Annotated in this window: 43 protein-coding genes (1 of these 43 running past the window's edge); 31 read left to right on the plus strand and 12 right to left on the minus strand. The window is 73.9% G+C overall.

Annotated elements, in window-relative coordinates; translation table 11 throughout:
- The 3 genes from ACZ3YL_RS24655 to ACZ3YL_RS24665 form a co-directional block, all read right to left on the minus strand.
- On the minus strand, positions 1-843 hold the 5' portion of the coding sequence (locus ACZ3YL_RS24655) for a phosphoribosylaminoimidazolesuccinocarboxamide synthase (RefSeq protein WP_188307639.1). Its footprint begins 159 nt before the window's first position; the window shows 843 of its 1002 coding nt (coding positions 1-843); it begins with the start codon at positions 841-843; the stop codon falls past the left edge of the window.
- Positions 844-869: 26 nt separating this feature from the next.
- Positions 870-1427, minus strand: coding sequence for an NADPH-dependent FMN reductase (gene ssuE / locus ACZ3YL_RS24660; protein WP_188307638.1), 558 nt, complete (start codon positions 1425-1427; stop codon positions 870-872).
- Positions 1428-1562: 135 nt separating this feature from the next.
- Positions 1563-2789 carry a Rieske 2Fe-2S domain-containing protein gene (locus ACZ3YL_RS24665; protein ID WP_188307637.1) on the minus strand — a complete coding sequence of 409 codons (1227 nt, stop codon included), beginning with the start codon at positions 2787-2789 and terminating at the stop codon, positions 1563-1565.
- Positions 2790-3108: 319 nt separating this feature from the next.
- Here ACZ3YL_RS24665 and ACZ3YL_RS24670 point away from each other — a divergent pair, with 319 nt between their 5' ends.
- The 6 genes from ACZ3YL_RS24670 to ACZ3YL_RS24695 all read left to right on the plus strand — a co-directional run bounded on the left by ACZ3YL_RS24670 (position 3109) and on the right by ACZ3YL_RS24695 (position 10437).
- The gene (locus ACZ3YL_RS24670) at positions 3109-4134 is read left to right on the plus strand and encodes a beta-ribofuranosylaminobenzene 5'-phosphate synthase family protein (RefSeq protein WP_465659872.1); all 1026 of its coding nucleotides are present in this window, start codon (positions 3109-3111) and stop codon (positions 4132-4134) included.
- A gap of 101 nt (positions 4135-4235) precedes the next feature.
- The gene (gene purB / locus ACZ3YL_RS24675) at positions 4236-5660 is read left to right on the plus strand and encodes an adenylosuccinate lyase (RefSeq protein ID WP_188307635.1); all 1425 of its coding nucleotides are present in this window, start codon (positions 4236-4238) and stop codon (positions 5658-5660) included.
- A gap of 112 nt (positions 5661-5772) precedes the next feature.
- On the plus strand, positions 5773-7389 hold the full coding sequence (locus ACZ3YL_RS24680) for an FAD-dependent oxidoreductase (protein ID WP_465659873.1): 1617 nt from the start codon (positions 5773-5775) through the stop codon (positions 7387-7389).
- Positions 7386-8510: an NAD(P)/FAD-dependent oxidoreductase gene (locus tag ACZ3YL_RS24685; RefSeq protein WP_465659874.1), complete on the plus strand. Its 1125-nt coding sequence runs from the start codon at positions 7386-7388 to the stop codon at positions 8508-8510. Before ACZ3YL_RS24680 ends, ACZ3YL_RS24685 begins: the two co-directional genes overlap by 4 nt.
- A gap of 25 nt (positions 8511-8535) precedes the next feature.
- Positions 8536-9726, plus strand: coding sequence for an amidohydrolase family protein (locus ACZ3YL_RS24690; RefSeq protein ID WP_188307632.1), 1191 nt, complete (start codon positions 8536-8538; stop codon positions 9724-9726).
- A 147-nt stretch (positions 9727-9873) separates the two neighbouring features.
- Positions 9874-10437, plus strand: a complete 564-nt coding sequence (locus tag ACZ3YL_RS24695; protein ID WP_188307631.1) for an NUDIX hydrolase — start codon at positions 9874-9876, stop codon at positions 10435-10437.
- Between the two features lie 76 nt (positions 10438-10513).
- On the opposite strand, the gene ACZ3YL_RS24700 is transcribed toward ACZ3YL_RS24695, so the two are convergent.
- Positions 10514-12451, minus strand: coding sequence for a S9 family peptidase (locus ACZ3YL_RS24700; protein ID WP_465659875.1), 1938 nt, complete (start codon positions 12449-12451; stop codon positions 10514-10516).
- A gap of 866 nt (positions 12452-13317) precedes the next feature.
- Here ACZ3YL_RS24700 and ACZ3YL_RS24705 point away from each other — a divergent pair.
- From ACZ3YL_RS24705 to ACZ3YL_RS24755, 11 genes are all read left to right on the plus strand, one after another.
- Positions 13318-14550 (plus strand): ATP-grasp domain-containing protein, encoded by a 1233-nt coding sequence (locus tag ACZ3YL_RS24705; RefSeq protein ID WP_465659876.1) that lies wholly within the window; start codon positions 13318-13320, stop codon positions 14548-14550.
- Between the two features lie 46 nt (positions 14551-14596).
- Positions 14597-15751: a saccharopine dehydrogenase family protein gene (locus ACZ3YL_RS24710; protein WP_465659877.1), complete on the plus strand. Its 1155-nt coding sequence runs from the start codon at positions 14597-14599 to the stop codon at positions 15749-15751.
- A gap of 32 nt (positions 15752-15783) precedes the next feature.
- Positions 15784-17115, plus strand: coding sequence for a lysine N(6)-hydroxylase/L-ornithine N(5)-oxygenase family protein (locus tag ACZ3YL_RS24715; RefSeq protein ID WP_188307627.1), 1332 nt, complete (start codon positions 15784-15786; stop codon positions 17113-17115).
- Between the two features lie 151 nt (positions 17116-17266).
- A complete protein-coding gene (locus ACZ3YL_RS24720) occupies positions 17267-19291 on the plus strand; it encodes a class I tRNA ligase family protein (protein WP_465659878.1) in 2025 nt (674 codons plus the stop codon).
- Between the two features lie 165 nt (positions 19292-19456).
- Positions 19457-20725: an aspartate aminotransferase family protein gene (locus tag ACZ3YL_RS24725; protein ID WP_465659879.1), complete on the plus strand. Its 1269-nt coding sequence runs from the start codon at positions 19457-19459 to the stop codon at positions 20723-20725.
- A 70-nt stretch (positions 20726-20795) separates the two neighbouring features.
- Positions 20796-21428 (plus strand): sigma-70 family RNA polymerase sigma factor, encoded by a 633-nt coding sequence (locus ACZ3YL_RS24730; protein ID WP_188307290.1) that lies wholly within the window; start codon positions 20796-20798, stop codon positions 21426-21428.
- Positions 21429-21474: 46 nt separating this feature from the next.
- Positions 21475-22476, plus strand: coding sequence for an NAD(P)-dependent oxidoreductase (locus ACZ3YL_RS24735; protein ID WP_188307289.1), 1002 nt, complete (start codon positions 21475-21477; stop codon positions 22474-22476).
- Positions 22477-22511: 35 nt separating this feature from the next.
- Entirely contained in the window at positions 22512-23783 is a 1272-nt protein-coding gene (locus ACZ3YL_RS24740; protein WP_188307288.1) for an adenylosuccinate synthase, read from the plus strand.
- Between the two features lie 40 nt (positions 23784-23823).
- The gene (locus ACZ3YL_RS24745) at positions 23824-24414 is read left to right on the plus strand and encodes a phosphoribosylaminoimidazolecarboxamide formyltransferase (protein ID WP_188307287.1); all 591 of its coding nucleotides are present in this window, start codon (positions 23824-23826) and stop codon (positions 24412-24414) included.
- A complete protein-coding gene (locus ACZ3YL_RS24750) occupies positions 24411-25439 on the plus strand; it encodes an LLM class flavin-dependent oxidoreductase (RefSeq protein ID WP_465659880.1) in 1029 nt (342 codons plus the stop codon). The genes ACZ3YL_RS24745 and ACZ3YL_RS24750 overlap by 4 nt, the downstream gene beginning before the upstream one ends.
- Positions 25440-25443: 4 nt before the next feature.
- Entirely contained in the window at positions 25444-26793 is a 1350-nt protein-coding gene (locus ACZ3YL_RS24755; protein WP_188307734.1) for an NtaA/DmoA family FMN-dependent monooxygenase, read from the plus strand.
- A gap of 106 nt (positions 26794-26899) precedes the next feature.
- Here ACZ3YL_RS24755 and ACZ3YL_RS24760 read toward each other — a convergent pair whose 3' ends face one another.
- The 3 genes from ACZ3YL_RS24760 to ACZ3YL_RS24770 form a co-directional block, all read right to left on the minus strand.
- Positions 26900-28108: an MFS transporter gene (locus tag ACZ3YL_RS24760; protein WP_188307733.1), complete on the minus strand. Its 1209-nt coding sequence runs from the start codon at positions 28106-28108 to the stop codon at positions 26900-26902.
- Positions 28109-28150: 42 nt separating this feature from the next.
- A complete protein-coding gene (locus ACZ3YL_RS24765; protein WP_465659881.1) occupies positions 28151-29164 on the minus strand; it encodes an HD domain-containing protein in 1014 nt (337 codons plus the stop codon).
- A gap of 209 nt (positions 29165-29373) precedes the next feature.
- Complete coding sequence (locus ACZ3YL_RS24770; protein WP_188306126.1) at positions 29374-30723, minus strand: aminotransferase class I/II-fold pyridoxal phosphate-dependent enzyme; 1350 nt, start codon at positions 30721-30723, stop codon at positions 29374-29376.
- Positions 30724-30896: 173 nt separating this feature from the next.
- Here ACZ3YL_RS24770 and ACZ3YL_RS24775 point away from each other — a divergent pair, with 173 nt between their 5' ends.
- From ACZ3YL_RS24775 to ACZ3YL_RS24795, 5 genes are all read left to right on the plus strand, one after another.
- The gene (locus tag ACZ3YL_RS24775) at positions 30897-31580 is read left to right on the plus strand and encodes an HAD family hydrolase (protein ID WP_465659882.1); all 684 of its coding nucleotides are present in this window, start codon (positions 30897-30899) and stop codon (positions 31578-31580) included.
- A gap of 169 nt (positions 31581-31749) precedes the next feature.
- Positions 31750-32445: a phosphoribosylaminoimidazolesuccinocarboxamide synthase gene (locus ACZ3YL_RS24780; protein ID WP_465659883.1), complete on the plus strand. Its 696-nt coding sequence runs from the start codon at positions 31750-31752 to the stop codon at positions 32443-32445.
- Positions 32438-33139, plus strand: coding sequence for an SDR family oxidoreductase (locus ACZ3YL_RS24785; protein ID WP_317621173.1), 702 nt, complete (start codon positions 32438-32440; stop codon positions 33137-33139). Before ACZ3YL_RS24780 ends, ACZ3YL_RS24785 begins: the two co-directional genes overlap by 8 nt.
- Before the next feature lie 34 nt (positions 33140-33173).
- On the plus strand, positions 33174-33575 hold the full coding sequence (locus ACZ3YL_RS24790; RefSeq protein ID WP_188306123.1) for a hypothetical protein: 402 nt from the start codon (positions 33174-33176) through the stop codon (positions 33573-33575).
- 2 nt (positions 33576-33577) lie between these two features.
- Positions 33578-34372, plus strand: a complete 795-nt coding sequence (locus tag ACZ3YL_RS24795) for an HAD family hydrolase (RefSeq protein WP_188306122.1) — start codon at positions 33578-33580, stop codon at positions 34370-34372.
- Between the two features lie 209 nt (positions 34373-34581).
- Here ACZ3YL_RS24795 and ACZ3YL_RS24800 read toward each other — a convergent pair whose 3' ends face one another.
- Positions 34582-35235, minus strand: coding sequence for a hypothetical protein (locus tag ACZ3YL_RS24800; protein ID WP_465659884.1), 654 nt, complete (start codon positions 35233-35235; stop codon positions 34582-34584).
- 257 nt (positions 35236-35492) lie between these two features.
- On the opposite strand from ACZ3YL_RS24800, the gene ACZ3YL_RS24805 reads away from it, so the two are divergent.
- The 9 genes from ACZ3YL_RS24805 (at position 35493) to ACZ3YL_RS24845 (ending at position 48423) form a co-directional block, all read left to right on the plus strand.
- Positions 35493-36104: an LmbU family transcriptional regulator gene (locus ACZ3YL_RS24805; protein WP_465659885.1), complete on the plus strand. Its 612-nt coding sequence runs from the start codon at positions 35493-35495 to the stop codon at positions 36102-36104.
- Positions 36105-36372: 268 nt separating this feature from the next.
- The gene (locus ACZ3YL_RS24810; protein ID WP_188306119.1) at positions 36373-37164 is read left to right on the plus strand and encodes a phytanoyl-CoA dioxygenase family protein; all 792 of its coding nucleotides are present in this window, start codon (positions 36373-36375) and stop codon (positions 37162-37164) included.
- A gap of 43 nt (positions 37165-37207) precedes the next feature.
- Positions 37208-39100 carry an NAD-dependent epimerase/dehydratase family protein gene (locus ACZ3YL_RS24815; RefSeq protein ID WP_465659886.1) on the plus strand — a complete coding sequence of 631 codons (1893 nt, stop codon included), beginning with the start codon at positions 37208-37210 and terminating at the stop codon, positions 39098-39100.
- Positions 39101-39254: 154 nt separating this feature from the next.
- On the plus strand, positions 39255-41087 hold the full coding sequence (asnB, locus tag ACZ3YL_RS24820; RefSeq protein WP_465659887.1) for an asparagine synthase (glutamine-hydrolyzing): 1833 nt from the start codon (positions 39255-39257) through the stop codon (positions 41085-41087).
- Between the two features lie 65 nt (positions 41088-41152).
- Positions 41153-42376, plus strand: a complete 1224-nt coding sequence (locus tag ACZ3YL_RS24825; protein ID WP_465659888.1) for an MFS transporter — start codon at positions 41153-41155, stop codon at positions 42374-42376.
- Between the two features lie 56 nt (positions 42377-42432).
- Positions 42433-43746, plus strand: a complete 1314-nt coding sequence (locus ACZ3YL_RS24830) for a UDP-glucose dehydrogenase family protein (protein ID WP_465659889.1) — start codon at positions 42433-42435, stop codon at positions 43744-43746.
- A gap of 258 nt (positions 43747-44004) precedes the next feature.
- Entirely contained in the window at positions 44005-44673 is a 669-nt protein-coding gene (locus ACZ3YL_RS24835) for a cutinase family protein (RefSeq protein WP_188305796.1), read from the plus strand.
- Between the two features lie 139 nt (positions 44674-44812).
- On the plus strand, positions 44813-47296 hold the full coding sequence (locus ACZ3YL_RS24840; RefSeq protein WP_465659890.1) for a penicillin acylase family protein: 2484 nt from the start codon (positions 44813-44815) through the stop codon (positions 47294-47296).
- Between the two features lie 44 nt (positions 47297-47340).
- Entirely contained in the window at positions 47341-48423 is a 1083-nt protein-coding gene (locus ACZ3YL_RS24845; RefSeq protein ID WP_465659891.1) for an alpha/beta hydrolase, read from the plus strand.
- 60 nt (positions 48424-48483) lie between these two features.
- On the opposite strand, the gene ACZ3YL_RS24850 is transcribed toward ACZ3YL_RS24845, so the two are convergent.
- The 4 genes from ACZ3YL_RS24850 to ACZ3YL_RS24865 form a co-directional block, all read right to left on the minus strand.
- On the minus strand, positions 48484-49554 hold the full coding sequence (locus ACZ3YL_RS24850; RefSeq protein ID WP_188305793.1) for an AfsR/SARP family transcriptional regulator: 1071 nt from the start codon (positions 49552-49554) through the stop codon (positions 48484-48486).
- Between the two features lie 228 nt (positions 49555-49782).
- Positions 49783-51183, minus strand: coding sequence for a serine/threonine-protein kinase (locus ACZ3YL_RS24855; RefSeq protein WP_465659892.1), 1401 nt, complete (start codon positions 51181-51183; stop codon positions 49783-49785).
- 12 nt (positions 51184-51195) lie between these two features.
- Positions 51196-51963 carry a serine/threonine protein kinase gene (locus ACZ3YL_RS24860; RefSeq protein ID WP_188307748.1) on the minus strand — a complete coding sequence of 256 codons (768 nt, stop codon included), beginning with the start codon at positions 51961-51963 and terminating at the stop codon, positions 51196-51198.
- A 234-nt stretch (positions 51964-52197) separates the two neighbouring features.
- A partial coding sequence (locus ACZ3YL_RS24865) for a DUF8189 domain-containing protein (RefSeq protein ID WP_465659893.1) occupies positions 52198-52794 on the minus strand: 597 nt, incomplete at its 5' end.

Raw genomic sequence — 52794 nt, forward strand, 5'->3', positions numbered from 1 at the left:
GGCGGTTGCCGTCACCAGCCGGTCGCTGAGCGGCTCCGGGGGCGGCCACTCGGAGCGGGGCGTGCCGTTGCGCACGGCCTCCTGCACCTGGTCGCGCAGCCCGGGGTGGAGCAGCCGCAGCAACTCCTTGCAGACCGGGGTCCCGTGGAAGTAGAAGCGGTTCTCGTCCGGGGTGCCGACGTGGTCGATCAGCAGCGGACGGCGGTGCTCGTCGAAGCCGTACTCGGCCTTGCCGTCCGCGAGCCGCAGCCCGACCGCGTCCGCGTGGGCGGTCAGGACCCCGGCGACGGTGCGGGTCAGTTCGGCGATCCCGGCCAGGTCACCGGGGGTGACCCGGCCGACCAGGGCGGCCTCCTCGGCGGTGACGAAGCGGTCGGTCTCCTCGAACTTGGTGGTGAACTCCACCATCGGGGCGGCCAGCCACGGCGCACCGTCGGCGCCGTACGGGGGCACCAGCGCCCGGTCCAGGGTGCCCGCGGCGGTGCGGCGGTGAACGGAGGACTCGCGCGGCAGCGCGTTGCGGTAGACCACCTGGAGCGGGATCATCCCGGCCGGGCCGGTGGCGGCGTGGCGGCCCAGGAGGTCGATGTCCAGCAGCCGGATGCGCAGCGAGCGCTCGTCCACCTGCTCCACGAAGTGGGTCGACACGCCGGCCGCTTCGAGCAGCCCGAAGGAGTGGACGGCCATGGTGGCGGAGGCGATGCCCTTGCCGGGGATCTCGTCCGGCATCACGCCGAAGTCGTACACCGAGTAGCGGTCGGTGAAGGTGAGGATGCCGTCACCGGGGCGGCCGTCGGCCGGCGGGCGGAGGATTTCCAAGTCCTTGGTGGACCAGCGCTTCACAGGTACTCCAACAGATAGGGGCGGGCTCAGGCGGAGGCCGCGGACAGCGCGGCGCGCCCGCCGAGGGCGACGGAGAACTGGTCGGTGACCTGGGCCAGGGCGTCGGCGGCCGGCTCGGCGACCGTCACCGTGCCGTCCTCGCGCACGGTGATCTCGCGGTCGAGGGTGAACCAGCCGGGGGTGACCTGCGCGGCGCCCATCGAGGTGAGCACCGGGCGCAGCGCGTAGTCGATCGCCAGCACGTGCGCGGTGGTGCCGCCGGTGGCCAGCGGCAGCACCACCTTCCCGGCGAGGGCGTACTGCGGCAGCAGGTCGAGCAGGGACTTCAGCAGACCGGAGTAGGCGGCCTTGTAGACGGGCGTGCCGACCACGATCCCGTCGGCCGCCTCGAAGAGTTCGGCCACCGCCGCGATGGCGGGGTGCCGGGGGTCGGCGCCGAGCAGTGCCTCGGCCGGCAGGGACCGGACCTCCAGGGGCGTCACCCGGTGGCCGTGGGCGGTGAGACGGGTGCCGAGGTGGCGCAGCAGGGCGGTGGTGCGGGACGTCGCGGACGGACTTCCCGAGAGGGACAGCACGTGGGCCATGGCAGATCCTCCTCCGAGTGGCTGAGTGGCTGAGTGACTCAATGGCTGCGGGACTGAGCGGCTGAGGGGCTCAGTGGCTGCGGGACTGAGTGGCTGAGCGGCTGCGGGACTGAGCGGGCTGGGCGCGAGGCGGGCTCAGCCCACCAGGCCGCGCCAGTCGGTGCCGTCCGGGACGACCATGTTGGCGGAGGTCGCCTTGCCGTAGTCGGCGTCCGGCCCGAGCCCGGGCGGGGTGGCGCCACTGGCGTGGGCGTCGAGGGCGTCCAGCATGTAGCGGCGGGCGCGCACGATGCCGCGGTCGCTCTTGCCCGGGTTCTCGATGGTCCGGTCGACGATCGGCCCCATGCTCTCCTGCACGGCGACGTCCTGGAGCACCAGGCCGCGGATCCCGGAGAAGCTGCGGCCGTCGGCCATCGCGGCGCGGTCCTGGCCCCACAGGTTCTCGCGGGAGTAGCCCTCGCGGATGTTGTCGGGGTTGAGCCGGTCGAGGTCGAGGCCGAACTGCTCGGCGAAGTACGTCGGGTCGACGGGCTTGTCGTCGTTCCACCACAGGTACCACATGATGGTCTGGTGGTCGTTGACGGGCACCCAGGCGTGCCAGAGCCGGTCACCGGTGGGCAGTTCGGGCACCACGGTGTACCAGGGCATGGCGAAGGGCTTGATCCGCACCAGGGAGTCCCCGGAGGACAGCGAGCGGATCGCGGCGTAGCGCAGCCCGTACGGCTGCTCGTCGATCTCGTCGCGCGGGGCGGTGTCGTCGAGCAGGTCGCGCAGCGGGCCGTTGCGGGCCTCGGTCTCGTGCAGCAGGGAGACGTGCGCCGAGTCGATGTCGGCCTCGACGCCCTGGAACCAGTTGCAGTCCACCAGGGCGACGGTGGCGAAGACCTGCTCGGCCGGGAGCTTGGTGAACGGGAACGCCGGGAAGGCGTTGGGCTCCCGGCCGGTGCCGCCGAGCCACACCCAGATGACCCCGCCGGCCTCCACCACCGGGTGGTGCTTCAGCGAGACCCGCGAGGCGAACCGGCCGCCGTCCTCGGGCTCCGACGGGGTGTCCAGCACCGTGCCGGAGACGTCGAACTTCCAGCCGTGGTAGACGCAGCGCAGCGCGCAGTCCTCGTTCCGGGCCAGCGCCAGCGAGGCGCCCCGGTGCGGGCAGGCCTCGTCGAAGCAGCCGACCCGGCCGTCCGCGCCGCGGAACAGCACGTACTTCTCGCCGAGCAGCTCCACCGGGACGGGCGCGCCGCCTGGTTCGGCCAGCCGCTCGCTGCGCATCACCGGAAGCCAGTACTCGCGGAGCATCCGGCCCATCGGCGTGCCCGGTCCGACCCGGGTCAGGGATTCGTTGACCTTCCGCGTAGCCACTGGTGGCCTCCGTTTCGGTGGTCGCGACCTGCGATCGCGATGATCGGCTTCCACTCCTGAGACGAATCGGCGATCGCGGATGTGACACCCCAGGTGAGGAGCGGTCGGACGGAATACGGTGATTGACGGTGCGTCCGGAACCGGTCCAAGATTGCATCGCCGCGGGCCCCGCAGCCGATGCCGGTTGCCCAGGGGCGTGACGCGCCGACGACCGGCCCCCGGAACCAGCCCCCCGAACCCAGCGACCCCCGGACCCCGTGTTCCGCGTGCGGACCGGCGCGCCCGTGACCGTGATCGACGATCAATCGGAGGTCCCACCATGGCACTTGACCGACCCGACCGAAGCGGTGCCGTCCGAGTGTCCGCTCCGGCCCGGCTGAGCTTCACCCTGATCAGCCTCGACGGCAGCTCGCTGCGCCGCAACGGCATCGCCGCGATGGCCGTCGACCGGCCCGGTCTGACCGCCGAGGTGCGGGAGGCCGCGGACGGGATCGTCGCGGTGACCGGCACCGCCGAGGAGACGGCGCGCGAACTGACCGCCGCCCTGGAGACCCTGCGCAAGCTGTGGGACGGCCCGGCCGCCCGGGTGGACGTCCTCGAAGCGCTGCCCCAGCACAGCGGTTTCGGCTCCAAGACCAGCACCCTGCTGGCCGTCGGCCACGCCTACGGCCGGCTGTGCGGGGTGGAGCCGGACCAGCGGGAGCTGGCCCGCGCGCTCGGCCGCGGCCGGACCTCCGGCGCCAGCACCGGGCTGTCCGCGTACGGCGGCTTCCTGGTCGACGGCGGTCACGTCAACCCGCCGGACTTCGCCGAGCAGCCGCAGAAGTACCTGCGGCCCAGCCGCTTCGCCCAGCAGGTCGCGCCGCCGAAGCCGGTGGTCCGGCTGGACTTCCCGAACTGGCCGATCCTGGTGCTGCTCACCCACGGACGCCACCTGGGCGGCCAGGAGGAGCTGGACTGGTTCCACTCCGTCACGCCGATCCCGGCCGAGGAGTCCTGGCGCACCTCCCACCTGGTCTTCATGGGGCTCGCCCCGGCCGTCCTGGAGCAGGACTTCGACGCGTTCTGCGCGGCGGTCAACGAGATCACCTTCACCGGCCACTTCAAGCAGGCCCAGATCGCCTTCCAGGGCGAGTCGGTGGCGAGCGTGCTGGAGGCCGGCCGGGCCGCCCCGTCGGTGGACGCGATCGCGCTCAGCGTCACCGGGCCGGCCTGCTTCGCCTTCACCCGGCGTCCGCAGGACGCCGAGCGGTGGGCCTGGGAGCTGAAGAACCGGGGCCTGATCCGGGACTTCTGGTTCACCCGGGCCAACAACCAGGGCCTGACCACCACCGCGGTCTCCTGACCCGGGACTCCTGACCCGGCACTCCCGATCCGGCACCCCGCCGCCTCGGACGACACCGTGCGGAAGACCGCGCGGACGACCCCCCACCCGAAAGCAGGGCCATGAAGACCGACATCCCCGACGTCCTGGCCGCCCGCTACGCCTCGCCCGAGCTGGTCGAACTCTGGTCGGCCGAGCACAAGATCGTGCTGGAGCGCCGGCTGTGGCTGGCCGTGCTGAGCGCCCAGCGCGACCTCGGCATAGCCGTCCCGGACGGCGTGGTGGCCGACTACGAGAAGGTCCTCGACCGGATCGACCACGCCTCCATCGAGGCGCGCGAGCGGGTCACCCGGCACGATGTGAAGGCCCGGATCGAGGAGTTCAACGCCCTGGCCGGGCACGAGCACATCCACAAGGGGATGACCTCCCGGGACCTCACCGAGAACGTCGAGCAGCTGCAGATCCGGGAGAGCCTGGTGCTGGTGCGTGGCCGCTGCGTCGCGCTGCTGACCCGGCTGGGAGCGCTGGCCGCCGAGCACGCCGAGCTGGTGATGGCCGGCCGCTCGCACAACGTGGCCGCCCAGGCCACCACGCTGGGCAAGCGCTTCGCGACCGTGGCCGACGAGGTGCTGGCCGCCCTGGTGCGGCTGGAGGAGCTGATCGAGCGCTACCCGATGCGCGGCATCAAGGGCCCGATGGGGACGGCCCAGGACATGCTGGACCTGCTCGGCGGGGACCGCGCCCGGCTGGTCGAGCTGGAGGACCGGGTGGCCGGCCACCTCGGGTTCGCGCACCGGCTCACCAGTGTCGGCCAGGTCTACCCGCGCTCGCTCGACTACGAGGTGCTGAGCCTGCTGGTGCAGCTGGCGGCCGGCCCGTCCTCGCTGGCCAAGTCGATCCGGCTGATGGCCGGCGACGAGCTGGTGACCGAGGGCTTCGCGGAGGGCCAGGTCGGCTCCTCGGCGATGCCGCACAAGATGAACTCCCGCTCCTGTGAGCGGATCAACGGCCTGATGATCGTGCTGCGCGGCTTCGCGTCGATGGCCGGCGAGCTGTCCGGCGACCAGTGGAACGAGGGCGACGTGTCCTGCTCGGTGGTGCGCCGGGTCGCGCTGCCGGACGCCTTCTTCGCCTTCGACGGGATGCTGGAGACGCTGCTGACCGTCCTGGACGAGTTCGGCGTCTTCCCGTCGATGGTCGGCGCCGAGCTGGAGCGCTACCTGCCGTTCCTGGGCACCACCAAGATCCTGATGGCGGCGGTGCGCGCGGGCGTCGGCCGGGAGACCGCGCACGAGATCATCAAGGAGCACGCCGTCGGCGCGGCCCTGGACATGCGCTCGGAGGGCGTGGACAACCACCTGATGGCCCGGCTCGCCGCGGACGACCGACTGCCGCTGGACCGCGCCCAGTTGGACGCCCTGCTGGCCGACCGGATCGGCTTCACCGGCGCCGCCACCGACCAGGTCGCGGCCGTGGTGGCGCGGATCGAGGAGCTGGCCGCCCGGCACCCCGAGTGGTCCGGCTACCGGCCCGCCCCGCTGCTCTGACTTCCCCGTTCCTGAGCCGTACCGACTCCTGAGCCGTACCGACTCCTGAGCCGTACCGACTCCTGGGTCCGCTGGACCCAGAGCCCGCTTGACTCCCGAGGATTGGACTGCCGTGCGACAGGTTGAAACCGACTCCCTGGTGATCGGCTCCGGCGGCGCCGGACTGCTGGCGGCCTGCCGCGCCGCCGACGCCGGGCACCGGGTGCTGGTCCTCGAACGCACCCCGGTGCTGGGCGGCACCACCGCCGTGTCCGGCGGCATGATCTGGGTGCCCGACAGCTCCGTGATGCGCGAGCACGGCATGCCCGACTCCGCCGAGGACGCGCTGCGCTACCTGGAGCTCGTCACCGAGGGCGAAACCGAGCGGTGGCGGCTCGAACAGTACGTCGAGGTGGCGCCGCGGGTGGTCGACTACCTGCACGCCGAGACGCCCGTCCGGCTGTTCCCGATCGACCGGCCCGACTACCACTCGGACTGGCCCGGCGCCCGGGACGTCGGCCGCACCCTCGACAACGTGCCGTTCCCGACCACCGACCGCCCCGGTCTGCTGGAGCGGATCCGCAAGGGCAGCCACTTCGACGCCGTCACCTACGACGAGCGGCACCGCTGGCAGATCCCCGGGCGCTACGACCACGAGCTGGTCGCCCGCCGCAAGGCCGAGGGCGTGGTCACGGTGGGCGCCGCGCTGGTGGCCGGCCTGGTGGCGGCCTGCGACGACCGCGGGGTGACCTACCGGACCGGGGTGCGCGCCACCGGGCTGCTGGTCGAGGACGGCCGGGTGGTCGGCGTCCGGGCCGAGACCGCCGACGGCCCGGTGGAGTACCGGGCGCGGGCCGGCGTGGTGCTGGCCACCGGCGGCTTCGAGTGGAACGAGCGGCTCAAGCGGGCCCACCTCGGGCTGGCCGGGACGCGCCCGGTCAGCCCGCCGTGGAACGACGGCGACGGCCTGCTGATGGCGACCGCCCTCGGGGCGGCGCTCGGCACCATGTCCCAGGCCTGGTGGGTGCCGGCGGTGTCCGGCCAGGGCGAGGAGTACGACGGGGTGCCGATGTCCCGGCACCTGGTCGGCGAGCGCTGCCTGCCCGGCTCGATCATGGTCAACCGGCACGGCCGGCGCTTCGTCAACGAGGCCGTCAACTACAACGACGTCACCAAGGCCTTCCTGGCCTTCGACCCCACCCGGCACGAGCGCCCCAACCTGCCCGCCTGGCTGGTCTTCGACGAGGCGTTCCGCCGTACCTATCCGATCGCCGGCGCGCGGCCGGGCGGCCCGGTGCCAGGCTGGTACACCAGCGCCGACACCCCCGCCGGACTCGCCCGGCTGATCGGGGTGGACGAGCAGGGCCTGACCGAGACCCTGGCCGTCTTCAACCCGGACGCCGTCCGGGGCGTCGACACCGCCTTCGGCCGCGGCACCACCAGCCACGACCGCTACTACGGCGACCCGCTGCACGAGCCCAACCCCTGCCTGGCGCCGCTGGTGGAGCCGCCGTTCCACGCCGTCCGGGTCGAGCCGGGCATGCTCGGCACCAAGGGCGGCCTGGTCACCGACGAGCGGGGCCGGGTGCTGCGGCACGACGACACCCCCGTGCCCGGGCTGTACGCCTGCGGGAACGTCACCTCGCCGGTGATGGGCCCGGGCTACCCGGGCTCCGGCGGCACCCTCGGGCCGGCGCTGGTCGGCGGCTACCTGTGCGGGACGGCGCTCGGCAAGGAGGAGCAGCGGTGACCAGGATCGTCGTCGTCGGAGCCGGATCTATCGGCAGCTGTGTCGCGCTGCGGCTGGCCGAACAGGGCGCGGAGGTCGTCCTGGTGGACGCCCGGGAGCCCGCCGAGGGGCTCTCCGCCCACGGCTTCGGCTGGGTCAACGCGGTGGACAACGGGTTCGACCCCTACTACCGGCTCTCGGCCGAGGGGCTGCGCGCCCACGAGCGGCTGGCCGCCGCGACCGGCGGCGAGCCCTGGTTCTTCCGGCGCGGCAACCTGCACTGGGCCGACAGCGCGGAGGGGGACCGGCGGCTGGCCGGCATCGCCGACGGCTACCGGGCCAAGGGCTACCCGGTCGAGGAACTGGACGCCGACCGGGCCCGGCGCGAACTCCAGCCGGGCCTGGCGCTCGACGGCCTGCACGGGCCGCTGCGGTACTACCCGGACGACGCCCACGTGGTCAGCGACCGGCTGGTCGCGGCCGTCCAGGAGCGGGCCCGGAACCTGGGCGTCCGGCTGCGGATCGGGGACGCCGTCACCGGCCTGCTCGGCGCCGACCGGGTGCGCGGCGTCCGGCTGGCCTCCGGGCAGCAGATCGAGGCGGACGCCGTGGTGAGCTGCGCCGGGCGCGGCACCAGGGAACTGCTCGGCCGGGCGGGCGCCGACGTGCCGCTGGTGGAGCCGGGGGACGACTCCGGCACCACCGTGATGGGGCTGCTGGTGCGGACCTCCCCGGTGCCCGTCCGGGTGGAGCGGGTGCTGCACGCGCCGCACCTGAGCATCCGTCCGCACAGCGGCGGGCGGCTGGTGCTGCACTGCCACGACGTGGACGAGGAGCTGACCGACGAGGCGCAGGGCCCGGCCGCGGCGGAGAAGGTGCTGGCGCGCCTGGCGCAGGTGCTGCCCGGCACCGCCGGGGCGGACGTCACGGTGGAGGACGCCTTCGTCGGGGTCCGTCCGATGCCGGTGGACGGGATGAGCGTGCTGGGCTGGGTGCCCGGGGCCGCTTCGCTGTACGTGGTCGTGACCCACAGCGGTCTCACCCTGGCGCCGGTGCTCGGGGAGATCGTCGCGCGGGAGGTGCTGGGCGAGCCGTCCGAACTGGCGGCGGCGTTCCGGCCCGAGCGCTTCGCCGCGGTGTGAGACAGGACGAGGAGAGGACGAGGACGTGGGCACATTGGCAGTCACGGGGGCCGGATGCGTGGTCTCCGGTGATCTCACCGCTCCGCTGGTCGACGGCGCGGACACCGTTCTGTGCGTGGACGGCCTCATCACGGCGGTGGGCCGGGCCGCCGACCTGGCGGCTGAACTGGCGGCCGCCGAGCTGGTCCTGGACGCGGCCGGGGCCACCGTGGCGCCCGGCCTGATCGACTCGCACGGGCACGTCGCCTTCGGCGACTACTCGCCCCGGCAGAAGGCCGTGGACTACCTGGAGGGGTACGTCCACGGCGGCATCACCCGGACCATCTCGGCCGGGGAGGTGCACGTCCCCGGCCGCCCGCGCGACCGGGCCGGGGTCAAGGCGCTCGCGGTCGCCGCCCGGGCGTCCTACGACAACTTCCGGCCCGGCGGGATGCGGGTGCACGCCGGCAACGTGCTGCTCGAACCCACCCTGGACGAGGCCGACTTCGCGGAGCTGGCGAGCTGCGGGGTGTGGCTGGCCAAGTTCGGCTTCGGCGCGTACGAGAAGGCCGTGGACGGCGTCGAGCAGATCCGCTGGGCCAAGGCGCACGGCCTGACGGTGATGTGCCACGCCGGGGGCGCCAGCGCGGCCGGCTCCGCCTCGCTCGGCGCGGACGACCTGCTGGCGCTCGACCCGGACGTCTGCGGGCACGCCAACGGCGGCCCCACCGCGCTGCCCGACGCCGCCGTGGACCGGCTGCTGGCCGAGAGCCGGATGGCGCTGCAGATCGTCCAGGCCGGAAACCTGCGGGCGGGCCTGCGGATCGTGCGGCGGGCCGTCGAGGAGGGCGCGCTGGAGCGGATCGTGCTGGGCTCGGACACCCCGTCGGGCTTCGGGGTGATCCCGCTGGCGGTGCTGAAGACGGTGGTGGAGCTGTCCGCGCTGGGCCCGGTGGAGCCGGCCCGGGTCTGGGCGCTCGCCACCGGCAACGTCGCCGACGTCTGGGGCCTGCCCGCCGGACGGCTGCGGGTGGGCGACGAGGCCGACCTCGTCCTCCTCGACGCGCCGCGCGGCTCGGCGGCGGGCACCGCCCTGGACGCCCTGGCGATCGGCGACATGCCCGGCATCTCGGCGGTCGTGACGGCCGGCGAGGTGCGCTTCCTGGCCAGCCGCAACACCCCCCGGGCCGCCCGGCCCGCGGTGCTCACCGACCGCCGCCGCGCGATCACCGGGTAGGGTGGGCCCGTTCGCCCCACGCGGGACACGGACGGGTCCAACGGCCCTGCGGGGCACCGCCGATGGAGCGGACCCGGCGGTCCGGGACCGGCTGGGACGGTGCGGGACGGTGCGAGACGGAACGACACGGAACGAGGAGTGCTGAGGATGACGAGCGGGACGCAGACCCCCGGCCTGGCCGAGCTGCTGGGCCGGTACCGGCCCCAGGGCGCGGCCGAGACGGCGGACCACGAGCGGCTGCTGGGCCTGGTCGGCAAGCCCGACGCCTGGGACCGCGCGACCCCGCTGCACTTCACGGCCTCCGCCCTGATCGTCCACCCGGAGACCAAGCGGGTGCTGCTGCGCTGGCACGTCCGCCAGCAGGCCTGGCTGCAGGTCGGCGGGCACGGCGACCCGGGCGAGACGCTGCCGCTGGAGATCGCGCTGCGGGAGGGGCTGGAGGAGACCCACCTGACCGATCTGGTGCCGTGGCCGGACGCCGCGCTGGTGCACCTCACCGTGGTGCCGGTGCCGGCCTCGTCGCGCGAGCCCGCGCACGAGCACGCGGACCTGCGCTTCCTGCTGGCCACCGGCAGGCCGCAGGACGCGCGGCCGGAGAACCCGGAGTCGCCGCTGGAGTGGCTGACGGTGGCCCAGGCCCGCGAGCGGACCACCGAGGAGAACTTCCGCGAGACCCTCGACCGGGCCGGCCGGCTGCTGGACACGGTCTGACGTTCCGGAGCACGGCTGCGGCTGAGCCCGCGGACCCCGCCCGGGGTCCGCGGGCTCAGCCGCGTGCCCGCCCGGCTCACGCCGGGGCGAAGCCCAGCGCCCGCCCGTACAGCTCCAGTTCGGCCTCCAGGCAGCGCACCACGGTGTCCCGGCGGCGGAACCCGTGGCGCTCCCCGGGGAACAGCAGGTAGGTGTGCGGGATGCCGGCCCGGACCAGCCGCTCCACCAGCCGCTCCGCCTGGGCGGGCGGGCAGATGGTGTCCAACTCGCCCTGGAACAGCACCACCGGGACATCCAGGCCGTCCGCCAGCCGTACCGGCGAGCGCTCCTCGTACGCGGCGCGCTGCTGCGGCCACGGGCCGATCAGGGCGTCCGCGTACCGGGACTCGAAGTCGTGGGTGCCGCCGGCCCGCCAGGTCACCGGGTCGAGCACCGGGAAGTAGAGGCCGGCCGCCCGGTACAGCTCCGGCTCGGCGAGCGCGGACAGGATCGCCGTCCAGCCGCCGGCGCTGCCGCCGCGGATGGCGATCCGGGCCGGGTCGGCCAGGCCCTCGGCGACCAGGGCGCGCACCACCGTCGCGCAGTCCCGCACGTCCACCTGCCCCCAGCGGCCGCGCAGCCGCTCCCGGTAGGCCCGGCCGAAGCCGCTGGAACCGCCGTACTGGACGTCCACCACGCCGATGCCCCGGCTGGTGAAGTAGCTGATCTCCTGGTTGCGCACCGGCTGGCTGCGGCTGTTGGGCCCGCCGTGGACGAAGACCAGGTACGGCGGCAGCTCGCCGGCCGGCCCCTCGAACTCCGGGTGGTACGGCGGGTGGACGTAGGCGTGCACCGGGGAGTCCGGGCCCTGGAAGGTCCGCACCACCGGGCGGGAGGCGTACTCCTCGTGGGCCCGCAGCGGCGCCCGGACCACCTCGGCGGTGCCGTGGGCCGGGTCGACCAGCACCACGGTGCGGCGGTGCTCCGGGCCGGCGACCACGGCCGCGATCCGCCGGCCGTCGGTGGCCACCGAGGACCACTCGGTGTACGGGAGGTCGAGGTCGGTCAGTCCGCCGTCCGGGCCGAGCAGGCCGAGCCGGCGCCGGCCGGTGCCGTGGACGGTGGCGAGGGTGCCGTCGCGCAGCGGCAGCAGCCAGCGCAGGCCGATCCGCCACGGGGCCTCGCCGAACTCCTCCTCGGCCGGGTGGAGTGCGCGGACGGCGCCGTCCGGGCCCAGCTCGTGGACGTTCCACCAGCCACCGGGGTCGGCGACCGCGTAGAGCCGGTCGGAGCCGTCGGCCGCCCAGTCGGCCTGCACCACGGCCTCGCGGTCGCCGCCCAGCAGCCGCAGCGGCTCGCCGAGCGTGCCGTCCGGGCCGATGTCGGCGGTCATCAGCTCGGTGCCGTCCCAGGGCATGTTCGGGTGGTCCCAGCCCAGCCAGCACACCCGGCGGCCGTCGGGCGACAGCCGAGGCCCCGTCAGGAAGGCGTGGCTGGCGGCCAGTTCGCGCACGGCCTTCGGGTCCTCGGCCGCGCCGCCGTCCAGCGGCAGGGCCACCAGGTGGCGTTCGGCTTCGGTGCCGGCCTCGTTCAGGACGGTCTCGCGCAGCGTCCACACCTTGTTGCCGCGCACCGTGAAGTCGCAGTAGCGCAGTTGGGTGCCGGGCGGCGGGACGGGGCTCAGCGGGACGGGCTCCCGCCCGGGGGACCACCGGTAGAGCCGCTGGTCGCCGCGGTGGCTGAAGACCACCCCGTGCTCGGCCCGGTCCGACACCGCCGTCCACGGCCGCCCGCCGTACTCGATGACGCCGCTGCGCACGTCCCAGCCGGGCGGCAGCACCTGGACGACGGCGCCGTCCGGGCCGCGCCGCATCAGGGCGTTGCGCCCGCCGTCCTCCGGGAGCACCTCCGTCCAGCAGGGGTCGGCTCCCAGGAAGCCGACCCACTCGACGAGGACCCCGCCGCGCACCACGTCGGCGGGGGTGACGGGGGAGGGCCAGGTGCCGTACGGCGCGCTTCGGGCGTGGTCTGCCATGCGTTCTCCTCGGCAGTCAGGGGGGCCGGGTCGGGAACGGGGACCGGGGGCCGGAGTGCCCGGGCGGGGCCGGCGGGCGCACCGCCCGGGCGCGACTCAAGTCGCTTGCGCCACAGGCGGGTTCGGTGACGTCGAAGAGGCGGACGGCCGGAACGGGATGCCACCCGGGGCCGCCCCGGTCGGACTGATCATCCTGCCAGAGGCCGACCGGCCCCGCCCGAGGTCCGGACAAGTTTCTACCGGAGGGAAGGATTTCGGCCAAGCGGGCTCGAAAGGTGGGCCGGACCAGGGCACCGGGCACCCGGACGCCGGGGCCGGGGGGCGTTCCACCCGGGATCGGAGAAAGCGCTAACTCGCGTGCAACAGATGGCCCTTGACGGTGGAACGGCAGGTGTCGACGGGTGTCGCCCGGGAAGTGACCGATGATCGTCGGAGCTTCGGCGCTGACCTGAAGCGACCGGTTGACATGTCTCAGTGGGCAAATCATGCTGGTGGTGAACCCGAGGGCGGCGTTGTCGACGGTGCCCGTGTTACTGGAGAATCCTGAAACCCGGTCCGGGGCCGGGGGTTGCGCGGCGGTACCCATGCCGCCGACTCGGGATTCCCGTCAATTCTTCCGTGCTCCTCTCCGCAATCGGTCGCGTGCCACTCCGACGCGGCCCGCGGCGTCGTGCGCGGAACTTCCTGTGAGCGTGACCGGTTTACCGTGCGGAACTTGCGCACATTCCCCGTAACCGGACAGGTTTGACCACCGGTCAGGCCGGAGAGGCAATCGAAGGCCTCTCTGGTCATCGTTGGATCTGCTCGGCTTTCTCATCCGGCAAGGCAAAGTGGAGGGTCCTGTGGCGAAGCGCCATGTTCTTTTCGTGAACCTGCGGAGGATTCAGCGAGAGGGTCTCGAGTCCCTTCTCGCGGCCCGTCGTCTCGGATATGGTGTGGTGCTCCTCGGCCGTTCCGTCCCGGAATTCGCGAAGCCGCTCGTGGACGAATTCCGCCAGGTCGACACCTACGACCGGGAGGCCTCGCTGACGGCCGCCCGGGAGCTCGCCAAGAGCTACGACCTGGCCGGCGTCGCCAACTTCACCGAGGTCGACGTCCAGCTGGTCTCGGCGATCGCCGCCGACCTCGGCCTGCGCGGCATGTCCGAGACGGCCGCGCTCCGGGCCCGCAACAAGTACGCGATGAAGGAGGCGCTGCGCCACCTCGGCGGCGTGCTCCCGCGCTTCGCCCGGGTCACCGGCCTGGACGAGCTGCGCACCGCGCTGGACGAGGTCGGGCTGCCGGCCGTCGTCAAGCCCACCGGGGCCTCCGGCTCCAAGGGCATCTTCGAGCTGCGCGAGCAGGCGGACCTCGAACCGGCCATGGCCCGCCTGGCCGGCATCGCCCGGCCGGACTTCGACCCGGTGTTCCGCCAGTTCGGCGCGGAGTTCATCGTCGAGGAGTTCCTGGAGGGCGACGAGCTGAGCGTCGAGGGCTTCGTCTCGGACGGCGAGGTGCACGTCGTCACCGTCACCGACAAGGTGACCAGCGTCCCGTACCACCTGGAACTGTGCCACAAGGTCCCCAGCGCGCTGCCCGCCGACGCCTGGGCGGAGATCACCGCGACCACCAAGGACATCGTGGCCGGCCTGGGCTTCGACCACTGCGCCTTCCACCTGGAGGCCAAGTGGAGCGAGCGCGGCCTGCGGTTCATCGAGATCGCCGCCCGCCCGGCCGGTGACTACATCGGCTCGCACCTGGTGCCGGCGGCCACCGGCGTCGACTACTTCGAGAACGTCATCCGGGTCGCCACCGGCGACCCGCTGCGGCTGGAGCACGACCGGCAGCTCAACGCGGGCCTGCGGTTCGTGCTCGCCGAGCGGGCCGGCCGCTTCGAGGAGGTCGGCGGCCTGCAGGCGATCTGCGAGCAGGCGGGCTTCGACCACGTCTTCTACGAGGTCCCGGCCGGCACCGAAGTCGCCCTGCCGCCGGAGAACTTCGGCCAGCAGCGGGTCGCCGCGGTGCTCGCCCGGCACGTCACCCGGGCCGGCCTGGAGGACCTGCTGGGCCGGGTGCCCGCCGAGGCGGTGGCCCGGGTGACCGCGGCCGACGGCGAGTAGACGCCGTGGCGACCCCAGTGCGCGTCGTGGCGCGGGGGCGGCGCTCGTGAGGGCGGCGCTGGTGGGTTGCGGGCAGATGGGCCGGGCCGCCGCGTACGCGCTGGCGACCGGCCCGGACACCACCGAGCTGACGCTGGTCGACCGGGACCGCGAGCGGGCCGAGGAACTGGCCCGCTGGCTGGCCGGGTTCGGCGACTGCCCGGTCCGGGTCGAGACCGATGCGGCCGACGCGCTCGCCGGGCGGGACGCCGTCGCCACGGCCCTGCCGTGGGCGGCGACCCGGGCGGTGATCCGCACCGTGGTGCGCACCGACCCGAGGGTGCCGGTGGCCAGCATCACCCGGCCGCCGACCGAGGAACTCCCCGGCCTCGACGCCTGGTTCCGGGCGGCCGGCGCCACCGTACTGCTGCCGCTCGGGCTCGAACCGGGCCTCACCGAGCTGCTCGCGGTGCACGTGGCCCAGCGCCTGGACCAGGTCGAGACGCTGGAGATCTGCTGCGGCGGCGTGCCCGAGCAGCCGCGCGAACCGCTCGGCTACACCGCCTTCTTCGGCGGCGAGAACGACCACCACCTGCCGATCGCCCAGCGCGAGGCACTGGCTCTGAGCGGTGGCCGCAGGGTGCGGCACGCCCGCTTCTCCGGGGTCGAGACGCGGGAGGTCGACGGCGTCGGCCGGCTGGAGGCCTACCACGACGGCATGGCCCCCTGGCTCGGCGAGCACCCGCTGCTGCGAGGGGCCGACTGCACCCAGAAGACCCTGCGCTGGCCCGGCTTCGCCCAGGCCGTCTCCGACCTGGCCCGGCTCGGGCTGCTGGCCGAGGACACCGTGGACGTCGACGGCGTCGAGGTGCCGCCCAAGCGGGTGGTCGAACGGGTGCTGGCCCCGCAGGTGCGCGCCCGCTCCGGCGACCGGGACCTGGTGGTCCTGGAGGTGACCGCGCACGGCCGGCTGGCCGGCGCGCCGGCCAGCCTGCGCAGCACCGTCCTGGACTCCGCGGACGAGGCGACCGGCCTCTCCGCGATGGCCCGCACCACCGGGTTCGCGCTGGCCGGGGCGACCGGGCTGCTCGCCGGGCGGTCGGTCACCGGCCCCGGCTGGCACAAACCGCACCGCACCCTGTCCGCCGAGCAGTTCGACGGACTGATGGGGTCACTCACCGCCCGGGGAGTGACCTGGCTACCGGCGCACGAGATCGGCTGACCCAGCACCCTAGTGACAACGGGAGAGACAGCATGAGTGAGATGCCGGAGACTTTCGATCTGGTGGGTGTCGGCATAGGTCCCTCGAATCTGAGTCTCGCGGCACTGACGTCGGGGGAACCGGGCCTGTCGACCGTCTTCGTCGACCACAAGGAACGATTCGAGTGGCACCCCGGCCTGATGCTGCCGGACGCCCAGATGCAGGTCCACTTCCTGAAGGACCTGGTCACCCCGGTCGACCCGACCAATCCGTTCTCCTTCCTGGCCTTCCAGGTGGACACCAAGCGGCTCTACCGCCTGCTGGTGACCGGCCGGTCCAAGGTGCCGCGCCGGGAGTTCGAGCAGTACTGCCAGTGGGCGGTGGCCGGCCTGGACAACCTGCGCTTCGGCGTGCGGGCCGAGAACGTCGAGTGGGACGGCGGCGCCTTCGTCGTCCACACCAGCGACGGCCTGCTCCAGGCCCGCAACCTGGTGGTGGGCACCGGCCTGTCGCCGCGCCTGCCGCACAGCCTGCGCGGCCACGACCCGGAGCGGGTCTTCCACACCGACCAACTGCTCCGCCGGCCGCGCGACTTCGCCGGCAAGCGGGTCGCCGTGGTCGGCGGCGGGCAGAGCGGCGCCGAGGTCGTCAACTACCTGCTGGCCGGCGAGGACCGCCGCCCCGAGCAGATCCTCTGGGGCACCCGGCGGACCAACCTGCTCCCGCTGGACGACAGCCCGTTCGTCGACGAGCTCTACCTGCCCGACTACAGCCACCACTTCTACGGCCTGCCGGAGGATCAGCGCGAGGAGATCGTCCAGCGGCTGCGCCTCACCAGCGACGGCATCTCCATCCCGCTGCTGGAGGACCTCTACCGCCGGCTCTACGACCTGGACCTCCTGGAGGGGCGTGGCCGCAGCTGCCGCATCCTGCTCGACCACACCCTGGAGGACCTGGAGGAGACCGCCGACGGTCTGGTGATCAGCTGGCGTCCGGCCCGCGGCGGGGCGCCGGTGCGGGAGACGGTGGACATCGTCATCTGCGCCACCGGCTACGAGCACGCCATGCCCGACCTGCTGCTCGGCCTCAAGGACCGGCTCGCGATCAGCGACGGCCTGCCGGTGGTGGGGCCGGACTTCAGCCTCCAGTGGGACGGCCCGGCGGAGAACCGCATCTTCGTCCAGAACGCCGCGCGGCGGGAGTACGGGGTCGCGGACCCCAACCTCAGCCTGCTCGCCTGGCGCAGCGCGGTGATCACCAACAGCCTGCTCGGCCGCCCGCGCTACGACACCGGATCGGTGAGCACGGCGCTGGACTGGCCGTCCGCCGCTCCGCAGGAGGCGGGCGACGCACTCACCGAACTCGCCCTCAACACCGGCCACTGAGCGACACCGGCCACTGAGCAGCACCGGCCACTGAGCAGCACCGGCCACCGAGCAGCACCGGCCACCGAGCCGACACCGGGCACCGACCGAGCACCAACGACTCCGGGAGAGGAGCCGGGGGCGAGTCCACCCCCACCACACGATGGACATCGTGACCGTTCCACGCACCGTCAATGAGATGGGGCTGCCGGACTTCGTCCGCAGCGTCCAGCCGGCCTGGGCGCAGAACCCCGAACTCCCCGTCAACGTCCGCAGGGTGACCCTGCGGCCCGGCGAGACCACGGCCCCGCACAACCACCACGACATCGAGGTCTGGGTGATCCTCGACGGCAGCGGCGAGGTCACCGCGGACGGCGAGACCGTGCCGGTGACGGCGGGCGACGCGCTGCGCATCCCGCCGCTGGGCGTGCACACCCTGCACAACCCGGCCGAGGACCGGCCGCTGTCCTTCCTCACCTTCTGGTGGGAGGACCTGGCCGCGCTGGACGCCGAGCACGAGCGGCGCGCCGCCCGCACCGCGCAGGCCGGGCGTCCCGTCCTACTGCTGCCCTCCTTCCCGACGCCCAACGGCGAGCTCCACCTGGGCCACCTGGCCGGCCCGTTCCTCAATGCCGACCTGCTGCGCCGCGGCCTGATCGCGCGGGGCACCCCGGTGCGGCTGCTGCTGGGCACGGTCGGGCACCAGAGCCAGGTCGCGGCCGCCGCCCAGGAGCAGGGGCTGACGTTCTACGAGCTGGCCGAGCGCAACACCGACGCGATCCAGGAGGCGCTGGCCGCCGCCCGGGTCGAGTGGGACGTCTTCGTCCGGCCGTCCTCCCCGCGCTACCCGCAGGTGGCCCTGGAGGTGTTCGAGCGGCTGCGCGCCGACGGGACGGTGGTGGCCAAGACCGTTCAGGCCAACTACTGTGCCCCGTGCGGGACCTACCTGTTCGAGGCGTTCGTCGCGGGGGCCTGTCCGCACTGCGGCTCGCGGGACACCGCGGGCATCGAGTGCGAGGCCTGCGCGCTGCCCTTCGCCGACGACGAGCTGCTGGACCCGAGCTGCCGCTCCTGCGGGACGCCGGCCGAGCAGCGCGAACTGACCCGCTACTACATGCCGCTGGAGCCGCTGCGGGCCCGGCTGACCGGCTACCTGCGGTCGGTCTCGATGAGCGCCCGGCTGCGGTCCTACGTGGACCGGGTGCTGGCCGCCCCGCTGCCCGACCTGCCGGTGAGCACCGTCGCCACGGACGGCATCCTGCTGCCCGCCGACCCGTCCGGCGCCACCGACGGCCAGCGGATGTACTCGGCCTTCGAACTGGCCGCGCGCTTCCTCACCGCGATCGACGACCTGGCCGGTCAGCAGGGCCTGTCCGGCTGGGAGGAGTACGCCGAGGCCGAGGCACCGCGCACGGTGCTGTTCTTCGGCTTCGACAACGCCTTCCTGCGCGCGGTGGTCTTCCCCGCCGTCCTCGGGGCCTTCACCGACAAGCTGGCGCTCGCTGACACCATGGTGTGCAACGAGTTCTACCTGCTCGACGGGCAGAAGTTCTCCACCGGGCGCAAGCACGCGATCTGGGGCCGGGACGCCTTCCGCCCGGAGACCGGCGACCAGCTGCGGCTCTACCTGGCCGCCACCAGCCCGGACATCCGGCGCCGGGACTTCGTCGTCGCGGACTACCGGGAGTTCGTCCGTACCGAGCTGCTCGGCGAGTGGGAGGGCTGGCTGGCCTCGGTCGACGGCCGGCTGCGCAAGCACTTCGACGGCGTGGCGCCGGAGGCGGGCAGCTGGAACGGTGAGGCCGAGCAGTTCTACGGCCGGATCCGCGCCTTCGCCGCCCGGCTGGCGAACGCCCTGGAGCCGGAACGATTCTCCGCCCGCACCGCCGCCCGCGAACTGCGCGAGTTCGTGGCCGAGGCCCGCCGGTTCACCGAGGTCTGCGAGGACGTCCTCCTGGTGCAGCCGGTCTCGGCCACCGCGCGGACCTGCATGGCCCTGGAACTGACGGCCGTCCGGGCCCTGGCGGTGGCGGCCGCGCCGCTGCTGCCGGAGCTGGCCGCCCGCCTCGCCGGCCAGCTGGGGGAGAGCGCCCCCGCGGCCGGGGACCCCCCCGTGCGCTGGGTCGCGCCCGGCACCGCCGTCGCCCTGGCCGGGCCGTACTTCACCGCGGACTCGCCGACCGGCCCCGCGCACTGACCCGGCCCCGCGCACTGGCCCGCCCGTCGCCCACCTGACCCCTCGCATCCGGCCCGGCGCGCCGGCCGGCGATCCGCCACACGCCGCGCCGAGCGCACCTGTGCCCCGCCCGATTGTTCCCCGCCGATTCCGAAGGCCGTCCAGGCCCGTCCCGAAGGGTTGCCCGTGAACACCGAGAAGTCCGCCGCCCTGTACACCCGCGCGGTCGAGGTCATGCCCGGCGGCAACAGCCGCACCGCCGTCTACAGCTCGCCCTACCCCGTCTACGTCCGCTCCGGCAGCGGCGCCCGGGTCACCGACGTCGACGGTGTCGAGCGGATCGACTTCCTGAACAACAGCACCACGCTGATCCACGGCCACGCCCACCCCGAGATGGTCGAGGCCATCGCGGCGGCGGTCGGCCACGGCACCAGCTTCGGCATGCCCACCCCGGTGGAGGTCGAGTACGCCGAGGCGCTGTCGGCCCGCAACGAGACCTTCGAGCACGTCCGCTTCACCAGCTCCGGCACCGAGGCCGTGATGATGGCCGTCCAGGCCGCCCGCGCCTTCACCGAGCGCCCGAAGATCGCCAAGATCGCCGGCGCCTACCACGGCGCCTACGACGCCGTCGCGGTCAACAACGACGGCTCGGGCAACCTGATCAGCCACGCCGTCACCGGCAACCCCCAGGGCGTCGTCGGCAACACCGTGGTCATCCCGTTCAACGACCCGGAGGGCTCGCTGGAGGTGCTGCGCCAGCACGCCGACGAGCTGGCCTGCGTGCTGATCGACCCGGTGCCGTGGCGGATCGGCCTGCTGCCCGCCAGCAAGGAGTGGCTGGACGCGCTGCGCGAGTTCTGTGACGCCAGCGGGGCGGTGCTGATCTCCGACGAGGTCGGCTCCTACCGGGTCGGCTACCACGGCGCCATGCAGCTGCTCGGCGCCGAGGCCGACATCACCGTCCTGGGCAAGGTCATCGCCGCCGGCATGCCGATCGGCGCCGTGGCCGGCCGCCGCCGCTTCATGAGCGTCTTCGACCCCAGCAAGGGCAAGCCCGCCCTGCCGCACTCGGGCTCGTACAACGCCAACCCGGTCAGCATGAGCTCCGGCATCGCCGCGCTGCGCCTGCTCACCCCGGAGGCGCACGAGCGGATCGGCCAGCTCGGCGAGCAGGCCCGCGTCGGGATGCGCGCCGCCCTCACCGAGGCCGGCCTGGACTGGGAGGTCAACGGCCTCGGCTCGCTGTTCCGGGTGGTCGCCAACAGCGCCCCCGCCGGGTACGACAGCGCGGCGACCGCGATGAAGGCCCTGTACTGGAAGCTGCTGGACAACGGCATCCACCTCGGCGACAGCGGCCTGGGCTGCGTCTCCACCCCGATGGGCGAGGAGGAGATCGCCGAGTACTCCGTGGCCTTCGCCAAGAGCCTGGGCCAGGTCCTGGCCGAGGGCCGCTGACACGAGCCTGCGTCCGGTGCGGGGCCGCGACCGCGGCCCCGCACCGGAACAGCCCTGGGAGGCAGCACCGTTGTCCCGCCCCGTCCAAGAGCGAGAACAAGCACCCGACGAGCAGCACGACGAGCGGTTCGAGAGCCAGCGCCCCCGGCTGCTGGCGCTCGCCTACCGGCGGCTCGGATCCGTCGCCGAGGCCGAGGACATCGTCTCCGAGGCGTGGCTGCGCTGGTCCGCCGCGACGAACATCGAGAACCATGCCGCGTTCCTGGCCACCGTGGTCAGCCGGCTGTGCGCGGACCACCTGAAGTCCGCGCACGCCCGGAAGGTCTCCTACGTCGGCGCCCTGGTGCCCGAGGAGGCCCTGCCGAGCGTCGGCGAACCACACGAACTGGTCGGTGACGAGGACGCGTTGCGCGGCCGGATGACCTGGCTGCTGGAACGCCTCAGCCCGGCCGAACGCGCCGTACTGCTGCTGCGCCGCGCCTTCGACTACAGCCACCGGGAGATCGCCGCCGCACTCGGCATCAGCGAGGCCTACAGCCGCAAGCTGTACGGCCGGGCCTGCGACCGCCTCGCCGCCGACCGCTCCCGCTTCACCCCCGCGCCCACCGAGCGCACCGAGCTGACCCGGCGGTTCCTGGCCGCCAGCCGCGGCGGCGAACTCAAGCCGCTGGAGCACCTGCTCGCCGCCGCCATGGCCGCGTGACGCGGCACCACCACCCTTCCACCCCCCTGCCTGAGGAGACCCCGCCATGCGACCCACCGTGGTCCTGATCGGCTCGATGTACGCGCCCGAAGCCGAGGAACTGCTGGAGCAGCACGCCGACGTCCGCCGGGTGGACGACCAGGACCGGCCGGCGATCCTCGCCGCCGTCGCCGGGGCGCACGGCATCGTGGCCCGCTACCCCGCCCGGATCGACGCCGAGCTGATCGCCGCCGCCCCGAACCTGGTCGCCGTCCTCTCCAGCGGCCGCGGCGTGGACAACATCGACCTGGACGCGGCCAGCGCGGCCGGCGTCGTCGTCGCCAACAACCCCGGCCTCGGCGGCAAGCCGGTCTCGGAGCACGCCCTCGGCCTGCTGCTGATGGTCACCCGCGGCCTCACCGCGATCAGCCGGGACGGCATCGAGAAGGCCTGGGACGCCCGCCTGACCGCCCACCGGGTCGAGCTGACCGGCAAGGTGCTCGGCATCGTCGGCCTCGGCAACGTCGGCGGCTGGATGGCCCGCCGGGCGCACGGCGGCTTCCTGATGCGCGTCCTCGCCTACGACCCCTACGTCTCCGCCGAGAAGATGGCCGAGGTCGGCGCCGAGAAGGTCGAGACGCTGGAGGAGCTGCTCTCCCGCGCCGACTTCGTCACCTGCCACCCGGAGCTCAACGACGAGACCGAGCAGATGTTCAACGACAAGACGTTCGCGCAGATGAAGCCCGGCGCGTACTTCATGAACACCTCGCGCGGCCGGGTCGTCGACGGCGCGGCGCTGGCCCGGGCACTGCGCAGCGGCCACCTCGGCGGCGCGGCCCTGGACGTCTACGAGGACGAGCCGCTGCCCGCCGACAGCGAGCTGCTGGACATCGAGAACCTCGTGCTCAGCGCGCACATCGCCGACTTCACCGTGGAGACCAAGCGGGCCCTGGCCCTCTCCGCCGCCACCCAGCTGCTGCTCGCGCTGGAGGGCAAGCAGCCGCCGGCCGTCCTCAACCCGGACGTCTGGGGCCAGGCGGCCGAGCGCCGCCGCGCCCTGCTGGCCTGACCACCGTACCGACGCCGAGCTGAGGGAGTTTCGTCGTGCTGAAGGCAATCGTGGGCCTCAACTGGGGTGACGAGGGCAAGGGAAGAATGGTCGACAACCTCTCTGCCGAGGCCGACTACACGGTTCGCTACCACGGCGGCAGCAACGCCGGTCACACCATCCACACGGACCGGGGCAAGTTCAAGCTGCACAGCCTGCCCAGCAGCGTGCTGCGCCCCACCGTGACCGGCGTGCTGGGCCCCGGCATGACCGTCGACGTCGAGGGCTTCCTGGGCGAGTTCGAGGCGATCCGGGCCGAGGGCGTGACGGCCGACCGGCTGCTGGTGGCGGACGCCGCCTCGGTCTGCTTCCCGTTCCATCGCGACCTCGACGGCGCCGAGGAGGAGCGGCTCTCGGACGGCCGGTACGGCTCGACCCGGCGCGGCATCTCGCCGGCCTACGGCGACCGGGTGATGAAGAAGACCCTGCTGGTGCGGGAGCTCTTCGACCGGGAGAACCTGCCCGCCCGGCTGGCGGCCGTCCTGGACTGGGCGAACGAGCGGCTGGTGCGGGTCTACGGGCGGGCGCCGCTCTCCCTCGACGAGGTCACCCGCTGGGCCGCGGACGTCGCCGAGCGGCTGGAGCCGCACGTCGTCGACGCCACCGACCTGCTCGGCAAGGCCCTGGACGACGGCGCCACCGTCATCGCCGAGGGCCAGCTCGGCGCCCTCAAGGACCTGTACTACGGCATCTACCCGTACACCACCTCGTCGACCTGCCTGGCCGGCCACGCGCCGGTGGGCATCGGCGTCCCGTGGGCGCGGGTGGACCGCACGGTCGGCGTGACGAAGGCCTTCTCCTCGTGCGTCGGCGCCGGGCCGTTCGTGACGGAGTTCGACGAGGAGCGCGCCGACCGGCTGCGCCGCCAGTGGGGCGAGTACGGCTCCACCACCAACCGGCCGCGCAGGCTGGGCGCCTTCGACGCGGTGGCGACCCGCTACGGCGTGCGCGTCCAGGGCGCCGACGAGGTCGCCGTCACCAACCTGGACCAGCTCAGCGGCACCGGCGAGCTGGACCTGTGCGTGGCCTACGAGCGGGACGGCCGCACGGTACGGGAGTTCAGCCCCCGGCCGGCCGAACTCGAGGCCAGCACCCCGGTGTACGAGACCCTGCCCGGCTGGGACGAGGACATCTCCGGCGTCCGCAGCTACGAGCAACTCCCGTCCGGCGCCCGGCAGTACGTCGAGGCGATCCAGGAGCTGCTGGGGGTGCCGGTGCGCCACGTGTCGGTCGGCTCCCACCGCGACGCGCTGATCGAGATCAAGTAGACGACCACTCAAGGACGACCACTCAAGGAGGATCGCTGACATGCTGGCCGTACTCGCGGTGAGCGACAAGCGGAACATCGAGCCGCTGGCCGCCGGACTGCTCCGCCTCGGCTGGAGGGTCGCGGCCACGGAGGGCACCTACCGGCTGCTGCGCGACGCGGGCCACCGGGTCGAGAACATCGCCGACCTGGCCGGCGTCCCGACCCTGCTGGGCGGCCGGGTCAAGACCCTGACCGTCTCCGTGATGGGCGGCATCCTGGCCCGGGAGACCGAGTCCGACCTGCGGGAGATGGCGGAGTACGGGATCCCCCGGATCGACCTGGTCTGCAACAACTACTACCTGCTGCCCGAGCCGCAGCCGGGCCTGGAGCCGGCCGGCTTCCGGGAGAAGGTCGACGTCGGCGGGCCCGCGATGCTGCGCGGGGCGGCGAAGAACTTCGAGCACGTCATCCCGCTCAGCGACCCGGACGACTACGACGAGGTGCTGAAGCTGCTGGAGCAGGGCGACGGCCGGCCGGACGCCGTCCCGGTGGAGCGCCGGCTGGCGCTGGCCGGCAAGGCGTTCCGGATCAGCAGCGCGTACGACGCCTCGGTGGCGGAGCTGTTCGAGGCGAGCGGGGGCCGGTCGTGACCGGACCGGTGCTGGTCTACCAGCTGCCCGAGGACCTGCTCGCCGGGCCCGCCGCCGGGATCGTCGCGGCGGCCGGGCGGGCCGAGGAGGCCGGGGTGCACGCCCTGCTCCTCGGCGACCGCCCGGCCGCCCGGCCCGGCCGCCCCGCCCCGCCGGCCGCGATCGTCGCCGCGTCGATGCTCGCGGTGTGCACCCGGCGGATCGGCCTGGTGATGGACGCCGCGCCGGCCTACTGCGAGCCGTACAACCTGGCCCGGATGGTCGCCTCGCTGGACCACATCAGCGGCGGCCGGGCCGGCTGGCGGGTGGTGACCGGCCCCGACCCGGAGGCGGACGCCAACCACCGCCGGGACGGCGTCGACCCAGCGGACGGCCGGGAGGCCCGGGCCGCGGAGTTCCCGCCGCTGCTGCGCGACCTCTGGGACACCTGGGAGGACGGCGCCTTCGTGCACGAGAAGGACACCGGGCGGTTCATCGACCCGGACCGCGTCCACGTGCTCGACCACGCCGGCCCGGTGCTGCGGGTGCGCGGGCCGCTCAACCTGGTCCGCCCGCCGCAGGGCCACCCGGTGCTGCTGGCCCCGGCCGGCGAGCCGCTGCTCGCCGCCGAGGCGGACGTGCTGGTCGCGGGGGCGCCCGACCGGGCGGTGGCCGCGGACCGGCCGCTGCTCGGGACAGTCACCCCGTTCGTCGCCGAGACGGCGGAGCGGGCCCGCGCACTGCACGCGGAGGCGGGCGCCCCGCGCTCCGACGACGGGCACGCGGTGCTGGTCGGCGACCCGGCCGAGGTCGCCGGGCAACTCGCCGCCTGGGCCGACCGCACGCCGCTGGACGGCTTCGTGCTGCGGCTCCCGCTGGCCGGGAGCGTCGCGGCGTTCACCGACCTGGTGCTGCCCGAACTGCGGGCGGCCGGGCGCTACTCGGGCGCCTCCGGGGCCGGCACCCTGCGCGAGCAGCTGGGGCTGGCCCGGCCCGAAAACCGGATCGTCGCCCGGCTCACCGCCGCCGGCGCGGAGAGGAGCTGACGACGTGTCCGAGCGAGAACTCCACCTCGGGCTGATGTTCTGGGCGACCGGCACCCACTCCGCCGGGTGGCGCCACCCCGACGCGGCCGCCGACGCCGCCTACGACATCCGCCTCATCCAGGAGGTCAGCCGCAGCGCCGAGCGGGCCAAGCTCGACTTCGTCTTCCTCGGCGACCGGCTGGCCAGCGACCCGGCATTGCAGCACAGCAACCCGGCGCAGATCTCCCGGCTGGAGCCCTACAGCACGGCCATGGCGATCGCCGCCGCCACCACCCACATCGGCGTGGTGGTCACCGCCAACCCGACGTACTCCGACCCGTACGCCATCGCCCGGCTGCTGGCCTCGCTGGACCACCTCAGCGACGGCCGCGCGGCCTGGAACCTGGTCACCGGCGCGGACCCGGCGGCGGCCCACAACTTCGGCCGGGACGCCCACTGGGACACCTCCCGGCGCTACGACTGGGCCGAGGAGACCCTCCGGGTGGTCCGCGAGCTGTGGGACTCCGCCCCGGAGCCGGACGGCACCGGGGCCCGCCGGATCGACCACCGGGGCGAGTACTTCTCGGTGGACGGCCCGCTGGACGTCGCCCGGCCGCCGCAGGGCCACGTGGTGGTGTTCAACGCCGGCACCTCGGACCGCTCCCGCGAACTCGGCGCCCGCGACGCGGACATCGTGTTCGCCGGCCCGCAGCCGACGCTGGCCAAGCGCCGGGAGTACTACGCCGACATCAAGGCCCGGGCCGCCCGGTACGGCCGCGCCGACCACGTCGCGGTGCTGCCCGGCCTGACCCCGATCGTCGCGCCCACCACCGAGGAGGCGGTCGCCCTGCACGACCGGCTCAACGCGCTGCTGGTGCTGGACCCGGAGCAGGAGATCGGCGACATCGTGCGCGCGGGCGGCATCGGCGAGGGCCACCGCCGCAACCTCACCTCCGCCTCCGAGGTGTTCGGGGTGGACGTGCGCGGCAACGACCTGGCCGCCGCCGTCCCGGTGAGCACCCTGGCCGCGGTCTCCGAGGAGGGCGCCCGGCGGCTCGCCGAGATCACCCGGCTGACCAGGCGCACCGTGGACGGGCCGAACCGGATCACCTACGGGGACCTCGTGCACGCCACCCCCGCGCAGCTCTCGTACACGGTGGTCGGCAACCCGGAGGAGGTGGCCGACATGATCCAGGAGTGGTTCGAGGAGGGCGCCGCCGACGGCTTCAACATCTACCCGGCGTACGTGCCCGGGTCCGTCACGGCGTTCACCGAGCTGGTGGTGCCGGTGCTCCAGCGGCGCGGGCTGTTCCGCAAGGAGTACGGCGGGCGGATGCTGCGCGACCACCTCGGGATGGCCGTGCCGCCGCGCTGAGGCGCCTGCCCGCAACGACGGTGCCGCACAACGACGGTGGGCCTCCGGAACCAGGGTTCCGGAGGCCCACCGTCGTTGCCGTCGTGCCGGTCGTCGTGCCGGTCGTTCAGCGCTGCGCCGCGTCCGCGGTGGCCGGGGCCGGGGCGGTGGCCGGGCCGGTGGCGAAGCCCTTGCGGCCGAGGGCCAGGATGGTCAGGGTGACCAGGGCGCCCGCGGTGCCGCACAGCGCCGCCCAGTGCTCGTTGGTGTGCGCCAGCACGTTGCCGACGGCCGCCGAGCCCAGCGAGGTGCCGGCCGCGAACAGCGTCACCAGCCAGGCGAAGGCCTCGGTGGTGGTGCCCGGCGGCGCCAGCTCGCCCACCAGCACGAAGGTGACGGTCAGCATCGGGGCCAGGAACGCGCCGGTGAGCAGCATCAGTACGGCCATGTAGCCCGGCGGCGGCACCAGCACCAGCAGTCCGTACCCGACCACCAGGCCGCCCGCGAACAGCACCCCGCGGTTGGCGAGGGTGCCCGGCCAGCGGCGCGAGCCGTACACCAGCACGCCGGCCAGCGACCCGAAGGCGTTCAGGGCCAGCAGCGAGGGCGCGCCGCCGGGCACGTGCCAGCGCTCCGCGTACGAGACCACCAGGACGTTCAGGGTGCCGATCGCGAAGCCCACCCCGATCAGCGCGCTGAGCAGGGTGACCAGCCGGCCGCTGCGCAGCGGGCCCAGCCAGTCGGTCGAGCGGGCCTCGGCCCGCCACTCCCGGGACGGCTTGGCGCTGGCCACCACCGCGACCCCGAACAGCCCGAGCAGCGCCTGGACGCACAGCGCGGCCGTCGGCGACCAGAGGGCGACGCTGCCGGTGACCACCAAGGGGCCCGCCACGAAGACGAGTTCCTGGGCGCTGGAGTCCAGCGCGTACGCCGATTCGAGCTTCTCGGCGGGGGTGATCGCGGGCCAGAGCACCCGCAGGCAGGGCTCCAGCGGGGGCGTCATCGAGCCGGCGAGCACGGCGCCGACCAGCACGGCGGCGGGCTGGTGCGGTGCCAGCGCGATGGCGAGGAAGCCCACGGCGGCGAGCAGCGCGGTCGGCACCAGGACGCGGGTCTGCCCCCAGCGGTCGACGAGGCGGCCGAGCAGCGGTGAGCCGACCGCCGCTGAGATTGCGTACGAGCCGGCCGCGGCGCCGACGAAGCCGTACCCCGACCCGGCCTCGCGCAGCGCCAGCGGGATGGTCAGCGCGGTCATGGCGGAGGGCAGCCGCCCGACCCAACTGCCCAGCAACAGGCGGGTGACGGAAGGGGATCGGAGTAAGACGAGGAAGCTCATGAGCACCACCTTAGGGGGATCTACGCGCGTGTACCCGCCGATTCAGGGATTGGCCGGGACATGAAGACGGAGCACCGCCGGACGGTCCGTGCGTACCCCCACCTCGATGTCCGTGACGGCGGTGGAGCGGTGGTGGGCCAGGCCGGGCGCGGCGGTGACCCAGGCCTGTCCGGTGGAGCGGTCCGCCCAGCACGCCACGCCGTCGCCGCGGGCCGTGCTGTGCCAGAAGTAGCGGTGCTGGTGGCCGGGCGGGAGCAGCGCGAGCAGGGCGGGCGGGGCGTCGCGCAGGTCGACACCGAGCAGCCGGTCGCGCTCGTCGAAGGTCAGCCAGACCTCGCCGCGGTAGCCGATCCGTACCAGCGGGCCGGTCGCCGGGGCGTCGAACACGGCCTGGAGGAAGCCCGACTTCGGGTCCCAGTCCACCCGGGGCACGGCCGCCGGGCCGGGGCCGGCCCCGCCCGGGAGGCGGCCCAGCCCGGCCTCCGTCCGGTAGTCGGCGGCCAGCCGGTGCACCAGGTCCATCCGGTCGGCGGCCAGCCGGCGGGCCGGCGCGGTCAGCAGCTCGCGCTCGGCCCGGAGCAGCGCCTCGTACAGCTCCGGCGGGGCCGGCCGGGGGCGGCCCGCGGCCGGGTCCGGGTCGTCCGGGTGCCAGGGCGGGCCCTCCCCGGTCAGTGCCCGCTGGAGCCCGGCGGCGCCCATCGCGTCGATCCGCTCGGCGTCCAGCACGGCCGCGCCGTACGGGGTTTCGGCGGCCCGGGAGCCCGGGCCGACGACCGTGAGCAGGTCCCGGTGCAGTTCTCCGGGCACCCCGGAGCGGGTCAGGAAGTCGCGTGCGGTGTCCTGGGCGCCGTCCGGGGCGTCCCGTGCGCCGGGCAGCCGGAAGCGGTGGTACAGGTAGGCGGCGCAGTGGGCGGTGCCCGCGGCGAGCCCCGACTCCTCGGCGATCCGGCCCGCCAGCGCGGCGGTCCGGGAGAGGTGGCCGGTGTCGTAGGGCGCGTCGAGCGCGCCCAGGTCGGCCAGGGTGTGGTCGTGCAGGCGCTCGAATATCGACGTCACGGCCTTCGGACTCCTCGGTCCGTGCTGGGTGGGGGCGTGGAGCGACCTGCCCGAGCGCGGCCGGTGCGTGGTGCCGGGCGTCCGGTCGGCTGGGCCGGTGGGAACGGTCGGTGGAGAGGCGGAACGGCCGACTTCTCTCCAGATCCGCCCGCCAGGATCGTTCGCACCGATCCCCCCTGTCAAGGACGCCTCACCCGCCTCACCCGTCCTCAGGTCAGGCGCCCGCGCTCCGGATCGACCCGGAGCGCGGCGGCCACCTCGGCCGCCAGCGCCGGGATCTCCGCCAGGGCGAGGCCCGAGACGGTCAGCCGCAGCCCGGGCCCGGAGCGCAGCCGGAACGGCGCGCCCGGGGCCACCGCCCAGCCCCGCTGGAGCAGCGCCACCACGGCCGAGGTCTCGTCGCGCACCGGGATCCAGACGTTGAAGCCGCTGCGCCCCAGCGCCGGGACGTCCTCCGCCGCCAGGGCGCGGATCAGCGCGCCGCGCCGCTCGGTGTAGTGGGCGGCCACCCGGGCGCGGTCCACCGAGGCGTCGGCCAGCAGCCGGGCCGCGGCCCGCTGGAGCACGTGGCTGACCCAGCCGGTGCCCAGCCGCTGGCGGCCGCGCAGCCGGTCCACGGTGTCGGCGTCGCCGGTCAGCACGGCCAACCGCATGTCGGGGCCGAGGAGTTTGGTGACCGAGCGGACCACCGTCCAGTGCCGCACGATCGGGCGCCCGTGCGCCGCGCAGACCGGGTGGTACGGGGTGTCCGCGATGGCGTGCCCGAAGTCGTCCTCGATCAGCAGCACGTCCGGATGGTCCGCCAGCACCGCGCGCAGCTCGGCGGCGCGGGCGGCGCCGACCGTCGCGCCGGTGGGGTTCTGGGCGCGGGAGGTGATCACCAGGGCGGCGGCGCCGGCTGCCAGCGCCTGGGCGACGTCCTGCGGGCAGGGGCCGTCGTCGTCGACCCCGACGCCGGTCATCCGCAGTCCGAGCGCCGGGAGCAGGTCGTGCAGGCTGCCCCAGCCCGGGTCCTCGACGGCGACCAGGTCCCCCGGTCGCAGCCGGGTCTGCAGCACCCGCTCGATCGCGTCCAGGGCGCCCGAGGCGACGGCGGTGGACCCGCCGGGCAGGCCGTCGGCGGCGAACTCCCGCCGGGCGATGGCCAGCAGGCCGGGGTCCATCGCCGGGCGGCCGTACAGCACCGGGTCGCGTAGCTGCTCGCCGGCCGCGAAGGCCAGGGCGTCGGCGAGCGGCGGCAGCAGGCCCGCGCTGGGGTTGCCGTCCGTCAGATCGCGGACGCCGTCCGGAACTTCGAAGTGCCGCTGGTCGCGCGGGGTGTGGGTGGGCCGGGGCAGCACCCGGGTGCCGCGCCGCCCGCCGGTCTCGATGACGCCGCGGTCCCGCAGCAGCCGGTAGGCCGCCGCCGCCGTGTTGGGGTTCACGCCCAGCTCGGTGGCGAGCCGGCGGAGCGGGGGCAGGGGGCTGCCGGGGGCGAGGTGACCGGCGGTGACGGCCTGCTCGACGTCGGCGGCGATCTCCGCGGCCCGACGCCCGCGAATCCGGTGCTGCTCTGGCATGATGACCATTCTGCACGACTGCTTCCGGGCCCGTTCGGGGTCCGCTCGGTCGGCTCACGTCCGCCGGCTCAGGTCCGCGCCGCGGGAGGCGGGTCTTCGGCGCAGTCCCCGGCACGGTCCCCGGAGCGGTCGTCGGCACACGTCATCGACACGTACTCCGAGGTGGATCACCGATGCTCAAGGGCCAGACGCTCGTCTTCGACGCCGACGACACGCTGTGGGAGAACAACGTTCTCTTCGAGCGCGTCATCGACGGCTTTCTGAACTGGGTCTGCGCGCCGGAGGATCGCGCGCGCACCAGGATCCTGCTGGACGAGATCGAGGCGAAGAACGCGGTGTCCCTCGGGTACGGCGCGGAGATGTTCCGGCAGAGCCTGCGGGACTGCCTGGAGACCCTCAACGGGCGAATCCCGACGGACGTGGAGAACGCCCGGGTGGAGGAACTCCTGACCCCTCTGACGAACCGTCAGGTGGAGCTGATCGAGGGCGTCGCCGAAACCCTCGTCGCCCTCTCCGGGAACCACGAACTCCTGCTGCTCACCAAGGGGAACCTGGAGGAGCAGCAGCGGAAGGTGGACGCCTCCCGGATCGCCCACCACTTCCGCGGCATCCACATCGTGCCCGAGAAGAACGTGGACACGTACCGGCGACTCACCGCCGAGCTGGGCCTGGACGCGGAGCGCACCTGGATGATCGGCAACTCGCCGAAGTCCGACATCCTGCCCGCACTCCGGGCCGGTCTGAAGGCCGTCTACATTCCGCACGAGCACACCTGGGTGCTGGAGCACGAGGAGTTCCGGCCCGAGGAAGCGACGCTCGCGCTGGGCAGCTTCGCGGAGTTGCTGGAGCACTTCTGAGTCCAGCCCCCCGATCATGACATGGCCTCTTCTAAACCTGCCGGAGGCTCTTTCTTTCCGGTCACGCCCGTGCCAGACTTGCCGCACCGCTGATCATTTAAGTCCTAGGCACCCTTGTGTGCCCGACCTCCTGAGAGAGCGACCTGTGGCCTCCTTAGACGCGGTTTCCGTGACTTCCCGTACTCCGGACATCCAGGGGCGGAGTAAGAAACTCTGGCATGTCGACGAGGGCCTCTGCCTGATCGAGATGATTCCCTCGCTCCGGAGTTTCACCTTCGATCGCGACGAACTCATCGACGGAACAGCTGAGTTGCGTCTCGACTTCTTCGAGTACGTTTCGGCGCGACTCGCCGAACGCGGTGTCCACACCGTCTTTCGCGAGCGCGTGGGGCCGGCCAGTTACCTCGCCGACTACCGGCCGGCCCCGCCGTTCGAGGTCATCGTCAAGAACCGGGCCACCGGTTCGACCATCCGCAAGTACCCCGGCCTCTTCGAGGAGGGGCAGGTCCTCGACCGCCCGGTCGTGAAGTTCGACTACCGGACCGACCCGGAGGACCAGCCGATCGGCGAGGACTACCTCCGGCTGCTCGGCGTCGACGTCGAACACCACCGGCAGGTCGCGCTCGACTGCAACGCGGCCCTGCGCGACCTGCTCGCGCCGCTCGACCTCTGGGACTTCTGCCTCGTCATCGCGCCCGACGACAAGCACGGACTGGTCGTCAACTCGGAGATCTCGCCGGACTGCATGCGCCTCAAGACCGTCGACGGCATGCCCTACGACAAGGACATGTTCCGGCAGGGCGCCGGCCGTGAGGACATCCTCGCCCGCTGGGCCGAACTGATCTCGATGGTCTCCGGTGGGTGATCCCGCGGCGCCGCCGATCGCCCTGGTGACGGGGAGCAACCGGGGCACCGGACGGGCCGTCCGCAGCCGGCTGATCGCCGACGGGTACGAGGTCCGCTGCCTCAACCGCACCCCCTGCGCCGACCACGAGGACCCGGTCACCGTCGACTTCGGCGACCCGGCCGCCGTCGCCCTGGCCGCCGGGCGGGTCCTCGCCGACGCCCCGCGGCTGGACCTGCTGGTCGTCAACGCCGTCACCCGCGGCTTCGGCACGGTCGCCGACGTCAGCGCACGGGACTGGGACGAGGCCGTCGCGGTCAACCTCACCGCGCCGGTGCGGCTCGTCCAGGCCGCGCTGCCGCTGCTGCGCCGCGCCCAGGGGCACATCGTGCTGATGGGCTCGCACGCCGGCTCCCGGCCGTTCGAGGGCGGCGTCGCGTACTGCGCGACCAAGGCCGCGCTCAAGCAGGTGGCCGAGGTGCTGCTGATGGAGGAGCGCCGGCACGGGGTGCGCACCACCCTGCTCAGCCCCGGAGCGATCCGGAACTTCGACGACGACCACTCCGCGTACAAGATGAGCGTGGAGTCCGTCGCCGAGGTGGTGTCCTGGGCGGCGTCCACGCCGCGCGACACCGTCCTAGGGGAGATCGAACTCCGACCCGGCAGGCTGGACACCCCACCTGTCGTCGGGCTCGACCGCCTCCAGCACGTCTGAAGGTGCACGAACTGCGACCGACAGGAGTGGAACCGTGGAACCGCACACCGGCACGGCCGGACTCTGCACGCCCGAGGCCGAATGGGACGAGGGGAGCGGGGAGTTCTCCGCCGACCTGCTGCCCGGCGCGGACGGGCCGGACGCGGCCCTGATGTCCTTCCGGACGGTGGTGTGGGTCGGGTTCGGCGCGTCCGGTGCGGTCAGCTCGGTCGACGTCCACGACATCCCCGCCCGGCTCTCCGACCGGATCCCCCGGGTGGAGGGCGATGACGTCCTCGGGCGCGCGGTCGTCGACACCCAGTGGCTCTGGGTGCCGCTCGGCAAGGAGCCGACCGTGCGCCGGCACGCGGGCACGGCCGACGTGGCGGCCGTGGTGACCGGCGCGGGCCTGGCCCGGCTCACCCTGCGGTTCCGTCCGGAAACCCCGGAGGGCTGACCATGGCCGACGGATACCGCCTGCTCGCCTGCGACCTGGACGGCACGCTACTGGACTCCGCCGGGGTGCTCCCCGACGAGGTGTCGGACGCGCTCGGCCGGGCGGTGGCGGCCGGCCTCGCCGTCGCGGTGATCACCGCCCGGCCCCCGCGCGACGTGCCGACCGCGGTCCGGGCGGGCATCCCGCCCTCGGCCTACTGGGCGCACGGCAACGGGGCGTTGGTGTTCCGGCCGGGCGAACAGCGGCCCAGCCGGCAGCTGGTCTTCGACCCGGCGGTGCCGCACCGGATCGCCACCGCCCTCGGGGAGGCCCACCCGGACTGGGTGCTGGCCTTCGACCTGCTGGACGGGACGGTCGTCCAGCCCGGCTTCCCGGAGGAGGTGGCCCGGCACTGGAACGGGGTCGAGTGGCGCGGCGGCGTGGAGTCGGGCCGGCCGGTGGTGAAGCTGCTGGCCTGTCCGTTCGCGCCGTTCGGCACCGAACTCGTCGACGCCGTCCAGGGGTTGGTGGGCATCGACGCCGAAGTCACCGCGTCCGGGCCGCACTTCCTCGAACTCGGCCCGCGCGGCACCGGCAAGCACGGTGTACTGGCCTGGATCGCGGCGGACCTGGGGCTCGACCCCACCCAGGCGGTCGCCGTCGGCGACGGCCTCAACGACTGCGGGATGCTCAGGCTCGCGGGCCTCGGCGCCGCCCCCGCCAACGCCCCCGAGGCCGTCCGGCGCGCCGCCGACCGGCTGCTGCCGAGCAACGACGACCACGCGGTGGCCCACCTGGTCGACCACCTGCTCGGCTGAGCCGGGGGAGCGGGGGCCGGCCGCCCCCGCTCCGCCGGCGTCCTGACGTCAGCGGTTCGGCGACGAACCGCTTCGTCGGCATGCGCGGACACACCGGCCGGTGTTCACCCGTGTCGGCGCGTCCGCGTTCCGACGTATCGGCCGGTGTTCACGCGTGCCGACGCGTCCGCGCTCCGACGTATCGGCCGGTGTTCACGCGCGTCGACGCGTCAGCGCTCCGCCGCGCCCTCGGCCGGGTCCAGGGCGAACGCGACCATCTCCCGGTAGACCGGGGCCGGTTCGTCGTCGGCCGAGTACCAGTCGCCGGGGCCGGTGCGCTCCTCCCACGCCAACTGCGCGGCGGCGAGCGCGTCCACCAGTTCGGCGGCCAGCCGGCCGGCCTCGAAGAGGTCCTGGTCGGTCGACTGCGAGCTGGCGCCGACGATCTGGCCGCGGATCGCGGCCGAGTGCCCGTAACGGAACCCGCCGCTGCCGCACAGATGGGGGTCGGTCAGGACCGCCTCGCCGTAGTTGCGTCCCAGCCGGCGGTGGCCCGCGGCCTTGGCCGCCGCCCTGGGCAGGAAGCGCCGGGCGTCCTCGCCGACGGTGATCACCGCCATCACCGACCGCGCCTCGGGCACCCACGGCCCGGCCGTCGGGTCCAGCAGGACGAAGCCCATGCTCGCCCGGGGGTACGGGTCGCGCGGCGCGGCGCCGGCGTCGGCGGTGTGGTTGCGCCAGACACTGGCCGCCCGGCGCAGCCCGAGGCCGAGCAGCAGGGCGGCGAACTCCGCGTCGTCGAAGAGGTGCTGGTACGGGTTGTGCCGGTGCTGGGCGCGCACGGTCAGGCCGTGCTCCGAGACGCTCTCCCGGGTGGTGGTCACATCGGCTCCTTCGGCGCAGGGTCGGGGCGGTGCGATTGTGACCACGGTGGCCGGTGGGCCGCCAGGGCCGTCCTCCGGTTCTGACACGGCCATGTCCCGCCGGCGGGACGGCGGGCGGCGCCGCTCCCGCCCCCGGGCGCCGCCCGCCCTATGGCTGGTCTAGACCTTGAAGCGGTGCCGTTCCCTTCCTCACAATGATCGACTGTTGCTGCGACAACGGGGAGGACGGCATGCGAGGGGTGGATCGACCGGACCGTGTGAGGATTCCGGGAAGGCGCGCCGGGAGGGGTTTCGTCCTCTCCCGGGACCAAACCTCGCTCTCCCTCCCGGCCAGAATCCCGATCGACGTGTGGATGAGCATCGGGCAGGATCTCGGGGCCGCCGCGGATTCCGCCACCTGGTGGCTCGGCGACTGGCTCGTCTACGGCCAGGACCGTTATCCGGAGCGCTATCGACGGGCCATCGACGAAACCGCGCTGGATTACCAGACCCTGCGGAACTACGCCTGGATCGCCCGCAAGTTCCCGCCCGGGCGCCGCCGGCCCGCCCTGAGCATGCAGCACCACGCCGAGGTCGCCTCGCTGGACCCGGAGGTCCAGGACGAGTGGCTGGACCGGGCCCAGCAGGGCGGCTGGTCCCGCAACGAACTCCGCCGCCGGATCCGCGCCGCCACCACGCGGGGCGCGAGCACCCGGCCCTTCTCCGTCGAGCTCCGCCTCGCCGTCACCCAGGCCCGCCACGGCCTCTGGGAGGACGCCGCGGACCGCGCCAACTGCGACCTGGCGGCCTGGGTGCTGGCCGTCCTGGACGCCGCCGCCCGCCATGACGCCGAGGACCGCGACCGGATGCGGATCGCCGAGGCCGGCTGACCCCGCCCCGACCGGAGTTCGAGGCCCGGTGGACGACGAACGTTGACCGCGGCGAATTCCCGACGCTGTGATGACCACGGCCGGGGAGCCGACGCGAAATACCGGTGAACAGCCGACCGCCACCGAATCACCGACCGCCACCGAATCACCCGCCACCGAATCACGAACGCGACGGCGGAAAGACCCCGCCGTGCGCCGCCATGTCCGCACGGCCGGCCGCAACGGAATTCCCCCCGGCCCCGGACCGTACACGGGAAAGGATTCAGCCATGACCGTCAGCGCACCCCTCGACCTGGCCACCGCATTCCGGGAGGACGGCTTCGTCTTCGCCGGCACCCTGCTGTCAACCGACGAGACCGAGGCGTACCGGGCGATCTACGACCGGTTCCTCGCCGGCGAGATCGAGAGCGGCGACAAACGCTCCGACCTCGGCTCGCACGTGCCCCGGGCCGAGGGCGCCGAAGCCGGCGTGGAGAACATCACCCAGATCATGTGGCCCTCCGCGCTCCACCCGCCGATCCTCGAACTGCCGCTGCACGAACGCGGGTTGGCCCTGGCTCGGGAGCTGATCGGCGAGGACGCGACGCTCGACTTCGACATGCTGATCCACAAGGCCCCGCGCACCGCTGTGCCGACGCCCTGGCACCAGGACGCCGCCTACTGGATCGACCTGCCGGACACCCGGGCCGTCTCGATCTGGGTCGCCCTCGACGACGCCGGGCCCGACAACGGCTGCATGTGGTACGTCAGGGGCTCGCACACCCGGCCGCTGCGCCCGCACCGCCCCACCAGCGACGGCAGGAACATCGAGTGCGACTGCTCCGAGGACGAGCCCGGGGCCACCGCCGTACCGGTGACGGCCGGGCAGGGCGTCGCGCACTCCGGCAGCACCCTGCACTACTCCCGCGGCAACACCAGCGACCGGGTCCGGCGGGCGTACATCCTCAACTACCGCCCCGCGGCGATGATCCGGCTGGAGCGCGAGCACGGCGCCGACCACGGCCTGAACGTCAACGAGCGCAAGGTCCGCAACGCCGGCGCCGACCGCGCCGACGGCTGACCCGCCCGCACCGATCCTCCACCCCCCACAGCGAGGTAGACCGATGGATGTCAGCAAGGAACCGGCCCAGGTGCGGCTCAGCGGCGCGGTGATGAGCCACCCCAAGCGCGCGGAGGAGGCCCGGCGGCTCGCCGAGGCCGACCCCCGGGGCCGCGTCCGGGTGGTCATGGACCCGGAGCCGGACGGCCGCCCGACCGCCCTCCGGGTGGCACCGCTGTCCTGGTCCTGCGTGGCGCCCGACGCCACCCACCACCTGGTGCTGCAGGACGACGTGGTGCTCGCCGACGGCTTCTACGAGCACGCCGAACGCGCCGCCGCCGCGGCCCCCGGCGAGGCGATCGCCCTCTACGCGGGCTGGGAGGCCCGCAACGGCGCCGTCGCCCGGCTCGCCGCGCTCACCGGCGCCCCCTGGGCCCACACCCTCCAGGAGCACGTGCCCTGCCAGGCGCTGCTGCTCCCCGCCGAGGCCGCCCGCGGCTACGCGGCCTTCCAGCAGGAGCACGGCGGCGGCTGGCCCTACGACGTCGTGGTGCAGCGCTACCTGAACGCCCTCGGCATGCCGGTGCGCTTCTGCACCCCCAGCACGGTGCAGCACGACGACCTGCCCAGCCTGGCCGGCAACACCTACCACGGCTTCCGCCAGGCCACCCTGTTCACCGGCCGGGCCGGCCGCGCGAGCACCGACGGGCCCTGCCCGCGCTTCCCGGTGGTGCCCTTCTACCAGTACGGCGAGGCCCGCTGCGCCGTCCTCCGGGGCACCGAGTGGGAGTACCTGGAGACCGAGCGGCAGCTCGCCCGCACCGGACTGCTGGACGCCTGCCTGACCGCGCTGCGGGAGGCCGGCCCGGACGCCACCGCCGCACTCCCGGACGGCGCCGGCCGGGCCGTGTGGCTGACCGCCTTCGCCCTCGGCACCGTCACCGCCGACGCGCCCGAGCCGGAGCCGCGGGTCGCCGCCGCCGTCATGGAGACCCTCGGCGCGGGCGGCCTGTGCGAGGAGTTCACCGCCGCCGAACTGCTCGCGATGGCCCCCGCGGTGCGCGACCTCGCGCTGACCGCGCTCGCCGCCGGCCGCCGGGCCGGCGCCGACCCGGCCGCCCGCACCCCCCGCCCGGCGCCGCTCGCCCGAGTGGCCGTCACCGGCGGCGACCCGGCCTTCGCCCGGCAACTGGCCCGGCTGCTCGCCGACGCCGGGCACGACGCCGACGCCCCGGCAGGCCACCCGAGCGCCGGGGACCTCGACGGCGTCCGGTCCGTGGTGCACCTGGGCCGCCCCGAGCAGGACGGCCTGCTGGCCGAGGTGCTGGCCGCCGCCGCCAAGGCCGGGGTGGAGCGCCTGGTCTACGCCGGCTCCTCGGCCGTCTACCGGGGCAGCCGCGAACGGACCGTCACCGAGCAGGCCGTGGCCGACGCCCCCGCCGACCCGGTCGCCCTGGCCTGGTGGCGGGAGGAGCAGCGCGCCTGCGCCTGGGGCGCCGACCACGGCGTCCCCGTCCAGGTGCTGCGGCTCGCCGACCCGGTCGGCCCGTACGCGTCGCCGGACAGCCCGCTGGTCCGCTGGGTGAACCTGGCCTGGACCAGGCGCCCGCTCGCCCTCAACCCGCTGGGCCGTCACCAGGTGCTGGACCACCGCGACCTCGCCGACGCGCTGCGCGCCGTCCTGGCCGCCCCGCCCGCGCAGCCGGTGCTCAACGTCGCCTCCGCGGCCTTCGACGAGCAGGAGCTCGCCGGGCTGCTCGCCGACGTCTCCCGCCGCACGCCCTGGGAGTGGGTGCAGAACCCGGCGGTCGACCGCTGGACCATGGCGACCGGGCTGATCGAGGCCGAACTCCACTGGCAGGCCTCGGCCGTGCTCCGCGAGAGCATGCGCGCCCTCGCCCAGTGGTGGGCCTGCGACATCCACGGCGACTACACCGTGCCCGCCCCGCGCGGGTAGCCGGCCCGCCCTCTCCGGCAGCCGCTCCGCTCCGGCAGCCGCTCCGCTCCGCCCTGCCCCGGCCGGCGGCGCCCCGCCCCGCCCGGCGCCGCCGGCCGCCGCCCGCGCGGCACCTGTCACCCGCACACCACCCCCGCACCCCCTGGAGTACCGCATGTCCGCCATAGCCGGCTGGGTCGACTTCTCCCGTGACACCGCGGACGGGCAGGACGTCGTCCGGGCCATGACCACCGCACTGGCCCGGCGCGGGCCGGACGGCGAGGGCCTGTGGAGCTCCGCCCACGCCGCCCTCGGCCACCGCCGCACCGCCCGCGACCCGCACCCGCAGCCGCTCACCGCCCCCGGCGACACCGGCCCGCGGGCCGTCCTCTCCTTCGCCGGCCACCTCACCAACCCGCGCGAGCTGCGCGACCGGCTCACCGCCGCCGGGCACCGCGCCGTCACCGGCGGCGACGCCGAGGCCGTCCTCCAGGCCTACCTGGCCTGGGGCGAGGACTTCGTCACCCGGATCGAGGGCGGCTACGCGCTGGCCCTGTGGGACCCCCGCCGCGAGGAACTGCTGCTGGTCCGCGACCGGATGGGCGTCAAGCCGCTGTTCTACGCGACCACCCCGGACGGCGTGCTGTTCGGCTCCGAGCCCAAGGCCGTCCTCGCCCACCCCGGCTTCCGGCCCGCCCTGGACGCCGACGGCCTGCGGGACATCCTCTCCGTCGCCCGGGTGCCCGGCCACGCGGTCTTCCGGGGCCTGCGCGAGGTGCTGCCCGGCGCGCTGCTGCGCGTCGGCCGCTCCGGTGCGAGCGAGCGGCGCTACTGGCAGCTGCGGGTCGCCGGGCACACCGACGACCTGGACACCACCGTCGACACCGTCCGGGCCCTGCTGGAGGCCGCGGTCGCCCCGCACCTGGACGGCGGGGACCTGCCCTGCTCGCTGCTCTCCGGCGGCCTGGACTCCAGCTCGCTCACCGCCCTGGCCGCCGCCCGGGCCCGCCGCCAGGGCCGCGGCCCGATCCGCTCACTGGCCGTCAACGACCAGGAGCCGGGCGCCGACGGCGCCGCCCAGGGCAACGAGGACCACCACTACGCCCGCCTGATGGCCGAGCACGCCGGCACCGAGCACGGCGAGATCTCGCTCGCCGGCCTGGACCTGCTCGACCCCGCGCTGCGGGCCTCGGTGCTCGGCGCGTACGACATCCCGATCAACAAGGGCGACCAGTACGCCTCGCTGCGGCTGCTGTTCGGCGAGGCGCGTGGGCACGCCGCCGTCGCGCTGTCCGGCGAGTGCGGCGACGACGTCTTCGGCGGCTACAACTGGAACCGGCTGCCCCGGTGGATCGCCGAACCGACCTTCCCCTGGGTGGCGGAGGGCCGCCCGCGCTTCCTGGGCACCGACGTCGTCTTCGACGCCGGGCTGCTCGGCAAGCTCGACCTGGCCGGCTACGAGCGGGACTGCCACCGCGCCGCCGTCGCCGAGATCGCCGCCGCCGACGCGGTGGACGACCCGGTCGAGGCCCGCTACCGCGAAGTCACCTACCTGGCGCACACCCGCCACACCCGGGTGCTGTTCGACCGCCTGGACCGCCTCGGCGCCGACGCCGGGCTCGACATCCGGGTGCCCTTCGCCGACCCCCGGCTGGTCGAGTACACCTTCAACGTCCCCTGGGCGATGAAGGCCTTCGACGGCCGGGAGAAGAGCCTGCTGCGGGCCGCGATGAAGGACCTGCTGCCCGAACCGGTGGCGATGCGGGTCAAGACCCCGTACCCCAACCTGCGCGACGCCGGCTACGACCGGGTGCTGCGGGAGCGGCTGGCCCGGGTCGCGCTGGACCGGGACAGCCCGGTCGCCCCGCTGCTCGCCCCCGGGCTGCGCGCCGCGGTGGCCCGCGACGGCGCGGACGCCCTGGTCGCGGGCGTCGGCCGGGCCGCGCTGGAGACCGCCCTGCAGACCGACGCCTGGCTGCGCGCCTACCGGGTCGAACTCCACCTCTGAGCCGGCCGAGCAGCCCCGACCCCTGAGCACCCCGCCCGCCCCGGCGGACGTCCCGAAGGAGCCCCATGGCCGCGACCCTCGCCGCGCCGCCCGCCCCGCCCGCCCGCCTGTGGACCCGCAACTTCGGGCTCTACTTCACTGCCCGCACCGTGGCGGTGCTGGGCGACACCATGATCCCGGTCGCGACGACCGTGGCGATGCTCGCCCTCGGCTTCGGGGTGGGCGCCGTCGGCGTCGCGCTGGGCGCCTGGATGGGGGCGTTCGCCCTGTTCGTGGTGTTCGGCGGGGTGTTCGCCGACCGCTTCCACCCCCGGCCGCAGATGATCGCCGCGGACGCGCTGCGCTGCGCCGTCCAGGCCGGCCTGGCGGTCTGCCTCTGGCTCGGCCACCCGCCGCTGGGGCTGCTGGTCGCCGGGTCGGTGCTCGGCGGGCTCGCCACCGCGATGTTCCAGCCGGGCCTGACCAGCCTGGTGCCGCAGGTCGCCGCCGACCCGCAGCAGGCCAACGGCGTGCTGCGGGTCAGTCAGGGCGTCGCCACGATGGCCGGTCCGGCGATCGCCGGCACCCTGGTCGCCGTGGTCTCCCCGGCCTCGGTGTTCGCCGCGACGGCCGCCACCTTCGTGCTCAGCGGACTCTGCCTGGCCGCCCTGCGGCTGCCGTCCATCGAGCCCGACCGCACCGCCTCCACCCTGCAGAACCTGCGCGAGGGCTGGACGGCGTTCCGCTCCCGTTCCTGGCTGTGGTCGGTGATCCTGATCTGGTGGGTGCTCGGCGTCTCGGTCTGGGGCCCGATCACCCCGGTCGGCGCGGTCTCCATCATCGGCGCCCACGGCAAGGCGGCCTTCGGCTGGGCGGAGAGCTCCTTCGGTGTCGGCTGCGTGCTCGGCGGCCTGGTCGCGATCCGGCTGCGCCCGGCCCGTCCGCTGTTCGGCGGGGCGCTGGCCATGCTGCTGTTCCCGCTGATGCCGCTGTCCGCCGCCCTGGTGCCGGCGGTGCCGCTGCTGATGCTCGGCTACCTGATCAGCGGCATCGGCTGGGCGTTCTGGGGCGTCCAGTGGGCGACCTCGGTGCAGACCCAAATCCCGGCGGACAAGCTCAACCGGGTCGCCGCGTACGAGATCGCCGGGTCCATCCTGGCCGTCCCGCTCGGCCAGGCGGTCGCCGGGCCGGCCAGCGACCTGGTCGGCGTGCACCGGCTGCTGTTCCTCGGCGCGGCGGTCAGCCTGGGCTGCGTCCTCGCCCTGCTCGCCGTCCGCCCCGTCCGCCGGCTGCCCCGCGTCGACGGCTGACCAGGGCTGCCCCGCACCCCCACACGCAGACCCCCACCAACGACAGGAGACCGTCCATGCCCCACCGCCTGACGGTGATCGGCAGCGGCTACCTCGGCATCACCCACGCCGCCTGCATGGCCGAACTCGGCCACCAGGTCCTCGGACTGGACATCGACGAGGACCGGGTCCGCCGCCTCAACCAGGGTGAACTTCCCATCCACGAAAAGGGGTTGGCGGAACTGCTGGTCCGCAACCTGGCGGCCGGGCGGCTGCGCTTCGGCACCGACCCGAAGGAGGCCGCCGGCTTCGGCGACCTGCACTTCCTCTGCCTCGGCACCCCCCAGCGCAAGGACTCCGGGGCCGCCGACCTCTCCCAACTCGACGCCGCCGTCGACGCGCTGGCCCCGCACCTGGACCGGCCCTGCGTGGTGGTCGGCAAGTCCACCGTCCCGGTCGGCACCACCGAGCGGCTGGCCGCCCGGCTCGCCGCCCTGGCACCCGCCGGGGAGGCCGCCGAACTCGCCTGGAACCCCGAGTTCCTGCGCGAGGGCCACGCCGTACGGGACACCCTGGCCCCCGACCGGATCGTCCTCGGGGTGCGCCCCGGCCGCGCCGAGGCCCTGCTGCGTGACCTCTACGGACCGCTGGGCGACATCCCGACCGTGGTCACCGACTACGCCACCGCGGAACTGGTCAAGGTCGCCGCCAACGCCTTCCTGGCCACCAAGATCTCCTACATCAACGCGATCGCCGAGGTCTGCGAGGCGGCCGGCGCCGACGTGGTCCGGCTGGCCGACGCACTGGGCCACGACGACCGGATCGGCCGGCGCTTCCTCGCCGCCGGGCTGGGCTTCGGCGGCGGCTGCCTGCCCAAGGACATCCGGGCCTTCGTCGCCCGCGCCGAGGAGTTGGGCGTCGGCGAGTCCCTGGAGTTCCTGCGCCAGGTCGACGCCGTCAACCTGCGCCGCCGCACCCGGGCCGTCGACCACGCCCGCGAACTCGCCGGCGGCTCCTTCACCGGCCGCAAGGTCGCCGTGCTCGGCGCCGCCTTCAAGCCCGAGTCCGACGACATCCGCGACTCGCCCGCTCTCGACGTCGCCACCGCGATCGCCCGCGCGGGCGGCCAGGTCTCGGTCTACGACCCGGCGGCCCTCGACAACGCCCGCAAGGCCCGCCCCGACCTCGGCTACGCCACCTCCGCCACCGACGCCGCCCACGGCGCCCACGTCGTGCTGCTGCTCACCGAGTGGCGCGAGTTCGTCGACCTCGACCCCACCGCCCTGGGCCGCCTGGTCGCCACCCGCGCCATCGTCGACGCCCGCAACGTCCTGGACCCCCACACCTGGCGCACCGCCGGCTGGACCTACCGCTCCCTCGGCCGCCGCTGACCGCACCCGGAACACGGATCACAGGCGACCGGAGCGACTCCTGGGCGAGTCGGGCGAGTCGGGTGAGTCGGGCGAGTGGGGTGAGTGGGGTGAGTGGGGCGCGCTGGTGCCGGGTGGCCGGGGCGGGCGGCGGCCGGGGCCGGAGAGGGGACTTCATCGGGATGTCATCGGTCGCTGCGACGGTCATCGGGTGACCTCGGTCGACCGCGTACCGCGTCGGACAGCGGACGGGTGGGCCAACTGCCTTGGGAGGATTGAATGCGAGCACGAAAGATGGTGGCCGCGGCAGCCGGACTCCTGCTGACCGTCGGGCTGACGGCGGCGCAGGGGGCGGCGGCGCAGGCGGCCACCGAACGCGTGGCGGCCCCGTGCGACGGCACCTACACGATCGTCGTCGGGGGCACCGGCAGCTCGTGGAACAACGACGGCTTCACCGGCAACATCCAGCAGCACGTCGGCTACCCCACCCAGATCCCCAACGGGGCGAGCACCCGGGCGGGCGTCAACGAGCTGAACCGGCTGGTCCGTGACCAGCGCGCCGCCTGTCCGGACCAGCACGTCAAGATGGCCGGGTACTCCCTGGGGGCCGGCGTGGTGCACGTCTGGGTCACCGAGAACTGGCAGAGCTTCGGCAACGTCAACGCCATCCTGATCGCGGACCCCAAGCGCCAGGGCCCGCCCGGCGCCAACGGCGGGGCGGTGCCGTTCGGCGGCATCATCGGCGCCCCGCTCGCCGGTGCCGACAAGTTCTTCGGCAACATCCCGGTCAAGACGATCTGCCACTGGGACTACGTCTGCGACGAGTCCGCCGGCATCTGGACCTACCCGTACAACCACATCCACAACTACCCCGAAGACTTCAACATGGATCACCACAACGACAGCGCCAACGAGGTCTGGTACAACGGCGCCTGGTACCCCGCGTAACCACGGTGCGCTCGTCGGCCACCGCCCGGCCGACGAGCGCCCCCCCGGGCGGGCGACCGCTTCATCGGGTTGTCATCGGCCCTCCCTAGCCTGGCCGCGTTCAGTCAAACGCCCGGACCGACAGGGGAAGGACGGCCCGATGGCACGGAGGAAACACCGGAAGAGGCTGCCGGTCGCGGTCATGGCCGCGATGGCACTGATGGGCACCATGGCGGCGGTCGGGGCACCGGCCGCCACCGCCACCGCCGCATCGGGGCCGGACAAGCCGACGATCCGTTACACCGAGTACGGCATCCCGCACATCATCGCCTCGACCCTCGGGGGGATCGGCGAGGGCTACGGGTACGCCGCGGCCAAGGACAACATCTGCACCCTGGCCGACACCTACCTGATGGTCAACGCCCAGCGGTCCCGCTACCTGGGGCCCGACGGCAGGACGAGCCCCGGCCAGAACCAGAACACCACCACCAACCTCAACAGCGACCTGTACTTCCAGCGGATCAACGACAACCAGGTGGTGGAGCGGCTGCTCGCCCAGCCCGCCCCCAACGGGCCGGAGCCGGAGGTCAAGGAGGCCATCAGCGGCTACGTCCAGGGGTACAACCGGTACCTGGCCGAGACCGGTGTGAACAACATCTCCGACCCGGCCTGCCGCGGTGCGGCCTGGGTGCGGCCGATCACGGAGCTGGACGTCTACCGGCACGCCCACGCCGAGATCATCATGGGCGTCGCCGACCCGCTGCTGGACGGCGAGGTGAACGCCACGCCCCCGGGGGCCTCGGCCGCCGCCGCGCCGGCCGCCGCGCCGGCCGCCCCGGCGGCCTCCCCGGAGGAGACCGCGGCGAAGATCAGCGAGGCCATCGCCGCCAGCCATCAGCAGGGCGCCATGGGCAGCAACGCCCTGGCGGTCGGCTCGCAGGGGGTGTCCCCGGGCACCGGCACCAGCATGCTGCTGGCCAACCCGCACTTCCCGTGGCAGGGCAAGAACCGGATGTGGCAGAGCCAGCTGACCATCCCGGGCAAGTTCAACGTCTCCGGGGCCAGCCTGCTCGGACTCCCCGCGGTGAACATCGGCCACACCGACGACGTCGCCTGGAGCCACACGGTCGCCACGGTGGCCCCGTTCGGGCTGTTCGACGTACAGGTGGACCCGCTGCACCCGACCAACTACCTGGTGGACGGCGTCTGGACGCCGATGACCTCCCAGCAGGTCGGCGTCGACGTGCGGAACCCGGACGGCTCCATCGGCCGGGTCACCAGGACGCTCTGGTCCACCCGCTACGGCCCCATCACCACCGCGATGCAGGGCTACCCGCTGCCCTGGGTGGTGAGCGCCCACGCCGTGCGCGACGCCAACATGGACAACCTTCGGGCCCTGAACACCTGGTTCCACCTGGACCGGGCCAAGGACGTCAACGACGTGGTGAACGCCCTGGAGACCACCGAGGGCGTGCCCTTCTTCAACACCGTCGCCACCGACCGCAAGGGCAACGCGCTGTACGCGGACATCCAGGCCGCCCCGAACATCACCGACGAGCACGCCCAGTCCTGCCTCACCCTGACCGGCCAGGCGCTGTTCAACCAGGTACTGCGGCTGCCCAACGTGCCGCCGATCTCCATCTTCGACGGCAAACGCAGCGAGTGCGACTGGCCGAACGACCCGAACGCCGTCGCGCCGGGCCTGCTCGACCCGCACAAGCAGCCGCGGCTGATCCGGTCCGACTTCGTGGGCAACGCCAACGACAGCGCCTGGCTGGCCAATCCGGACCAGCCGCTGGCCTTCCCCCGGGTGATGGGCGACAGCGCGACGCCCCGGACGCTGCGCACCCAGGAACTGATCCAGACCGCGCGGAACCGGATCGACGGCAATGACGGCCTGCCCGGCCGGGGCTTCACCCCGGAGAACATGCGGCAGTTGCTGTTCGCCGACAACGGCAGGGCGGCCGACCTGGGCCTCAACGCCACGGTGAGCGCCTGCCAGGGCGCGCCGTTCGGGCTCGTCCTGGTGGACGGAAACCTGGTCAACATCAGCGAGGCCTGCCCGATCCTGGCCGCCTGGAACCACAAGTTCAGTGCGGACAGCCGGGGTTCACTGCTGTTCGAGAACTTCTGGTACCTCCTGGGCAACGGGCAGGCGATCGAGAAACTGCCGTGGAAGGTCCCGTTCGACCCCAAGGACCCGGTGCACACGCCCAATTCGCTGGACGCCGGGAACGACGCCGTCCGCAACTCGCTGGCCCGGGCCGTCCTGGCGCTGCGCAACGCGGGCATCCCGTTGAACGCGCCGCTGTCGGACTCCCAGAAGATCACCCGCAACGGCGAGCAGATCCCGATCCACGGGTCGATCCACGAACTGGGCGTGCTGAACGTGGTCACGTTCGGCACGGTCGACGGCAAGCCGGACGTCACCTTCGGCTCCAGCTTCATCCAGCAGACGAGCTTCACCGCCGACGGCCCGCCGCAATCCGCCTCGCTGTTGACCTACTCCCAGTCGGCCAACCCGAACTCGCCGCACTTCTCGGACCAGACCAAGCTGTTCTCGGCCGGCCAGTGGGTGACCGAGCGGTACACCGAGGACCAGATCGCGGCCTCACCGGCCCTGGAGACCAAGGTGCTGGACTGATGGCCCCACGCCGCGCAACCACGACACCCACGAGGGGGAACACCGTGACGAGTCCATGGAGTCGATGGCGCACGGTGGTGGCCCTGCTGGCCGCCGTCGTGGCGACGGCCACGACGGCGGGTACGGCACGGGCCGCCGGCGGCACCGGGGCGCCGCCGCCGATGGCGGACAGGTTCGGCCTGACCCAGGTCGAACCGGCTGTGGGCGGACCGACCGACTTCTACCTCACCGTGACCACGCCCGAGGTCACCGGCAAGCACCACATCAAGATCATCCTGCCGAGCGGCTACTACGACGACCCGGCCAGGCGCTACCCCGTGCTGTACTTCCTGCACGGTTCGCCCGACGACCCCGTCCAGCAGAACTACCCGGCGCTGACCAGCTCGAACGCGATGATCACCGTCATCCCGGACGGCGGCGCCCGGGGCTGGTACACCAACTGGCTGAACCAGAACACCCAGCTCGGCGCCCAGAACTGGGAGAACTTCCACCTCGACCAGGTGATCCCGTTCATCGACGCGAACCTGCGGACCGTCGCCACCAAGAAGGGCCGGGCCGTCGCCGGCGTCTCCATGGGCGGTTTCGGGGCCCTCCACTACGCCCAGGACCGCCCCGAACTGTTCAGCCAGACCGCGTCCCTGTCCGGAGACATCGACCTGTCGGCCGACTCGATGGACCTGCGGCTGGCCGTCGTCGCCTCCCTCATCGACGCGCAGGGCGCGCTCTGCGGCTCGGCCTCCGGATTCTGCGGCGACCCGGGCAACGACCCGTACAAGCCCGGCGTGGACAGCGACGCCCTGTTCGGCACGCCCTACCCGGTGTTCAACGCGGACTGGCGGTGGAACGCCGCCGACCCGTCGCAGCACATGGACAAGCTCGCCGGAGTCGGCGTCTCCGTCTACGTGGGCAACGGCCGCGGCGTGCCCACCGACCTGGAGTTCTGGCTCGAAGGCGCCTCCAAGCACGTCAAGGACCACATGGACGCCCTGGGCATGCCCTACTACTACGTCGACTACGGCGACGGCTCCACCTGGGGCACCCGGTGCAACGGCGGCCACAACGGCGGCTGTTGGGAACAGGACCTCAGGGATCTGATCCCCCGGCTGGAGCGGGCCTTCGCCTCCTGACCACGACACCCCGGCGACCGTGACACCCCAGTGACCGTGACACCCCCGCCGGCCTGGGCCTCACCGTGCGACCGCGGTGAGGCCCAGGCCGGCCTCGTCCCCGCGCAGGATCATCTGGTACGTCCGCCGCAGCATCCGGCTCGGCGGCACCCCCAGGTCGTCGGCCAGCCGGCGGCGGGCCCGGTCGAACACCGCCAAGGCATCGGCCTGCCGACCGCACCGGTACAGCGCGCCCATCAGCAGCGCGGCCACCGGCTCGTTCAGGGGGTGCTCCGCGGACAGGGCGAACAGCTCGGCGATCGCCCCGGCGTACTGACCCAGCTGCAGCTGCCATTCCGCCTTCCGCTGCGCGACGGCGATCCGGCGCTCGGCGAGCCGCAACCGCTCCAGCTCGGCGAGCGGGCCGGGCAGGCCGGCCAGCAGCTCCCCGCGGAACAGGTCCAGCGCCTGGGCACAGAGGCGGACCGCCTCGGCCGGGTCGCCCGCCCGATGGGCCGTGCCGGCGTCGGTGACCAGACCCTCCATCCGCACCAGGTCCACCTCGGCCGCGCCGGAGACCAGCCGGTAGCCGCACCGATCGCGCTCGATCACCGACTCCGGGCTGTCCCCGATGCGCAGGGTCTTGCGCAGCCGGTAGATGTGGACCGGCACCACGTTGGTGACCGGCGGCTCCAACCCCCAGACACCGTCCAGCAGTTCCTGCTGACTGACGGTCCGCCCCGCGCGCAGCGCCAGCGCCGCCAGCACGGCCTGCTGGCGCAGGTGCCCCAGGTCGAGCGGCCGCCCGTCCTGCCAGGCCCGCAGCGGTCCGAGCAGGGAGATCTGCACCTTCGGCCCGGCGCCCCGCCGGGCGGTGTGCTGCGGCACCGGGCCTCCCACCCGGGTGCGGGGGCCGCGGCCGGGGGAGACCAGCCCGCAGTCGAAGGCGTGGACGATGGCGGCGGCCCGGTCGCGCAGCCCCAGCTTCCCGAGGATCCGCGCGAGCTGTCCGGCCACGGCGTCCTCGGCGATGGCGAGGGCGGCGGCGATCTCGTCGTCCCGCAGGCCGCAGCCGACCGCGCGGAGCACCTCGCGCTCCTGGGGCCCGAGCACGGCGGTGCTCGGCCGGCGGGTGGTGGCGGTCGTCGGCATTGCTGCTCCCTGGACTCCGGGCCGGCCGGTCCGGCGGACGCGGTCGACGGTAGTGACGGGGGCTCAGGGCACGGAATCCGGAACGATCCGGAGGCGCGCGGACGACGGTCCGCGCCACGGGCACCAGGTCACGCGCGCCTGGTCAGGGGGCGGGGCCCGGTCAGGGGTACCTGTCAGCGGTGCCTGGTCACGCGGCCCGGTCCGGGCTACCCGGTCCGGGCTACCTGGTCAGGGGCAGCCGACCAGGCCGGGCCGGTCCTTGGTGCGGACGGCGGGGAGCCAGGCGGTGGCGGGGCCGGGGAGGCGGATCCGGTACCAGAGGGTGGAGGCGCGGTCCTCCTCGTCGATGATCGGGAGGCCGGAGGTGAGTTGGCAGTCGGCGTCGAGGACGTCGTCGTGCCAGACGCGGGTGGGGATGACGTTGTCGGCGGTGTACGGGCGCAGCGGGTCGACGGCGAGGCCGAGGCTGCACTGGGGGTCGCGGTCGGCGCGGTCCTGGCAGCTGCGTTCGGCGTTGAACACCTTGATGTGAGCCGCGCGTTCGGTCGCCAGTCCGGCCGGCTGCCGGGCCGGAGCGGGGTGCGGCCAGAGCACGGTGGCGGTGGCGGTCACGGCGGCCGTGACGCAGGCGGCGAGGACCAGCAGGGCGGTGCGCGGTCGTGGGCGGCGGCCCGGGCGGTGGGCGCGGATCCGGGCGAGCAGGCTCTCGGCGGTGTGCGGGGCGCGGGCGGCGTGGGTGGGGGCGAGGCAGTCGGCGGCGAGGGCGCGCCAGAACGGTGGGACGACCGGGGCCAGCCGCAGGGCCGCGCGGCCCTCGGCGTACTGCTGGGCGGCGGCGCTGCGGGCGGTGGGGGTCGCGCCGGGGAAGGGCGGGACGCCGGCGGCGAACACCTCGTGGATCACGATGCCGAGCGCCCAGATGTCGGCGGTGGTCCGGATCTTGACGCCGTCCGCGCCGAGCGGCGCGTTCCAGCGTTCCGGCGGGAGGTAATCGGGGGTGCCCATGGGGGCGGAGTGGCCGTGGGTGCCGGTGAGTTCGATGGCGAGGCCGAAGTCGGAGAGGCGGACCTCGCCGTTCCGGCCGATCAGGACGTTCTCGGGCTTGAGGTCGGTGTGGACCCAGCCGGAGCGGTGCAGATGGGCCAGTCCCTCGCAGATGCCGGCGATGATCCGGGCGCCCTGGGCCTCGTCGACGCCGGTGGCGAGCAGGTCGCGCAGGGTGCACCGGGCTCGTTCCATCACCAGGACGATGGCGCCGTCGAGCGCGGGGTGGTCGGGGGCGGCCAGGACGAGGGTGTCGAGCAGGCGGACCAGCCGGGGGTGCGGCGCGGTGCGGCCCAACTCGGCCTCACGGCGGGCGGCTTCGGTGACCTGACGGGCCTGGCGGGGGGCGAGTCCGGCGGTCGGCAGCACCTTGAGGGCGACCGTGCCGTCCTCGCCGTCCGGGCCGTCCGGGCCGTCCTTGCCGTCCGGGCCGTCCGTGCCGGTCGTCCCGTCGCCTCGGCGGGCGGCGTAGACCGTCGCCCAGCCGCCTTCGCCGATCGGCTCGGTGACGGTCCAGTCGCCGACCCGGTGGCCGGGTGGCAGCAGGTCCTCACCGTCCCCGTGGCAGGACGGGTCGTGCACCATCGAAGCCCCCTCCTACCGTCCGGGTTCGGCGGCTTCGGGGCGCGGCAGCAGCGCGAGGTGCTCCTCGCGGACGATGCCGAACTTCAGCGCGAGCCCGACGACGGCCTCGCGCTTGCCGTTGCGCCGGTCCGCGCGGCCCGCGCCGTCGGGCAGGTCGATGCGGAGCTTCTCGTCGGCGAGGTAGTCGAGGTGCGAGCTGACCGCGCGGGCGGTGAGCCGGGTGCAGGCGGGGTGGAGGCGCAGCCGCTCGACCACCTGGGGGGTGGTGGGCACGGCGGCGGGGGAGCGGTCGCGCAGCCACGGCTCGCAGAGCGCGACCAGGACCAGGAAGTAGGTGGCGGTCTCGTCCAGCGAGTAGGCCGTCATGGTGCGGCTCTCCCAGGAGCCGCGGCCGAGCGCGTGGGCGTCCAGGTAGACGTGGTCGGGCGCGAACACCTGGAAGGACAGCGGCGTTTCCCGTCGCGAGGGCAGCACCACCCGGGAGAACTCGAACGGGATCGGCGCCCCGATCCGCCGCGGCGGCACCCGCAGGTACTCGCCGGCGCCCTCCGGGTTCTCCACCAGGTAGGCGTGGGTGTCGCTGAGGTTGCTCAACTGCCAGTGGTCGTCGGTCGCGTGGATCTCGCCGGCGAGCCGGGAGACCGTCTCGTCGCCGAGCCGGAGCTCGACCGGCGTACGGGCGGAGCCGCGGCCGAAGCGCGCCCGCTCCCCCGGACCAAGCCGCAGGGTCACCGCGTCGTCGCCGTTCCCCGCCGGCAGGTGGACGAGAATCCCGCTCACCGTTCCTCCGTCCCGCGCACTGCTCCCCCGTTGCCGCGTTCCGTCTGCCGGTGGTGGCCAGACGGACCAACGTTACCTCCTTGAGCATGACAATAAACCGTATGGTGGTGCACGCCACGTGACGGGGGAGGTCGGAGAGTCGGGGGAGGGGCGGACGGGGTGAACGGCCGGCGGGCGGGGGCACTCGCGCTCCCGCCCGCCGGCCGCGGACCCGGTCGTGCTTCGGACGGACCGTCAGGGCACGGCGGGTCCGGCGGTGGTGTTGAGCCAGGCCCAGTCGGACCAGGTGGAGAATCCGGTCTGCCACTTGTGGTAGACGCCGGCGCTGCTGGTGCCGAACACCTCGATCCGGCCGTCGGCGTTGGTCGCCGCGACCACCTCGGTGCCGGCGCCGCCAAAGGTCTCCCACTGGCCGTACGGCGCGTTGACGCCGGTCTGCCAGAGGTGCTGCGCGGTGCCGGCGTTCATGGCGAACACCTCCACCCGGCCGTCCGGCGAACGCTCACTGGTCAGTTGGGAGTCGGCGGGTCCGCCGGCGGCTTCCCAGTCGGACCAGGTGGTGGGGTTGGTCTGGTACTTGTGGTAGACGCCGGTGGGGCCGGAGGCGAAGACTTCGAGGCGGCCGTCCTGGTTGTGGTCGACGGTGAGGTCGTGGCCGCCGCCGCCGAAGGTCTCCCAGGTGGACCAGGCGCCGCTGACGGCGGTCTGCCACTGGTGCTGGAAGGTGGTGGCGTTCAGGGCGAAGACCTCGAGTCGGCCGTCGGGGGCCTTGCCGAGTCCGATCTCGCTGTTGGCGGGGCCGCCGCCGGTGGACTCCCAGTCCGACCAGCC

This window comes from Kitasatospora sp. NPDC023176, assembly GCF_055560495.1.

What these genes read in the sequence shown, in the direction of transcription:
- ssuE (WP_188307638.1), bottom strand. Translation starts at nt 1,427, where the DNA reads ATGGCCCACGTGCTGTCCCTCTCGGGAAGTCCGTCCGCGACGTCCCGC.
- ACZ3YL_RS24670 (WP_465659872.1), top strand. Translation starts at nt 3,109, where the DNA reads ATGGCACTTGACCGACCCGACCGAAGCGGTGCCGTCCGAGTGTCCGCT.
- purB (WP_188307635.1), top strand. Translation starts at nt 4,236, where the DNA reads ATGAAGACCGACATCCCCGACGTCCTGGCCGCCCGCTACGCCTCGCCC.
- ACZ3YL_RS24695 (WP_188307631.1), top strand. Translation starts at nt 9,874, where the DNA reads ATGACGAGCGGGACGCAGACCCCCGGCCTGGCCGAGCTGCTGGGCCGG.
- ACZ3YL_RS24700 (WP_465659875.1), bottom strand. Translation starts at nt 12,451, where the DNA reads ATGGCAGACCACGCCCGAAGCGCGCCGTACGGCACCTGGCCCTCCCCC.
- ACZ3YL_RS24715 (WP_188307627.1), top strand. Translation starts at nt 15,784, where the DNA reads ATGAGTGAGATGCCGGAGACTTTCGATCTGGTGGGTGTCGGCATAGGT.
- ACZ3YL_RS24735 (WP_188307289.1), top strand. Translation starts at nt 21,475, where the DNA reads ATGCGACCCACCGTGGTCCTGATCGGCTCGATGTACGCGCCCGAAGCC.
- ACZ3YL_RS24745 (WP_188307287.1), top strand. Translation starts at nt 23,824, where the DNA reads ATGCTGGCCGTACTCGCGGTGAGCGACAAGCGGAACATCGAGCCGCTG.
- ACZ3YL_RS24760 (WP_188307733.1), bottom strand. Translation starts at nt 28,108, where the DNA reads ATGAGCTTCCTCGTCTTACTCCGATCCCCTTCCGTCACCCGCCTGTTG.
- ACZ3YL_RS24770 (WP_188306126.1), bottom strand. Translation starts at nt 30,723, where the DNA reads ATGCCAGAGCAGCACCGGATTCGCGGGCGTCGGGCCGCGGAGATCGCC.
- ACZ3YL_RS24775 (WP_465659882.1), top strand. Translation starts at nt 30,897, where the DNA reads ATGCTCAAGGGCCAGACGCTCGTCTTCGACGCCGACGACACGCTGTGG.
- ACZ3YL_RS24795 (WP_188306122.1), top strand. Translation starts at nt 33,578, where the DNA reads ATGGCCGACGGATACCGCCTGCTCGCCTGCGACCTGGACGGCACGCTA.
- ACZ3YL_RS24810 (WP_188306119.1), top strand. Translation starts at nt 36,373, where the DNA reads ATGACCGTCAGCGCACCCCTCGACCTGGCCACCGCATTCCGGGAGGAC.
- ACZ3YL_RS24815 (WP_465659886.1), top strand. Translation starts at nt 37,208, where the DNA reads ATGGATGTCAGCAAGGAACCGGCCCAGGTGCGGCTCAGCGGCGCGGTG.
- asnB (WP_465659887.1), top strand. Translation starts at nt 39,255, where the DNA reads ATGTCCGCCATAGCCGGCTGGGTCGACTTCTCCCGTGACACCGCGGAC.
- ACZ3YL_RS24825 (WP_465659888.1), top strand. Translation starts at nt 41,153, where the DNA reads ATGGCCGCGACCCTCGCCGCGCCGCCCGCCCCGCCCGCCCGCCTGTGG.
- ACZ3YL_RS24830 (WP_465659889.1), top strand. Translation starts at nt 42,433, where the DNA reads ATGCCCCACCGCCTGACGGTGATCGGCAGCGGCTACCTCGGCATCACC.
- ACZ3YL_RS24835 (WP_188305796.1), top strand. Translation starts at nt 44,005, where the DNA reads ATGCGAGCACGAAAGATGGTGGCCGCGGCAGCCGGACTCCTGCTGACC.
- ACZ3YL_RS24840 (WP_465659890.1), top strand. Translation starts at nt 44,813, where the DNA reads ATGGCACGGAGGAAACACCGGAAGAGGCTGCCGGTCGCGGTCATGGCC.
- ACZ3YL_RS24850 (WP_188305793.1), bottom strand. Translation starts at nt 49,554, where the DNA reads ATGCCGACGACCGCCACCACCCGCCGGCCGAGCACCGCCGTGCTCGGG.
- ACZ3YL_RS24855 (WP_465659892.1), bottom strand. Translation starts at nt 51,183, where the DNA reads ATGGTGCACGACCCGTCCTGCCACGGGGACGGTGAGGACCTGCTGCCA.